Source organism: Acidovorax sp. SUPP1855, from assembly GCF_030158955.1.
Taxonomy (GTDB): Bacteria; Pseudomonadota; Gammaproteobacteria; order Burkholderiales; family Burkholderiaceae_C; genus Paracidovorax.
In genome coordinates, this window is the sequence record NZ_BQXI01000020.1 from 1 (window position 1) to 55688 (window position 55688).

At 66.8% G+C, this 55688-nt stretch carries 54 protein-coding genes and 2 CRISPR repeat arrays (1 of these 56 running past the window's edge); of the genes, 32 read left to right on the top strand and 22 right to left on the bottom strand.

The window, feature by feature from the left end; translation table 11 throughout:
- The 18 genes from AVMA1855_RS16905 to AVMA1855_RS16990 form a co-directional block, all read left to right on the top strand.
- Window positions 1-598, top strand: a 598-nt coding sequence (locus tag AVMA1855_RS16905) for an LbetaH domain-containing protein (RefSeq protein WP_284426593.1), incomplete at its 5' end; no start/stop codon positions are given.
- Between the two features lie 41 nt (window positions 599-639).
- A complete protein-coding gene (locus tag AVMA1855_RS16910; protein WP_284426594.1) occupies window positions 640-1065 on the top strand; it encodes a hypothetical protein in 426 nt (141 codons plus the stop codon).
- A complete protein-coding gene (locus AVMA1855_RS16915) occupies window positions 1062-1247 on the top strand; it encodes a hypothetical protein (protein WP_284426595.1) in 186 nt (61 codons plus the stop codon). The genes AVMA1855_RS16910 and AVMA1855_RS16915 overlap by 4 nt, the downstream gene beginning before the upstream one ends.
- A complete protein-coding gene (locus tag AVMA1855_RS16920; protein WP_284426596.1) occupies window positions 1244-1444 on the top strand; it encodes a hypothetical protein in 201 nt (66 codons plus the stop codon). The genes AVMA1855_RS16915 and AVMA1855_RS16920 overlap by 4 nt, the downstream gene beginning before the upstream one ends.
- Entirely contained in the window at window positions 1441-2271 is an 831-nt protein-coding gene (locus AVMA1855_RS16925; protein ID WP_284426597.1) for a DUF551 domain-containing protein, read from the top strand. The genes AVMA1855_RS16920 and AVMA1855_RS16925 overlap by 4 nt, the downstream gene beginning before the upstream one ends.
- On the top strand, window positions 2268-2552 hold the full coding sequence (locus AVMA1855_RS16930; protein WP_284426598.1) for an ASCH domain-containing protein: 285 nt from the start codon (window positions 2268-2270) through the stop codon (window positions 2550-2552). The genes AVMA1855_RS16925 and AVMA1855_RS16930 overlap by 4 nt, the downstream gene beginning before the upstream one ends.
- Window positions 2549-2815, top strand: coding sequence for a hypothetical protein (locus AVMA1855_RS16935; protein ID WP_284426599.1), 267 nt, complete (start codon window positions 2549-2551; stop codon window positions 2813-2815). The genes AVMA1855_RS16930 and AVMA1855_RS16935 overlap by 4 nt, the downstream gene beginning before the upstream one ends.
- Window positions 2812-3051 (top strand): hypothetical protein, encoded by a 240-nt coding sequence (locus tag AVMA1855_RS16940; RefSeq protein ID WP_284426600.1) that lies wholly within the window; start codon window positions 2812-2814, stop codon window positions 3049-3051. Before AVMA1855_RS16935 ends, AVMA1855_RS16940 begins: the two co-directional genes overlap by 4 nt.
- Complete coding sequence (locus tag AVMA1855_RS16945; protein WP_284426601.1) at window positions 3048-3332, top strand: XkdD/Y8K6 family phage-associated protein; 285 nt, start codon at window positions 3048-3050, stop codon at window positions 3330-3332. The genes AVMA1855_RS16940 and AVMA1855_RS16945 overlap by 4 nt, the downstream gene beginning before the upstream one ends.
- 124 nt (window positions 3333-3456) lie before the next feature.
- A complete protein-coding gene (locus AVMA1855_RS16950) occupies window positions 3457-3591 on the top strand; it encodes a hypothetical protein (protein WP_284426602.1) in 135 nt (44 codons plus the stop codon).
- Between the two features lie 2 nt (window positions 3592-3593).
- Window positions 3594-4280: a hypothetical protein gene (locus AVMA1855_RS16955; protein ID WP_284426603.1), complete on the top strand. Its 687-nt coding sequence runs from the start codon at window positions 3594-3596 to the stop codon at window positions 4278-4280.
- A 45-nt stretch (window positions 4281-4325) separates the two neighbouring features.
- Window positions 4326-4820, top strand: a complete 495-nt coding sequence (gene ssb / locus AVMA1855_RS16960) for a single-stranded DNA-binding protein (protein ID WP_284426604.1) — start codon at window positions 4326-4328, stop codon at window positions 4818-4820.
- A gap of 58 nt (window positions 4821-4878) precedes the next feature.
- A complete protein-coding gene (locus AVMA1855_RS16965) occupies window positions 4879-6450 on the top strand; it encodes a hypothetical protein (RefSeq protein WP_284426605.1) in 1572 nt (523 codons plus the stop codon).
- Window positions 6447-6734: a hypothetical protein gene (locus AVMA1855_RS16970; protein WP_284426606.1), complete on the top strand. Its 288-nt coding sequence runs from the start codon at window positions 6447-6449 to the stop codon at window positions 6732-6734. The genes AVMA1855_RS16965 and AVMA1855_RS16970 overlap by 4 nt, the downstream gene beginning before the upstream one ends.
- Window positions 6731-7090, top strand: a complete 360-nt coding sequence (locus tag AVMA1855_RS16975; protein WP_284426607.1) for a phiTE_015 family protein — start codon at window positions 6731-6733, stop codon at window positions 7088-7090. The genes AVMA1855_RS16970 and AVMA1855_RS16975 overlap by 4 nt, the downstream gene beginning before the upstream one ends.
- An 87-nt stretch (window positions 7091-7177) precedes the next feature.
- A complete protein-coding gene (locus AVMA1855_RS16980; RefSeq protein WP_284426608.1) occupies window positions 7178-7654 on the top strand; it encodes an HNH endonuclease in 477 nt (158 codons plus the stop codon).
- A 9-nt stretch (window positions 7655-7663) separates the two neighbouring features.
- Window positions 7664-7882: a hypothetical protein gene (locus AVMA1855_RS16985; protein WP_284426609.1), complete on the top strand. Its 219-nt coding sequence runs from the start codon at window positions 7664-7666 to the stop codon at window positions 7880-7882.
- Between the two features lie 278 nt (window positions 7883-8160).
- Window positions 8161-8667, top strand: a complete 507-nt coding sequence (locus AVMA1855_RS16990; RefSeq protein ID WP_284426610.1) for a hypothetical protein — start codon at window positions 8161-8163, stop codon at window positions 8665-8667.
- A 342-nt stretch (window positions 8668-9009) separates the two neighbouring features.
- Here the strand turns inward: AVMA1855_RS16990 and AVMA1855_RS16995 are convergent, their stop codons facing one another.
- Window positions 9010-9480, bottom strand: coding sequence for a hypothetical protein (locus AVMA1855_RS16995; RefSeq protein WP_284426611.1), 471 nt, complete (start codon window positions 9478-9480; stop codon window positions 9010-9012).
- 285 nt (window positions 9481-9765) lie between these two features.
- Between AVMA1855_RS16995 and AVMA1855_RS17005 the strand changes: the two genes are divergently transcribed.
- Complete coding sequence (locus tag AVMA1855_RS17005; RefSeq protein ID WP_284426613.1) at window positions 9766-10173, top strand: Arc family DNA-binding protein; 408 nt, start codon at window positions 9766-9768, stop codon at window positions 10171-10173.
- 96 nt (window positions 10174-10269) lie between these two features.
- Here the strand turns inward: AVMA1855_RS17005 and AVMA1855_RS17010 are convergent, their stop codons facing one another.
- The 6 genes from AVMA1855_RS17010 to AVMA1855_RS17035 all read right to left on the bottom strand — a co-directional run bounded on the left by AVMA1855_RS17010 (window position 10270) and on the right by AVMA1855_RS17035 (window position 15488).
- Window positions 10270-11058: an HK97 gp10 family phage protein gene (locus AVMA1855_RS17010; RefSeq protein WP_284426614.1), complete on the bottom strand. Its 789-nt coding sequence runs from the start codon at window positions 11056-11058 to the stop codon at window positions 10270-10272.
- A 228-nt stretch (window positions 11059-11286) separates the two neighbouring features.
- Window positions 11287-12015 carry an IPTL-CTERM sorting domain-containing protein gene (locus AVMA1855_RS17015; protein WP_284426615.1) on the bottom strand — a complete coding sequence of 243 codons (729 nt, stop codon included), beginning with the start codon at window positions 12013-12015 and terminating at the stop codon, window positions 11287-11289.
- A 361-nt stretch (window positions 12016-12376) separates the two neighbouring features.
- On the bottom strand, window positions 12377-12637 hold the full coding sequence (locus tag AVMA1855_RS17020) for a hypothetical protein (protein WP_284405358.1): 261 nt from the start codon (window positions 12635-12637) through the stop codon (window positions 12377-12379).
- A gap of 123 nt (window positions 12638-12760) precedes the next feature.
- Window positions 12761-13213, bottom strand: coding sequence for an META domain-containing protein (locus tag AVMA1855_RS17025; RefSeq protein ID WP_284426616.1), 453 nt, complete (start codon window positions 13211-13213; stop codon window positions 12761-12763).
- Window positions 13214-13265: 52 nt separating this feature from the next.
- Entirely contained in the window at window positions 13266-14780 is a 1515-nt protein-coding gene (locus tag AVMA1855_RS17030) for a lyase family protein (RefSeq protein WP_284426617.1), read from the bottom strand.
- 225 nt (window positions 14781-15005) lie between these two features.
- Window positions 15006-15488 carry a DUF2127 domain-containing protein gene (locus tag AVMA1855_RS17035; RefSeq protein ID WP_284426618.1) on the bottom strand — a complete coding sequence of 161 codons (483 nt, stop codon included), beginning with the start codon at window positions 15486-15488 and terminating at the stop codon, window positions 15006-15008.
- A 245-nt stretch (window positions 15489-15733) separates the two neighbouring features.
- Between AVMA1855_RS17035 and AVMA1855_RS17040 the strand changes: the two genes are divergently transcribed.
- From AVMA1855_RS17040 to AVMA1855_RS17050, 3 genes are all read left to right on the top strand, one after another.
- Window positions 15734-16117, top strand: a complete 384-nt coding sequence (locus tag AVMA1855_RS17040) for a DUF2946 family protein (protein ID WP_284393284.1) — start codon at window positions 15734-15736, stop codon at window positions 16115-16117.
- Window positions 16118-16304: 187 nt separating this feature from the next.
- Window positions 16305-18572, top strand: a complete 2268-nt coding sequence (locus tag AVMA1855_RS17045) for a TonB-dependent receptor (protein ID WP_502870344.1) — start codon at window positions 16305-16307, stop codon at window positions 18570-18572.
- 20 nt (window positions 18573-18592) lie between these two features.
- Window positions 18593-20128 carry a PepSY domain-containing protein gene (locus AVMA1855_RS17050; protein ID WP_284426619.1) on the top strand — a complete coding sequence of 512 codons (1536 nt, stop codon included), beginning with the start codon at window positions 18593-18595 and terminating at the stop codon, window positions 20126-20128.
- Between the two features lie 145 nt (window positions 20129-20273).
- Here AVMA1855_RS17050 and AVMA1855_RS17055 read toward each other — a convergent pair whose 3' ends face one another.
- From AVMA1855_RS17055 to AVMA1855_RS17070, 4 genes are all read right to left on the bottom strand, one after another.
- On the bottom strand, window positions 20274-21674 hold the full coding sequence (locus AVMA1855_RS17055) for a phospholipase D-like domain-containing protein (RefSeq protein ID WP_284426620.1): 1401 nt from the start codon (window positions 21672-21674) through the stop codon (window positions 20274-20276).
- On the bottom strand, window positions 21671-23161 hold the full coding sequence (locus tag AVMA1855_RS17060; protein WP_502870346.1) for an ATP-binding protein: 1491 nt from the start codon (window positions 23159-23161) through the stop codon (window positions 21671-21673). The genes AVMA1855_RS17055 and AVMA1855_RS17060 overlap by 4 nt, the downstream gene beginning before the upstream one ends.
- On the bottom strand, window positions 23161-23820 hold the full coding sequence (locus AVMA1855_RS17065; protein WP_272565085.1) for a response regulator transcription factor: 660 nt from the start codon (window positions 23818-23820) through the stop codon (window positions 23161-23163). Before AVMA1855_RS17065 ends, AVMA1855_RS17060 begins: the two co-directional genes overlap by 1 nt.
- A 166-nt stretch (window positions 23821-23986) precedes the next feature.
- The gene (locus AVMA1855_RS17070) at window positions 23987-25516 is read right to left on the bottom strand and encodes a DegQ family serine endoprotease (protein WP_284426622.1); all 1530 of its coding nucleotides are present in this window, start codon (window positions 25514-25516) and stop codon (window positions 23987-23989) included.
- Between the two features lie 248 nt (window positions 25517-25764).
- On the opposite strand from AVMA1855_RS17070, the gene AVMA1855_RS17075 reads away from it, so the two are divergent.
- The 7 genes from AVMA1855_RS17075 to cas2 are packed head-to-tail and all read left to right on the top strand — an operon-like array spanning window position 25765 to window position 33504.
- Window positions 25765-28053 carry a CRISPR-associated endonuclease Cas3'' gene (locus AVMA1855_RS17075; protein WP_284426623.1) on the top strand — a complete coding sequence of 763 codons (2289 nt, stop codon included), beginning with the start codon at window positions 25765-25767 and terminating at the stop codon, window positions 28051-28053.
- A 52-nt stretch (window positions 28054-28105) separates the two neighbouring features.
- Complete coding sequence (cas5c, locus tag AVMA1855_RS17080) at window positions 28106-28780, top strand: type I-C CRISPR-associated protein Cas5c (RefSeq protein ID WP_272565088.1); 675 nt, start codon at window positions 28106-28108, stop codon at window positions 28778-28780.
- Complete coding sequence (cas8c, locus tag AVMA1855_RS17085; protein ID WP_284426624.1) at window positions 28777-30609, top strand: type I-C CRISPR-associated protein Cas8c/Csd1; 1833 nt, start codon at window positions 28777-28779, stop codon at window positions 30607-30609. Before cas5c ends, cas8c begins: the two co-directional genes overlap by 4 nt.
- Window positions 30606-31487 (top strand): type I-C CRISPR-associated protein Cas7/Csd2, encoded by an 882-nt coding sequence (gene cas7c / locus AVMA1855_RS17090; RefSeq protein WP_284426625.1) that lies wholly within the window; start codon window positions 30606-30608, stop codon window positions 31485-31487. Before cas8c ends, cas7c begins: the two co-directional genes overlap by 4 nt.
- A gap of 28 nt (window positions 31488-31515) precedes the next feature.
- Complete coding sequence (gene cas4 / locus AVMA1855_RS17095; protein ID WP_284426626.1) at window positions 31516-32175, top strand: CRISPR-associated protein Cas4; 660 nt, start codon at window positions 31516-31518, stop codon at window positions 32173-32175.
- Window positions 32160-33200: a type I-C CRISPR-associated endonuclease Cas1c gene (cas1c, locus tag AVMA1855_RS17100; RefSeq protein WP_284426627.1), complete on the top strand. Its 1041-nt coding sequence runs from the start codon at window positions 32160-32162 to the stop codon at window positions 33198-33200. Before cas4 ends, cas1c begins: the two co-directional genes overlap by 16 nt.
- Window positions 33201-33213: 13 nt before the next feature.
- A complete protein-coding gene (gene cas2 / locus AVMA1855_RS17105; RefSeq protein WP_272565093.1) occupies window positions 33214-33504 on the top strand; it encodes a CRISPR-associated endonuclease Cas2 in 291 nt (96 codons plus the stop codon).
- Window positions 33505-33707: 203 nt separating this feature from the next.
- A CRISPR array of direct repeats spans window positions 33708-36734; the repeat unit is 32 nt; unit sequence GTCGCGCCCCGTGCGGGCGCGTGGGTTGAAAC.
- A 131-nt stretch (window positions 36735-36865) separates the two neighbouring features.
- Window positions 36866-37233: a CRISPR direct-repeat array (repeat unit 32 nt; unit sequence GTCGCGCCCCGTGCGGGCGCGTGGGTTGAAAC).
- Between the two features lie 34 nt (window positions 37234-37267).
- Here the strand turns inward: cas2 and AVMA1855_RS17110 are convergent.
- Window positions 37268-38896, bottom strand: a complete 1629-nt coding sequence (locus AVMA1855_RS17110; RefSeq protein ID WP_284426628.1) for an ABC transporter permease — start codon at window positions 38894-38896, stop codon at window positions 37268-37270.
- A 147-nt stretch (window positions 38897-39043) separates the two neighbouring features.
- On the opposite strand from AVMA1855_RS17110, the gene AVMA1855_RS17115 reads away from it, so the two are divergent.
- Window positions 39044-40111, top strand: a complete 1068-nt coding sequence (locus AVMA1855_RS17115; protein ID WP_284426629.1) for an ABC transporter ATP-binding protein — start codon at window positions 39044-39046, stop codon at window positions 40109-40111.
- Between the two features lie 68 nt (window positions 40112-40179).
- On the opposite strand, the gene AVMA1855_RS17120 is transcribed toward AVMA1855_RS17115, so the two are convergent.
- Both AVMA1855_RS17120 and AVMA1855_RS17125 read right to left on the bottom strand, forming a co-directional pair.
- Window positions 40180-40977 carry a LysO family transporter gene (locus AVMA1855_RS17120; RefSeq protein ID WP_284426630.1) on the bottom strand — a complete coding sequence of 266 codons (798 nt, stop codon included), beginning with the start codon at window positions 40975-40977 and terminating at the stop codon, window positions 40180-40182.
- A gap of 224 nt (window positions 40978-41201) precedes the next feature.
- Window positions 41202-41966 (bottom strand): 2OG-Fe dioxygenase family protein, encoded by a 765-nt coding sequence (locus AVMA1855_RS17125; protein WP_284426631.1) that lies wholly within the window; start codon window positions 41964-41966, stop codon window positions 41202-41204.
- A gap of 318 nt (window positions 41967-42284) precedes the next feature.
- On the opposite strand from AVMA1855_RS17125, the gene AVMA1855_RS17130 reads away from it, so the two are divergent.
- Entirely contained in the window at window positions 42285-42737 is a 453-nt protein-coding gene (locus AVMA1855_RS17130; RefSeq protein ID WP_284393243.1) for an Lrp/AsnC family transcriptional regulator, read from the top strand.
- Window positions 42738-42798: 61 nt separating this feature from the next.
- Here the strand turns inward: AVMA1855_RS17130 and AVMA1855_RS17135 are convergent, their stop codons facing one another.
- The 6 genes from AVMA1855_RS17135 to AVMA1855_RS17160 all read right to left on the bottom strand — a co-directional run bounded on the left by AVMA1855_RS17135 (window position 42799) and on the right by AVMA1855_RS17160 (window position 47469).
- On the bottom strand, window positions 42799-43539 hold the full coding sequence (locus tag AVMA1855_RS17135) for a lysophospholipid acyltransferase family protein (RefSeq protein ID WP_284426632.1): 741 nt from the start codon (window positions 43537-43539) through the stop codon (window positions 42799-42801).
- 31 nt (window positions 43540-43570) lie between these two features.
- Window positions 43571-44872: a dihydroorotase gene (locus tag AVMA1855_RS17140; protein ID WP_272567375.1), complete on the bottom strand. Its 1302-nt coding sequence runs from the start codon at window positions 44870-44872 to the stop codon at window positions 43571-43573.
- Between the two features lie 71 nt (window positions 44873-44943).
- Window positions 44944-45906 (bottom strand): aspartate carbamoyltransferase catalytic subunit, encoded by a 963-nt coding sequence (locus AVMA1855_RS17145; protein ID WP_284426633.1) that lies wholly within the window; start codon window positions 45904-45906, stop codon window positions 44944-44946.
- A 2-nt stretch (window positions 45907-45908) separates the two neighbouring features.
- Entirely contained in the window at window positions 45909-46442 is a 534-nt protein-coding gene (gene pyrR, locus AVMA1855_RS17150; protein WP_284426634.1) for a bifunctional pyr operon transcriptional regulator/uracil phosphoribosyltransferase PyrR, read from the bottom strand.
- Complete coding sequence (ruvX, locus tag AVMA1855_RS17155; RefSeq protein ID WP_284426635.1) at window positions 46439-46873, bottom strand: Holliday junction resolvase RuvX; 435 nt, start codon at window positions 46871-46873, stop codon at window positions 46439-46441. The genes pyrR and ruvX overlap by 4 nt, the downstream gene beginning before the upstream one ends.
- Complete coding sequence (locus AVMA1855_RS17160) at window positions 46870-47469, bottom strand: YqgE/AlgH family protein (RefSeq protein WP_284426636.1); 600 nt, start codon at window positions 47467-47469, stop codon at window positions 46870-46872. The genes ruvX and AVMA1855_RS17160 overlap by 4 nt, the downstream gene beginning before the upstream one ends.
- 21 nt (window positions 47470-47490) lie before the next feature.
- On the opposite strand from AVMA1855_RS17160, the gene AVMA1855_RS17165 reads away from it, so the two are divergent.
- Entirely contained in the window at window positions 47491-48963 is a 1473-nt protein-coding gene (locus AVMA1855_RS17165) for a cryptochrome/photolyase family protein (protein WP_284426637.1), read from the top strand.
- 150 nt (window positions 48964-49113) lie between these two features.
- Here AVMA1855_RS17165 and AVMA1855_RS17170 read toward each other — a convergent pair whose 3' ends face one another.
- The gene (locus AVMA1855_RS17170) at window positions 49114-55527 is read right to left on the bottom strand and encodes a hybrid sensor histidine kinase/response regulator (RefSeq protein WP_284426638.1); all 6414 of its coding nucleotides are present in this window, start codon (window positions 55525-55527) and stop codon (window positions 49114-49116) included.
- Window positions 55528-55574: 47 nt separating this feature from the next.
- Window positions 55575-55688, bottom strand: the end of a protein-coding gene (locus AVMA1855_RS17175) for a methyl-accepting chemotaxis protein (RefSeq protein ID WP_284426639.1). Its footprint extends 2166 nt past the window's final position; the window shows 114 of its 2280 coding nt (coding positions 2167-2280); its start codon lies off the right edge, out of view — the gene reads right to left on this strand; the stop codon is at window positions 55575-55577.

Consider the following 55688-nt stretch of genomic DNA (forward strand, 5'->3'; position numbering starts at 1 on the left):
GTGGGTCTCCGGCAATGCGTGGGTCTACGGCGATGCGAAGGTCTCCGGCAATGCGCAGGTCTCCGGCAATGCGCAGGTCTCCGGCAATGCGCAGGTCTACGGCGATGCGCAGGTCTCCGGCAATGCGCAGGTCTACGGCGATGCGTGGGTCTACGGCGATGCGTGGGTCTACGGCGATGCGTGGGTCTACGGCGATGCGCAGGTCTCCGGCAATGCGCAGGTCTACGGCTATGCGTGGGTCTCCGGCTATGCGTGGGTCTCCGGCAATGCGTGGGTCTACGGCGATGCGAAGGTCTACGGCAATGCGCAGGTCTCCGGCAATACGCAGGTCTACGGCAATGCGCAGGTCTCCGGCGATGCGTGGGTCGAAAATCGAACCGATTGGTTGCTTGTGGGTCCAGCGAAAAGCAGCGGCAGGTTCACGACCGCATATCGCGACAAAGAGATCGGCGTCCGCGTTTCCTGCGGCTGCTTCTCAGGGACTGTAAAAGAATTCTCAACTTCGATTGAGGAAACACATGCGGACAACGCCGAATACCTCAGCCAATACCGAATTTTCTGCCAACTGATCGCCGCTAATTTTGGCGTGACTGAATAACCAACCTGCCGCGAGCAGGTTTTTTTACGCCTGGAGCAAGCATGCAATCCAAGAAATATCTCTGCCTTAACGATTGGTTCGCTGCTCTTCCAGAAGGCAGGCAAGCCGTGCTGAGAGCCGATAAGTGGATGTTGGCTGAGGCTGCATTTGAAGCGGGGCGCGCTATTGCTCCAGAGAACGCCGCCGCACCACAACCACCGGCAGCGCAGCCAGGGGCGGTGCTGTCCATCGAACTGACCGACGACGTCCGCTTCATCCTGGGCTTCATCTGCTTTCAGTGCATGCATATCGTGCAGGCACTTCGGCTGGGCGGGCGGGATATCAACACCAAAGCTGAAGACGAACAGGCCGCCGCCATCCACTTCATGCTGAACCACTACCTCGCGGACCGCGAAAACTGGCGTGAGAACGTGAACGCCGAGTTGCGCGCCATGGCCGCCAAGGGCCACGAAGGCAGCGCCCGATGACTGCCGTGCCCATCACCACGAACACGCACCGCTGCTGGCCCATCGACCCAGCCCTGCTGATCGACAGCGAAAAGATGGACAACGAAGAGTTGCTCGACGCACTGCGGGAAGCGAGCTACCAGCGCAGGCTGATGGCTCATCCTGATCCGAGAGATCCAGACCACCCGGAGGAGCCGGAATGACCCGCAGCCCCGACAAGGGCCGACCCGCACGCATGACGCTTGCCGATCTACGTGCAGATGCAATCGACTGCATTGCATGCGATCTGAAAAAGCCTGCTGCGGGCTCGCTCAAATTCCACGCCTGCCATGTGTGCGCTGAGTGCGCGACAAAGCTGCAGGCTCAAACCAAACAAAATCGGCAGGGAGCTACGACATGACGGACGAGCAGTACCTCATTTCTCTCGCAGATCACTACTCAGACTCGCCAGTCCCGGAGATTCGCGGGCATCGTGATCGTCTTATGGCGATTGCTTCAAGGCTCAGCGCAGTGGCGCCGCCCCAGGTAGGAGCAGAGAGCTATCCACTGAATGGCCGCTGGGTGTCCTTCAGAGATCAAAAGCCCCCATTTGCGGCCGCCCTGGATGACCCGAAGGTGAAGACGGTGAGCCGCGTCCTTGTCACCAACAACATCAAAGCCCGTGACCGCATGGGCCGCATGTCTCACGTCTGGTTTTCCACTCCCATCCAGTATGGGAAAGAATGGGTTGCTCTTGACGAGGCGGGACGGCAGATCGAGTTCCTGACCCACTGGTTTGATCCGTTCGCAGACGCCACCGCAGCCCCGGACGCCTGTGCGATCGTGCCTCCAACCTGTAAGTACTGCTTACCAGTTGCCCCACCCTACGCACGGCCGTCCGCCAACGAATATGCGCCGCTGCCAGAGCCCGGGTGGCATCACTCTGGGCGACCTGTGGTCCTCGCACAGGGGGCGTACACCGCTGACCAGATGCGCGCCTACGCTGATCTCCACCGGGGCGGCGGCGGGGATGGGTGGATCAGCGTGGAGGAAAAATTCCCACCTGCCTGCGATCACCTGATCGTGTTCGGCAGGAAATACGGAAGCAAGTTCCCCGGGAAACAGGTTTACGCCACCTACATGGGCACCAGACCGCGTGAAACAGTGGAGGACGAGGAGATTACCCACTACATGCACCGTCCTGAACCTCCCGCCCCTCCCACTGCAGCAGGAAAGGTCAAGCCATGACAGACCTGGTCCTTCCTCTCAAAAAGGTGTATTTCCACCAGATTAAAAATGGGGAGAAGACAGAGGAGTACAGGTTGTGCACGCCTTACTGGAACAAGCGGTTGGCCGACAATTTCAATCAGTTTGACCGCATCGTGCTGACACTTGGATATCCAGCACGCGACGACCATGACCGGCGCCTTATCCGGCCGTGGCGTGGCTACACCATCAAAACCATTACGCATCCGCACTTCGGCCCCGACCCAGTGCGGGTGTATGCAATCAACGTGGAGCGACCATGACCGAAGCCCAACAACTGGAGGCGGCTCAAAAGCGCAATGCTGAGATCCGCGAGCAGAAGTTCGAAGCTCTGCGCGCTCAGGCCCCATGGTGGGCCGAAGAGCTTGAACTGTACCGCTGGATCAAGTCTCGCAAGCCGGACTATGTGATCTTCGAGAACGGCGATCTGCTGGACGTCAAGAACGAAGGCGGGGATATGGACCGCGCTGCATCAAGCGCACGAGCAAACATCACCATGCCACCACGGCAGAGGGGAGCATCATGAACAACAGTAAGCCCAACACGGGCACATTCGTCCTTCTGGCGGCCATCATGGCCGCTTTCTTTTTGGGCTGGCACCTGGACGAGAAAGAGGCCGACCGCCAGGACTCTGCCGCGCTGCAATCACGGGAAGCCGCTGGGCGCTGGGTGTGCGGTGCGGATACGCCGGTGTGGATCAACGACAAAACCATCGAATGCGTGCGGGAGTCTGTTGATGTGGTTGCGGGGGTGAAGCCATGACCAAACACACACCCGGGCCGTGGATGACAGCCGACAGCGATCCTACATTCGTCTATGCCTTGGGGGATGACGGCTTCAATCGATTTTGTGCACACGTACAGGATGCCCACACGTCACGCGCGGAGCTGGAAGCCAACGCCCGGCTGATCGCCGCTGCGCCAAAGCTTTTGAAGGCTTGTGAGATGTTGGTCGAATGCATGCGACTGGCAAATTGGGAAAGTGATCCTGCCGCAAAGAAAGGGCGAGCTGCGATCAAGAAGGCCACCGGCAATAAGCCATGACCCCTCCCCACCATCCCACCAAGGGCGCACATCGCGCCCTTTTTCTTTGCCTGCTGGCCTGGCTATTCGCAACGTCTGCTGCGACAGCCATGTTATTTGCGTGGCTGCAACAACCATTCATCCCATGACACACCCAATGCTGCAAGAGTCGCAGGACGAAGCCATGGCCTGCGCACAGATCGAATACGACAAGGAGCAGCAGGAAAGCAAGCCTGCACCGCAACCTATCAACAAAGAAGAGGACGCCCAGGCGTTTTGATAATGAACAAAACCGACCTTCCGAACCTTGCTGGAGTCGCCACCTCGGATCTGGTGGAAAACATTGGCACAGGCAAGTTCAGTGCGAGCTATATCAACTGGAGCCGCACCATGCACATGCTCCGGGAGCATGCCCCAGGCTGGCTACCTGAGCTGATGGTGGCCCCGGATGGATACGTGCTGCACCAGGCTCCGGTTGGTGCGTACCTGATGATCCGCTTCCGCAACGGGGATGTTGTAACACCCCCGGTTCCGCAGGCCATCATGGACACACGCAACGCCGCAATCCCGATTGAGCGCATCACTGCACGGGACATCACCGACACGCATCGTCGCGGAGTCTGCATGGCTGCAGCGCTAACTTTCGGTCTGGCCTACGAGCTGTGGGCCAAGTTGCCTATGGAGTCGGGCTACGCAGAACAAGAACGTCAGACGCCGGCGCCCAAACACCGACCGATGCCTGCAGATGCACTTTCCGCCTTGCCCGAAGACGTGCAGCAATCCATCCGCGACTTGGCAGACGAAGTGACCGCGCATGTGCTCGACAAGCAGCCGGCATCCGCCGTTAAGGCGATCCATGACAAAGCGCTCGACAGCGAACAAAAGGTGGCGCTCTGGTCTCTGCTCAATCCGGCCACTCGATCCGCGATCAAAACGGCGGAGAAGGCGCCGCACCTGCAAACCGCATAACTCAACACCTGCCGGGCTGGCTGGCAGGAATTTAGAAAGGCAAATATGGCATCCGTCAACAAAGTCATCATCGTGGGCAATCTCGGGCGCGATCCCGAAATGCGCACCTTCCCCAGCGGCGACCAGGTCGCCAACGTCGCCATCGCCACCACCGACCGCTGGCGCGACAAGAACACCGGCGAGAACAAGGAAGCCACCGAGTGGCACCGCGTGGTGTTCAACGGCCGCCTGGCCGAAATCGTCGCCCAGTACCTGCGCAAGGGCTCGCAGGTCTATGTGGAAGGCAGCCTGCGCACCCGCAAGTGGACCGACCAGGCCGGCGTCGAGAAGTACAGCACCGAAATTCGTGCGGACAGCCTGCAGATGTTGGGCGGCAAGCAGGGAGACGGCGGCGGGCATGCGCCGGCGCCAGCTCCACGACAGCAGCAGCGGCCGGCGCCAGCACCCGCGCCGCGCGCATCGTCTGGCTTCGAAGATATGTACGACGACATACCTTTCAGCGACCCGCTCAGCTATCGCGGCGCTCATCTGGTTCTGTAACCCCGCCCACCCAACCCCAAGCCCGCCATGTGCGGGCTTCTTCATTTCTGGAGCCTACATGGCTGACACAAAAGACCTGATGGAGCTGATCGACGCGTACGCCGAATCTCGGCATGTCAATGGAGCGGCGGAATTCAACGTGACGACTGCAGGCGCACGCCAGGCAGTCGTTGATGCGCTCGCGGCGCGGGGTGAGCCAGTGGTTTACCGGGTCAGCGACCCAGATGAGCCTGAGCTGGGGCAATGGTTCGAGGAAGAGCCTCCCCCGTCATATCTGAAGTCAGAGCCCCTTTACACAGCCCCCCAGCCCAATGCAGCGCTGGCTGATGGGTGGCTCAATCCGGATGACCTGGCCGCGCTGGAGCGTTTCAGCGAGTGTTCGGAGGACAGCGAAGCCGATGGCCACGATGTGCCCAAGGAACGAATGAAGCGCTTGGCAGAGTTGGGCGCAGTGCAGGCGCGGGGATTTGGCCGGCATGAGACCACGGCCTTCGGCCGCCTCGTCCTCGGCTGCCAATTCGCCCGCAGGCCGTTGGAGACGACAGACGAGTGCAACGCCCGCCTCGGCCGCGAACACCGCGCCAAGCTGGAGATGCCCGACCCGCCCACCCTCAATGCAAAGGTGCTCGGATACGACGATGACGACATGCGAGCCTACGCAGACGCCGCCATCGCACTGCGCGCCCGTGGGGCCGTGTCGTCAGTACAACAGCCAGGAGCGGTGCCGAACAAAGGCTTCAATGTTGAACTGCCGGAAAAAGCAGAAGCCCGGTTCGCAAACTGGATCGGTGTGGCCGAGATGACGCCGTGGCGGCTCAGTGTGGCCCGACTCGCTCTGCTGCTCAATAGCACGAAGCGAGGCCTGATCGACTACGAAGCAGCTCAGCACTTTGCGGACGAGCTTATGGTCAGAGTCGCCGCCCCTGATGCACCAGAAGCCGCAGGGGCGCGCGAATACCACGCGGCATTGCAACGCGTCGGAACTGCGCTAGGCCTGGCGCCCGGGGCCAACATCCTCACGGATTGCGTGCCGGCGATCGAGGCATTGCGGGCTGCTGCACCAATGGGCGCGCAGCCAGATTATCCGCATGAGCAGATGGATGCCATGACGCTGGCGCGGTACAAGGTTGTCCCGTCGCACGAGAGCATGTTCCACCGGCACGCCGTAGTTGCTGGGGATGGCAACCAACAGCTCTATGTCGGGCGGGAGCTGGATTGCCAAAACATGGCGCGAAAGTTCGCTGGTGCGTTTCTTGACGGCGCCTTCGCGTTTCACCGCCTTGCCGCCACACAACCACCGACAGCACGGCGGGAGCAGGATGCGCATCAAGCGAACGGTTTGGCCTGGGCAGTTCATCGCTGGGAGTCGGAAGTGAAGGAGCGGCCTATGGGCAATGTGCACCGGCGTTCGCTGGATGACGCATGGCGGCAGGTGGTGCGCTACTTCGGCGGCAACCCAGACGCGCTGCTCGGGCCATCGCACGACGCAGCCATGGCCGCCAAGGGCCAGGAAGGGGCGCCAGCCAAGCCCACGGAGCACGCAAAAAACTGCGCGCGCAACGATCTCAGCGCACCAAGAACTCCGGCATGCAGTTGCGCCAAGGGGCTGGCAGAGGGAGGTGCAGCGTGACCCCCGAATACCTCTATGAACTCGCGGACATAGCTGACCCTGATCAATTGTGGCGCTTGAACGGCTTGGATCAACAACGGTTTTCACCGGAGCAAAAGCGACAAGTCGATATGGGCGTAGCGCTACGTCGTCATGCCAGCGACATCGAGGCTGTCCGCAATCTTCCCCCAGGCAAAAGTCTGTTGATCACGCCGCTTGTCGTCGGGCGAGGCCTGAGCCGGCGTCAATCAGCGATTGATACACCAGAGGATATCCACAAGCGAGCGAAGGAGCCCCAGCAATGACCGCTGAAACCACACTGGCGCCCTGCCCGACCGAGCGCGAGCAGTTCGAGGCTGTCTTCTCGGCGGGCCCCTACGAGTTCAGCATGTCGCGATGGCCCGACCACCATCGCTATTTGTGGCCGGGGCAGTACCGCGAGTACCACGTCCAAGCCGCTTGGGAGGCATGGCAAGCCCGCGCCCAGGCTGCACCACAGGTGCCGGCACTGGTGCCGCTTACTCGCCAGCAGTTGCGCGAGGCCTATCACCGATCAACTGGCTGCACGCTTGGCAACGACATCGGACTGGCAGAGCGGGTCTGCTCGGTCGTTGAGCAGCACTACGGAATCACCGGAGCAACCCATGGCGAGCAGACGTAGCCGCGAGCGCGGCAACAAGCGCGACCGCTGGCGCGATGAGCAGCCAGACGAACCACCACCACAGCCCGCCTAGTGCGGGCTTTTTTTATGGCAACCCTAGAACAACTGCACGCCCGCTGCATTGAGGACGGCGACTGCCTGCTGTGGCAGGGCGGACTCAGCAAATCAGCGGGGCATCCGAAATTCAACAACCGCAGCGCCCGAAGGCTGGTCTATGAGCTGGCGCACGGTCCTATTCCCGCTGGCCGAAACATCACCGTCACTTGCGATTGCATAAGTTGCCTGAACCCCGAGCACTTGGCACTGACGACAAAAGCAGAGGCATCGAGAAAAGCAAATGCCTGCCCTTCCGTCCGCGCCAAGAAGTCGGTAGCAAGCGCGAAAGCAAGCCGACCCAAAGGGAAGCTGACGATTGAAATCGCCCGAGAGATTCGGGCATCCACCGGGACATGCGACGAACTTGCCGCCGTCTACAGCGTGGATCGAACGCTCATCAGCAAGGTCCGCAGGGGCTCCGCGTGGAGAGAGCTTGTCGCCAGCCCGTTCCAGGGGCTTTTTCTTTAAGGAGGCAGCATGGACGATTTAATGACCTTGGAAGACATTGCCAAGATGCATCGGTGTTCTCAGCGCCATGCGCGCGATGTAATCGTCAAGCTACCCGGCTTTCCCGCCGAAGCGCCCACCAGCACCCCGCGAAACCGGCTGTGGATCACGACCGAGGTGCGCGCATACGTGGGCAGGAAACGGCAAAACATCGCACAAACCCCGCACAACCGCTTGAAAGCCGCATGAATGCTCGATTTCGATTCCTGTCGAGGGGACCACTGATTTACTTACAAATCAACGGCTTACGTTCAGCGCCCTCCCTTCGGGGACATAGGACAGTGCATCCGCGTCGCCGAATGGTCAGTCAGCATATCTCCTGACGTCGGCGCCCTAACAGGGGAGTCACCTTGCCGAGAAAGCCTCGATTAGGCCAGTGCGCCATTTGCGGCATGCACGGCGATGTCACACGAGAACATCTTCCTCCTGCAAAGTTGTACTCGGCTAATGAGCGCGCCGCGCTTCAGATGAACATCATCAAAGCCTGCCTTCGTTGTAACAACGGCGGTTCAAGTGATGACGAAAATCTAAAAATCTTGCTTGGGCTCGTTACCGGTGATGGTGGACGGAATGCGAACCAGATCACTGACCATCTTGCATCAACGCTTGAAAAAAATAAGAGATTGCAAACGACGATTTTTGAAGGCCGGTTAACTAATACTCCAACCGGCCGCCAGATTGCGATTGAATTTGACCAGGCTTCGTACTGCCGCTCAGTTACTCGCATTACGAAGGGGCTTTACTTTTCGGAATCCGGCAAAGCACTCGGACTGGCTGCTTGGGTGTCAGTCTTTGAGCCCTCAAATAGTTATATCGCTGTGGATAACGCCTTAAGGTCCATGCCTCGGAAGTCGCTCAACGGAGGCACTTTCACTTATGCGCATCAAATTTTTGAGGACGGTGGCAGTGTGTGGCAGTTCAACTTTTTTAATCGCCACGAGGTATTAGCTTGGACGGGTCCTCCTGTCCCCTGAGCCGTTATCTCCTGATCTGTCGGTGCAGGGTCATGAGGGGCCTCGCTGTCGTGCCGCATCGCCGCGGTCAGCGTGTTCCCGATGCTAACGTGCCCGTACCAGATATGGAAGGCGGACACCTCGGGAAGCTTGCCGGTGTCGCATTCGCGGATGGGTTCAGGCGGTAGGTGATCCGCACCTTGCCGAAGGCAGGAGTATCTATGACGGCGGTCAGGGTGGGGGGCCGGCCGCTGCCGGCGGGTGGGAGCAACTTGCTGCCCGGCGGAAATTTCCTCGCCCGGGATCTTGGATAGTATCCCGTTGTCTGCACCAAAACCATTCATTTGGGGAATCCCCCCTCCGTCAAATAGGCATAGTGGGTGATCGGAAATAAAAAAGTATCGCCGCCAGTATCACACCCACTAAAAAGCATGCCAAGGCGGAAAATCCAATAAACCAAGACAAAAAGCTATTTTCAGTACGAAGACCGTCCCGCTTCAACATGTCCAGCCAAAGGATTTTTCCTTCCGCTACGCTCAGCCAATCGGACCTCCAGCCGATTAATGCACGATTGATGCGTATATTCTGATTTACATGTGACCCGCCAACAAAAACCAGCCCCAACACAAATACGGCGAGAATTAAATAAGACATCCAAATTTGTCGATAGCCTGGAACGGCGCCGATAAACGCAAGCATCCCTGCAGCCCCTCCGCCGTTAATAGCCAGGAGGTAATTCCAAGCCGCTTTCTCAGCTTCGCTTGACATCAATCTGAGATGATCAAAGCGTTTTTCGAAATAATCGGACTGCATACGCTGAGCGTCTCCAATCATGATGGACCTCCGTTGTCGAATACCTCCATTCTGGGGGAGCCAGGAGGCCGCCGCCAGCCCCCGACGAGGCGGAGGCTACTCACTCCGCAGATCGGTCTTTATGGGCGCGCGGCAGTTGGTCAGCGCTGTCGGCAGCTGCCCCTCATAACCCTCCCGCCTCTCGTTTGCCGCCATCGCGGCTCGCGCGAAGTCGTCCACGGTCGCGCCCGGGCGCAGGGCCTCGGTGGGCATAGCAAGCCGGTCGGGCACAGGCTCTTCGCAAGCACCGTGATGCGAAAATAGCCCATGGCCCGCACTGACCCCCAACTGAACTTCAGAATTCCTTTCGAGCTTCGAGACCGGCTCGATGAGGCGGCGACGGAGAACAACCGGTCTCTTACGCGAGAACTCATCGCGCGCTTGGAGCAATCGTTTCAGGGGCCAGAGCTCGGCCCCGGGGCTTTGCGTGAAAAGCTGATGTTGGCCATCGCTCTGCAGGAGTACAGATCCAGCCTTCTGTCCAACTACCCCGATCCGCAACGTCTAACACCGAACGAGCAAAAGGAATTCGACACGGTGAAGGACAGGATCACCAGAATGGTCTGGCGTATCGAAGAAGACTTTGCTGCCGCAGGCCAGCCGTACCCTCTCAGGCCGCTCGGTCGTTACGTGACTGTTCAGGATATGAAAGACCGGGAGCGGAGCAAAAGTTAGGAACCGCCCTTTCGCGCAACCAAAGCAGCAATACCTGCTTTGCTCACTTCTCCCGTCGGCTCACCTCAGCCATGGTTTCCAGCGCCGCGAGTTCCATCACCCAAACGTCCTCATCCAGCTGGTCACGGTCAGCGGGTTCAAGCGCCATGCGATCACCTGCTTCGGAGTCGGCAGCGTGACGTAGTACGCATCCTTCTCGGCCTGCGACGCCCGGCGGCTGGGCTTCTTTCGGCCATCCATGCCCGGCCGGACCATCGGGCCCATTCCGTCCGGCCCGTAGCGGTAGCGCTGCAGATAGCCGTACTCCACCAGATGGCCGTGCGGCGCCTTCTTGTGGTTCCAGCTGATGTTGTAGACCGCCTTGCCGTCCACAGACTTCTCCGGGCTGAATTTCTGGTAGATCGATGCATCCAGATTGCCGGTTTTTCGGCCAACTGCGGGCAAAGTCGGTGGGTAAGCAAGGCAAGTTTGGAACAAACTCCCGCAGTCGTTGTTTCGGAGGTCTGCAGAGGACAGTAACTGCCGATTTCGCTCAATGCTCCTGGCAGCCGGATGCCATAGCCGGGCCGCCATGGCTCGCCTTACCTCTGACTGATAACGAACCGGGTCGGGCGCGCAGAAGTGCCGATGGGCATGGCGCTTCCAATTGCACCAATGGCAGCAAGCCGCAATGTTTGCTGGATGATCCAGGCCACCTCGTTGACGCTCCACCAAATGCTCGGCTGTCGACCGAAGCACATCGAGCAGAGCTTCAGGAAGACCGTATGCCTGCGCAAATCTCTTGCGGCATTCCGGCTCCCAGATCGGCAACTCACAATAAATGCAGAGGCCCCGTTGGGCAAAGTAAGCACGCTTGCGGAGGGTGGTAGTGGTAATTTTCAGCATGGTCGATCAAAAACAGTGGTGCTGTTTCCGTCGCCAATGACTGGTCGGGTCGGACGCCGAGGCTGGTGCCGAATCGGCTATGCAGGGAATTGCTCCCATGCGGTCGGTTTTGCGATACCGAACGCATGCAATTTACGCGCTCATACCACCGCGCGTCAAGCCAGGATTTATCGGCTGCATTGGTCTGTGGGAATCGAAATCTCTCGCTGAACTAGGTTCGCGCTGCACTCAGGCAGATCGCCGCCGATGCCATGCCAGCAGCCCCAGCAAGGCCGTCAGCATCGCCAGGCCGAAGTGCGACAGCGTGGGAATGGCGGCGGCACTCGCCGGCGCCGCGGCGATCACCGCCGGCCCGCCCGGATCGGAGATCGTGCCCACGGCCGGATCGGCGTCGCCGGGGCCGTTGTCCTCGATGTCGAAGGTCACCGTGTCCCCATTGATCTGGGCGCCCGGCCATTCGAACCACTCCGACTGCGCCGCGCCCGCCGTGCGTGGGCCGTACTTCATGAAGCGGCTGCCCGCTGCCAGCGCCTGCGGGTACTTTAACGTCACCGTGACCTTGCCCGCGCAGGTGGTGGCCACGAAGCGGAAGACGCCTTGGGGAAACTGCGCGCCCGCGGGGCGGCTGGATGGCACCTCGAACGCGGTCTGCGCGGTGTCGAACGTGCAACCGCTCACGCCGGTCAGCGACGCGGTGATCTGCCCACTGCCGGCGGGCGAAGCGCCGGTGAACGAGTCCTCGACGCTCGGTAGGCGCACCACCAGATGCAGGGTCGATTCCTTCTGGATGTTGTAGTCCGAGAGGGTTCGGCCGTCTTCCAGTTGCTTGCCCGCGAAGATCAGCCGCTGCTGCTCGGGCGCAATGCCTTCCTGGTCCTGGATCTTGGCCTTCACGTTCTCAATGGAGTCGCTGGGCTCCACGTCCAGAGCGATGGTCCTTCCGGAGACGGTTTTCACGAAGATCTGCATGGCCCACGCGCCCTGCGAGAGGGCGGCGAGCGCAATGAAGAGGGCCCATCGGGCAGCCCATCTCCGAATATCCAGAAAGGGGGGAACAGGCGGGGAGAACGCAAAAACCATGGATCAACTGGCAGCAGGTCGAAAAAGACCCGGGATCATGCGTTTCTGACGGGTTTCTTACAAGCGTTCCGGCCCTGGATCTGCGGAAAGTCGCGTTTTTAGGGGGCTTGCGCCAGCCAGCCCTCGATCACCCGGGGCAGACCGCCGACGGTGAGGGGACGCAGCGCATGGCAGCGAGTCGGAGTTTCCAGGGACGGTCGGTTCAAGGCATGCGGGGTCAGCGCCCGCATACCGCGTCTCAGCGGCTGAGCATCGCCACGACCGCGACGATGCCGAGCACCACCACCGCCACCGCCCGCGCGGCCCAGCCGCCCAGGCTGGCGGCGGTCATCCCGGCAATGCCGGCTTTCACGGTACCGGCGTGGCGGCCCTCGTGGGTGCCGGATTCAAAGGCAGAGCGCCTGCTGATGGCGGGTGCCTGCGGATGGCCGCAGCCGGGGCAAGCGGTCGCCTGATCGGAAATCTGCCGGTTGCATTCGGGGCATGGAACGAGTGCCATGGGTTTTCTTCTCCTGGTGCATGGATGGAATGGTAGCCACAACCACCTGCGGCCGTCGCACCATAGCCCGGCCCTTGCCCCCGACTGTTTCGAAATGCGTCGAAGCCGCAGGCACCGGCCTCGTCACGGCAAGCCTTGCAGTTCCCAACGGCTGCCATCGGCAAAAGACAGCCTGAGTCTCAAGGTGCCACCGGCTGCGGTGTACAGGCTGTATCGGCGAATTTGCGACAACTGCCGATGGGCCCAGGCCTCCATCTGCATCAGGGGCTGATCGTCGCACGCAGCCATCGTCTGGAAAACGGGCTCGGCACGAATGCCGCCATCCTCGGCCCACCACCGGTATCGGAATGTCGACCCGTTGCACACGCGCAGGCCGAAAAGCCCGGCACCTGGAAAGCTCAACCGCACCGATGGGCCGGAATTGCCCATGCCGGTCCTTGGCCAATCGTGCCGCTCTGTGCCATCAGGGCCGAAGATCGAGACCAGTCCCCATTCAGCGGTATCCAGCGTGCCGAGGTAGAAGCTTTCGCGCGCTGGCTCTGGCTCCCGCTGAGGGGGCTGCTGTGGCGAGGCCATCGCGCCACTCGCTATCAGAGCGAGCGCGGCACCAGCGATGAGCGCGAGCACCCTAGCGGGCCCCGCCCAACTTCTCGAAATCCGCATCCAGCCGCGCCAGCGACGCCGCGATCTGCGCGCGCCGGGCCTTGATCCAGCCGTCCTGCTCGGCCACGCGCTGGGAGGCCTCGCGCAGCATGCGGTCCATTTCGGCGGGCTGCGGGCCGCCGGCGGTCTGGCGGTTCCTGACGATCGCCACGGGGTCGAGCGTGGAACGGAACTCGGCCTCGGACAGGGGCAGCACCTGTGCAAACTCCGTTCCCTTCACCGTCTCGGCGTAGATGCGTTGCGCCTGCGCATACGGAAACGCGAGGGGCCGGATGTCCTTGGCCTTGGCGTATTCCACGACCTCCGAGGCGAAATGGTGGCCGACGCGGAAAGGCAGCTTGTATTGGCGCATCAGCACGTCGGCCAGTTCCTGCGAGGCGGTCCAGTCGCTGTTGAGCTCCTCCAGCGCACGCTGGGGATCGATCACCAGGTTGTTGAGGATGCGCGTCCAGTTGTTCAGTACGCCGGCCGCCGCCTGCACCATCGCGGCGTTGGTGCGGACCTCCTTGGGGTCGCTCATGCCGGGGGGGATGTTGTGCGCCTGCAATGCGGGGCCCATGCCCAGGTTGAGCGCGGTGGAAGCGTCGCGGCGGGTGCTGTTGAGCAGGCCGGGATTGCGCTTTTGCGGCATGGCGCTGGAGACATACGTGTTGCCGCCGCCTTCCTGCAGCAGGATCCAGGGGCGCGGCTGGGCGTATTGGGTCATCACGTCTTCGATGAAGCTGCCGGCATGCAGGGCGATGGCCATGACGATGGCGCCGGCCTCCACGGGCTGGTCCACGGCGGAGATCTGCGCGGCGTCGTACGCGTTGTCCACCGTGGCGGAAAAGCCCAGGTAGTCCGCCATGCGCTGGCGGTTCAATGGCCAGCTGGTGCCGTTGAGCACCGTGGTGCCCATGGGTGAGCGGTCCATGCGGGCATAGGCTTCGCGGATGCGCTGGGCGTCGCGCTCCAGCCCGGCGGCGATGCCCAGCAGATAGTGGCCGTAGCTGTTGGGCTGGGCGGCCACGCCGTTGGTGTAGTTGGGCACCACGGTGGCCCGGTGCTTGCCGGCGAGTTCGATCAGGGTGGCGGTGGTTTGGCTGAGCGCCTCGGCCAGGTGGAGCATTTCATCGCGCAGGATGGCGGACCGCGCGGTGGCCAGCATGTCCTGGCTCGATCGGCCGGCGTGCAGCAGCGTGATCTGGGGTCCGGCGGCCTCGATCAGCAACGGCTCGAAGGTGATGACCAATGAGGGCCGCTTGCCACCCGGCTTGTCGCCGTTGGCCAGCACCTGGGTGATGCCTTTGTAGACGAGGGGTGACAGCGATGGGTCGAGCAGGCCTTCGTCGGTGTTGATGACGGCGGTGGCCTTGTTGATCTCGCCGAGCCAGAAGAAATCGTCGTGCTTTTTGGCAGGGGTCTGGGCGCCCGCGTGGGGCACGAGGGCCGCCAGGGAAAGGGCGGCGGCAATGGCGAGTCGGGTGGGTTTCATGGGCATGGCCTGTTGTCTCTGTAATGGGTTTGTTCCACCGGCGCAGGCGGCCGTGGCGATGATGGGCGCGCTGGGTCCGTGCTCAATACACGCCGTAGCGGTACGCAAAGTACAGGGCGGCGAGGGTGCCGACGACGGCGAGGACGGTCATTGCTTTGCGCATGGGAACTCCGCGGGGGAAAAGGCCATGGTAGCCGCCCCGGCGCCGCCACCCGCCACCCGCCATCGGCGTCAGCGGCCGTGCAGGCCCTGCGGCGCACTGCCAGGCCGCGCAGCGCGCCGCTGCAGCAGCGCCCGCACCATCACCCCCACCACCAGCGCGTTGACCACGAAAATGCCTGCGTGCAGCGCATTGCTGTGGTGCAGGAAGCCGATGAACTCGAACGGCAGGTAGATCGCCCCGCTGCCCGCCGCCAGCACCTCGGCCCAGGGGCGTTCCTTGAACAGGCCGTATGCCTCCACCAGCCGCAGCGCGGCATACGCGGCAGCGCCCAGGGCCAGCAGCATGAGCCGGGAGTCCTGCACGTTGCGGGCCGCGTCCAGAAAAATCTGCGGGTATCTGGCCGCGGGATTGAGGTGCGCATGCTCGATGAGCCGCACCGCGATGGCGTAGATGTCCCGGTGCGCCAGCGACAGCAGCCCGGTGGCGGCGGCCAGGACGAGCAGGCCCTTGAAAGCTTCGAGGAACGCGACGAGACGGACGGCCTGGTTCATGGAAAACGCCTCCCACGCGAACGGCGCGGATGGATGCATGGTGAATGGGTGACGAAAGGCGGACGGGCGCCAGGCCGATTGTCGGTCCTGCCAACACCCGCGCCGCCGACCCCACCTCGCAGCCGGGGCCCCGGCCTACAATCCGGCGGCCCGCCACGACGATCCGATGGCGCTGCTCCACGAACGCGGATCTGAGTCAAAAAGGCCTCCAGCGCAATCAACCTCCCGGCATAGTGCTATCAAAAATGAAGCAACCGACTTCCATCGCCCTGCTGCACGCCCTGCGTGCGCTGCGCCGTTGGGTGTTGATGGGCTTCATGGCGGCGATGGCGGTGGCCACGGCCTCGCCGCTGGTGCATGCGCGGGCGATGGAGTGGGTCTGCTCCACGTCCGGCATGGTCAAGGTCTATGTGCAGACCGACGACGGGCCGGTGGAGATGGGGCAGACGGCCATGGACTGCCCCCTGTGCATTCCCCACGGCGCGCCGCCCCCGGTGGTGGCAGTGCAAACCCTGCCGCAGCCGCTGCCGCTCGGGCATGCGATGCAGGCCATTGCGGCGGCGCGCATCGCAGCCGCCACCGCCGCGCCATTGCCTGCGCGCGGGCCCCCGGTCTTTCAGCACGCCTGAGCCTCGCCGGCTCCCTGCGTTCGCCGCAGCGCGGCCATCCGCCCGTGGGCGGGTGACTGCCGCCCCGCGCGAACGTATTTCCCATCCCCTTTGCTGATCCGGCCTGCCGGGCGCACTGCCGTACCGCCGCCACTGCGCGGCGGGCGGCGCGTGCCGGGTGCGGGCGATCCGCGTGCTGATCGATGCCATGACCACGACTTCCTTTTTTTCCTCCGCCCTGCCCGCGCCACCACTGCAGCCGCAGCCGATTTCGGCCCGAACACCGCGCAAGGCACGCTCACCGCTGGCCCACGCGATGCTGGCGGCGCTGGCCGGCTTCGGGCCCGCCGCCGCCCCGGCGCAGGACGCGCCCCTGTCGTCCGTGCCCACGCTGGCGCCGGTGACCGTCTCGGGCACGCCGGCCGAGCCCCTGGGCCGGCTGAACCTGGACACCCCGGCCGAGACCGGCAGCCGCCTGGGCCTGACGCCGCGCGAGACGCCCGCCTCAGTCACCGTGGTGGACCGCGCCGCCATCGAAGCCCGCGGCGCGCAGGACACGCAGGAGATCCTGCGGGCGATCCCCGGCGTGACCGCGCACAACGCGCCGGGCTCGATGGCGGCCAGCTACCGCGGCTTCAGCAACAACTCGGTCACGCAGCTGTACAACGGCATCACGGTGCAGTACGGCAGCGCCACGCGCGCGGTGGACAGCTGGATCTACGACCGGGTGGAAGCCGTCGGCGGCGCCTCGAGCTTCCTGTACGGCGCGGGGGCGGTGGGCGGCTCGCTCAACTACATCACCAAGACGCCCGACCGCAGCGGCGACTTCGCGGAAGGCCGGCTGCGCGCGGGCTCGTACGGGCTCAAGGAAGCCTCGGCGGGCCTCAATCGCCGCATCGCGGGGCCGCAGGACGGCGGCGCAGGGCCGAGCCACTTCGCGCGCATCGACGTGAACCACCGCGATGCCGGCAGCTGGACCACGGGCACGCAGACCCGGTCCACGCAGCTGGCCGCATCGCTGCTGTCCGACCTGGGCGGCGGCTTCACGCACCTGCTGGCGTACGAGTACCAGAAGGACGCGGTGGACCGCCCCTACTGGGGCACGCCGGTGCTCAACCCCGCCGTGGGCGCGCTGCGCATCGATCCCGGGACGCGCTTTGCCAACTACAACAGCAGCGACGGCATGTACGCCCACCGCGTGCATTGGCTGCGCTCGGTGGCGCAGTGGCGCGTGTCCGACGCCCTGCAATGGCGCAACACGCTCTATGCCTACGACGCGCTGCGCGACTACCGCAACGTGGAGACCTACCAGTACAACGCGGCCAACACCCTGGTCTCGCGCGGCAGCGCTTATTTGCAGCGGCACGACCAGCAACTGGTGGGCAACCGCACCGAGGCCACCTGGCACGGCACGCTGGCCGGCCGGCCGAGCGACTGGGCCTTCGGCCTGGACGTGAGCGTGAACCGGCAGACGCGCTTTCCCAACAGCCTGGCCGGCACGGTGAGCACGGTGGACCCGTACCGCTTCACGACCGAGCGGTTTTTCGACATTCCCGGAATGGCCCCCGGCTTTCGCGCCGACCGCGACAACCGCGTGCAGACCACCGCGGTGTTCGTGGAGAACCGCACGGCCCTGGTGCCCGGCGTGAACCTGGTGACGGCGCTGCGGCAGGAGCGCATCGCGCTGGACCTGACCAACCGCCGCGCCGTCACCGCCACCAGCCCCGCCACGTTCGAGCGCAGCTACACGCCCACCACCGGCCGCCTGGGCGTGGTGTGGGACGTGGCCCCCGGCGCCAACGTGTACGCTCAGTACGCCACGGCGAGCGACCCGCCGTCGGGCTCGCTGTCCACGGCTTCGTTCGCCGACGTGGCCAACAACAGCGCGCTCACCACGGGCCGGCAGCTGGAAGCAGGCGCCAAGTTCGACTTCTGGGGCGGACGGGGCACGGCCACGGTGGCGGCGTTCCAGATCACGCGGCGCAACATCGCCTCGCAGGACCCCAACAACCCCGCCTTCACCGTGCTGGTGGGCGAGCAGTCGTCGCGCGGCGCAGAGGTCGCCGTGGGCCTGCGCCTGACCGACCGCTGGCAGCTGCAGGCCAACGCGATGCGCACCCGCGCCCGCTATGAGCAGTTCGTGCAGGGCGGCGTGTCGCTGGCCAGCCGCACGCCCATCAACACGCCCGAGAGCGTGGCCAACCTGTGGCTGGGCTACGCGGTCACGCCCGCGCTGCAGGCCACGGCGGGCGTGCGGCGTGTGGGGCGCATCTATGCGGACGCGGCCAACACGCAGTATTGGCCCTCGTACACGCTGCTGGACCTGGGGCTGTCGTGGAAGCTCTCGCCCACCGCCACGCTCTCGGGCCACCTGCGCAACGCCACCGACCGCATCGATGCGGCCGAAGCGCGCAGCGCGCAGGTGTACCTGGGCGCACCGCGCACGGTGGACGTGTCGCTGCAGGTGGCGTTCTGACCGCCGACGGGAAACGCACCATGGACTGGACCCGCCCTGTGCGCGCCAAGCGCTGGCTGTTTCTCACCCACCGCTGGCTGGGGGTGCTGCTGTGCGGCTTCTTCGCGATGTGGTTCGTCTCCGGCATCGTGATGATGTACGTGGGCTACCCCCAGCTCACCGAGGCCGAGCGCACCGCCCACCTGCCGCCGCTGGGCAGCGGCACGGGCCTGCGGGAGCCCGACGCCGCGCTGGCGCCCGCCGGCCTGGCGCTGGTGCCGCTGGCCGAGCTGCGCCTGGCGGTGGCCAGCGGCGGGCGCGCGGTGTACCTGGTCCGGCCCGAAGGGGCGCCGCCCCGCTCGCCCGCCACGGTGATCGACGCGGCGACGGGCGAGGTGCTGCGCGCGGTGGATGCGCCACGCGCGCTGGCCAGCGCCGCGGCCTGGGCCGGCCCCGGCGTGGCCGCAGATTACGAAGGCACGCTGCAGGAAGATGCGTTCACCCATTCGCGCGGGCTGGACATGCACCGGCCGCTGCACCGCGTGCGGCTGCACGATGCGGACGGCACCGTGCTCTACGTGTCCGGCACCACGGGCGAGGTGGTGCGCGATGCGCCGCGCACCGAGCGCCTGTGGGGCTACGTGGGCACGTGGATCCACTGGCTCTACCCGCTGCGGGGCAACGCGCTGCAGCCCTACTGGAGCGCCACGGTGAACACGCTCGCCGTGGCCGGCACGCTGGCGGCGCTGGCCGGCACCGTCGTGGGCCTGCAGCGCTGGCGCTTTCGCGGGCGCTACCGCAGCGGCGCGCGCACGCCCTACCCCACGCCCGCGATGCGCTGGCACCATGCGCTGGGACTGGTGTTTTCAGCGGCGACCATCGCGTGGATCTTCAGCGGCTTCATGTCGATGAACCCGTGGAAGCTGTTCGACAGCGGCGCGCCGCCGCTGAATCTGGCGGCGCTGCAGGGCGGGCCGCTGGCCGTGGGCCCGCCGCAGGGCCCGCACCCGCCCGCGGCCTCGCTGGCCGCGCTGCTCACCCCGACCGGCGGCACCACGCGCGAACTGCGCTGGGTGCGCGCCACGGGCCGCACGCTGGTGCTGGCGCAGCCCGCCCAGGGCGCGCCCGAGGTGCTCGATGCCGCCACGGCCGCGACCACTGCCATCGACGCCGCCGCGCTGCGCGAGGCCATCGCCCGCCTGGTGGCGGCGCCCCTGGTGCGCGTGGACACGCTGGCGCACTACGACCTGTACTACTACGCCCGCGCGCCCCACACCATGACGGGTGCGCCCGCCAAACCCCTGCCGGTGCTGCGCGCGGTGTTCGCCGACGAACACGCCACCTGGGTGCACGTGGACCCGCTCACCGGCGCCGTGCTGGGCCGCCTGGATGGCCACCGCCGCGCCAGCCGCTGGCTCTTCGCCATGCTGCACAGCTGGGACTGGGTGCCGCTGCTGGAGCGGCGCCCGCTGTGGGACGCGGTGATGCTGGTGCTGGGCCTGGGGGGCGCGGCCTTGAGCGCCACGGGCATGGTGATCGGCTGGCGGCGGCTGCGGCGCAAGGCGGGCCGGGCGTGAGCGCAAGACCGGCCGGCCCGGGCGCCGGCCGGGCGGTTTCGATACAAAAACCGCCTCATGCCCTAGTACTCATTGCCGATGAAGCTATAAAAACAATAGCAAAACACCGCTGCGCGGGAGCCCCCGCGCCGGGCGACCGGCCGTCCTACAGCTGAAAGCCCACCGCCCGCACCACGCCCTCGCCGATGTCGCGCGGCCAGGACGGGCGCCGGGGCACATAGGGCCGCGCCAGGGCGATCTGGCGCGCGCACCAGTCCGAGAGCCACTGCACCTCGGCCGGGCCGTAGAAGGCCGTCATCGCCTCGTAGTTGAGGAACAGGCTGCGCGCGTCGAGGTTGAGCGAGCCGGACAGGGCCAGGTCGTCGTCGATCAGCACGGCCTTGGCGTGGACCATGCCCGGTGCGAGCCACACCTCGGCGCCGGCCTGGGCCAGTTCGCGCAGGGCGCGCTCGCGGGCCCAGTCGGCCAGGCGGTGGTTGGAGCGCCAGGGCACCAGCAGGCTCACGCGCACGCCGCGGCGGCAGGCCATGCACCAGGCGTCCAGCAGCGCATCGTCGGGCACGAAATACGGTGTCACCGCCACGATGCGCTCCTGCGCGTGGTAGGCGCCGGCCAGCAGCAGGGCATGCACGGTGTCGTCGGCGTGGTCCGGTCCGCTGGGCACCCACTGGGCCAACGGGCCATCGGGCGGGCCCGGCGGCAGCGGCTGGGGCAGCGCGGCGCGCACCAGGCGGCCGCTCGCGGTGCTCCAGTCGGCCTCGAACTGCGCGGCGGCCTGCAGGGCCAGGGGGCCGTGCACCTCGTAGCTCAGGTCGATCCAGGCCGGGTGGCCGGGCTGGTCGAGGAAGTACTCGCAGGCCAGGTTGCGTCCGCCGCTCCACAGCCGCTCGCCGTCGGCCACCACCAGCTTGCGGTGGTTGCGCAGGTTGGTGCGCCCGCGCATCGGGTTGTGCAGCATGGGCATGAAGCGGCGCACCTGCACGCCCTGCGCCTGCAGCGTTTTCACCAGCGCGCCGGGCGTGGCCAGGCTGCCCACCGCGTCCAGCAGCAGCCGCACGGCGACGCCGCGCTGCGCGCATTCGCCCAGGGCCCGCGCAACCTGCCGGCCCACCGGGTCTTCGCCGAAGACGAAGGTGCACACGTCCAGCCGGTGCCCCGCCGAGGCGATGGTCGCGAGCAGCGTGCGCAGGGCCTGCGTGCCGTCGGCGTGCAGCACGACGCGCGCGTTGCGCACGGCCGGCTCCAGCTCCATGCTGGCCAGCAGCCGCGCGGCCCAGGGCGGGCCGGCGGGCTGCGCGGCGGCCGCGGCGGTCTCCTGCTGCGCCTTGCGGGGGCGGCGCAGGGGCCGCGCGAACTTGCGGGCGCCGAACAGCACGAACAGCGGCACCGCCACGTACGGAAAGGCCACGATGGCCAGCACCCAGGCCACCGCGGCGGAGGGGTGGCGCCGCTGGCGCCCGATGCGCGTGCCCATCACGTAGATCAGCAGGCCCACCGCCACGAACACCGCGTGGCCCAGGCCCGACAGGATGGCGAAGCCGGTCAAGCGCCGTCCCCGGCCGATGGCGCCTGCGGGGCCGGCGCGGAGGGTGCGGCCCCCGCCAGCGCATCGAACCGCACCGACACCCGCAAGCCCCCCAGGCGCGGCGAGCCCTCCAGGGCAACCTGCGCCTGGTGCATGCGCGCGATGGACTGCACGATCGCCAGCCCCAGCCCGCTGCCCGGCACCTGCGCACCGCCCTCGGCCGCCTGCGGCGCGCGGTAGAACCGGCCCAGCACGCGTTCGCGGTCGCCTTCGCCGATGCCCGGGCCGCTGTCGTCCACCACCAGGGTGACGTCGCCGCCCGGTTCCGCGCCGTTCGCGGGCGCATCCGCGATCACATGCACGTCCACCACGCCGCCGTCGGGCGTGTACTTGACCGCGTTGTCCACCAGGTTGCGCAGCAGGATGCGCAGGGCCTCGGCATGGCCCGCGATGGGGGTGGCATCCGCCCGGGCCAGGCCCAGGTCGATGCCGCGCTGCTGGGCGGCGGGCGCCGCATCGGCCACGGCCTGCAGCGCCAGGTCGGCCAGCACCACGGGCTGCGCGGGCGCCCCGGCGGCCACGCTGGATTCCTGCCGCGCCAGGGCCAGCAACTGCTCCACCAGCCGCGTGGCCCGGTCGATGCCGGCCGACAGGCGGGCCACGGCCACGCCGCGCGCCTCGGCATCGGGCGCGCGCAGCAGCCCCTGTGCCTGCAGCTTGAGCGCGGCCAGGGGCGAGCGCAGCTCGTGCGCCGCATCGGCGACGAAGTGCTGCTGCGCCTCGAAAGCCCGCTGCACCCGCGCGAACAGCAGGTTCAGTTCGTCCACCAGCGGCTGCACCTCGGCGGGCAGCGCATCGCCGTCGACGGGCGAGAGGTCGTCCGCCTGGCGCTGCGCCACCTCGCGGCGCACGCGCTCCACCGGCGCGAGCGAGCCGCTCACCACCCACCACACGGCCAGCGCCAGCAGCGGTGCCATGAGCGCGATGGGCCCGGCCGTGCGCAAGGCCAGGTCGCGCGCCATCGCCTTGCGCACGGCCATGTCCTGCGCCACCTGAATGACCTGGGAGCGCGTCTGCACCGAAAACACGCGGTAGGTGGTGCCGTGCGCCTTCACCTTGGAAAAGCCCAGCACCGCGCGCTGCGGCAGGGCAGCGCCCACGGCGGACTCGAACACGCGCAAGCCTTCGGCCGACCAGACCTGCACGACGAACTCGTAGTTCTCGTCGTCGTGCACCAGCGGTCCGGGCGCGTTGGCCGGCACCTCCGGCAGGCCGGGCCGCAGGGCCATCGCCATCTGCTCCATGTGGTAGTCGAAGATCTCGTCGGCCTCGGACAGCGCCGAGCGGTACGACAGGAGAATCTGCAGCAGCGCCGTGCACACGATCGCCGCCAGCAGGAACCACAGCAGCCGCGCGCGCAGCGAATGCGCCGGTGCGCCCGCGCGCGGCGCCGGCCCGCCGGGGCCCGGGGGCTGGCTGTGGGGCGGGTCCTGGGCGGCGGGCGGCATCATGCCTTGGGCACCATGTAGCCCACGCCGCGCACGTTCAGCACCAGCTCGGCGCCCAGCTTCTTGCGCAGGCCGTGCACATACACCTCCACGGCGTTGCTGCTGATCTCGTCCTTCCAGCCGTAGAGCTTTTCCTCGAGCTGGGTGCGCGACAGCACCATGCCCGGGCGCGCCAGCAGCGGCTCCAGCACGGCCCATTCGCGCGCCGACAGCACCACGGGCGCGCCGTTCACCGTCACTTCGCGCGTGGCCGGCAAAATCCGCACGCCCTTGTGCTCGTAGGCCGGCTCGGCCCGCCCGGCCGCGCGCCGCGTGAGGGCGCGGATGCGGGCCAGCAGTTCGTCGAGTTCGTAGGGCTTGAGCACGTAGTCGTCGGCGCCGGCGTCCAGCCCCTCCACGCGCTGGGCCAGCGCATCGCGCGCGGTGGCCACCAGCACCGGGGTGCGGTCCTTGCGCGCGCGCAGGTCGCGCAGCACCGCCAGGCCGTCGCGCCGGGGCAGGCCCAGGTCCAGCAGCACGAGGTCGTAGGTCTGCGTGCGCAGGGCGGTATCGGCCATCTCGCCGTCGCGCACCCAGTCCACCGCGTAATGCTCGGCGCGCAGCAGATCGTGCACGGCCTCTCCGATCATGGTGTCGTCTTCCACGAGCAGCAGGCGCATGGGGCGGCCCTCCTCTTCTTTTCAGGTCTCAAACGCCACCGCGCCGGCGGCGGCTGCGGCAATCGCAGCGCCAGCGGCGCGGGTGCGTGGGGGTTGCGAACAGGCGGCGGCGTCCATGGCCGCCAAGCATAGCGGCTGGCCCAATGCCGCCGCGCAGGACGGGGCTTCAGCCCAGCGGCACCGGCACGAAGATCTTGTCGCCGTCGCGCTGGATCAGCAGGGCCACCGACTTGCCCGCCTTGGCCATCGCCTCGCGCACCTGCTCCACGCCCCGCGCCGGCGTGCCGTTGATGGCCAGCAGCACGTCGCCGGGCTGCACGCCGGCCAGGGCGGCGGGGCCGCGGGCATCCTCCACCAGCAGGCCGCCGTCCACGCCGGCATCGCGACGCTCCTGCGGCTGCAGGGGCCGCAGCGCCAGGCCCAGCCGGCCCTTGCCGCTCGACTTTTCCGAACTGGCGATCTTGGTGGCCTTCTCGCTCGCATCGCCCAGCGTGGCGGTGAACTCCTCGCGCTTGCCATGGCGCCACACCTCCAGCCGCGCCTGCGTGCCGGGCGCCGCCTGGCCCACGATGGCCGGCAGGTCGCCCGAGGCCACGATGGGCTGCCCGTTCACGCTGCGGATCACGTCGCCCGACTTCAGGCCCGCCTTGTCGGCCGGGCCGCCCTCTTCCACGCCGGCCACCAGCGCCCCTTCGGGCTTGTCGAGCTGGAACGAATCGGCAAAGGCCTGGTTCACCTCCTGCACCGAGACGCCCAGGCGCGCGTGGCTGGCCTTGCCCGTGGCCAGGATCTGGTCCTTGACCTTGGCGGCCACCTCGATCGGGATGGAGAACGACACGCCCTGGTAGCCGCCCGAGCGGCTGTAGATCTGCGAATTGATGCCCACCACCTCGCCGCGCGCATTGAACAGCGGGCCGCCCGAGTTGCCGGGGTTCACCGCCACGTCGGTCTGGATGAAGGGCACGTAGCTGTCGTCGGGCAGCGAGCGCCCCTTGGCGCTCACCACGCCGGCCGTCACGCTGTTTTCGAAGCCGAAGGGCGAACCGATGGCCAGCACCCACTCGCCCACCGCCAGGTTGCGCGTGCTGCCCAGCTGCACCACAGGCAGGTCCTTCGCGTCGATCTTGAGCACCGCGATGTCGGTCTTGGGGTCGGAGCCCAGCACCTTGGCCCGGAACTCGCGCCGGTCGGTCAGCTTCACGGTGACCATGTTGGCGCCCTTGACCACGTGGGCGTTGGTGAGGATCACGCCATCGGCGCTCACGATGAAGCCCGATCCCTCGCCCCGCGTGGGCACCTCGCGCTGGCGGCCGGGGGCCTGCAGGCCGGGCGGCACCATGCCGAAACGGCGGAAGAACTCGAACATCGGATCGTTGGGGTCGATGCCCTGCGCGCCGCTGCGCGGGTGGGCCGCGGTCTCGTCATCGTCGTCGTCCGAATCGGTCATGGACGTCTTGGTGGTACCGCTCACGCTGATGTTGACCACCGCCGGACCGTTGCGCACGGTGATCTGCGCGAAGTCCGGCGCCGTCACGCCGCCCGTGTACGGCATGGCCGCCGGCTGCACAGCGGCGGGCGGCACGGCGGCGCGGCTGGAATGCATGTTGGTCACCAGCCCCGCGCCGGTGGCCCCGATGGCGCCGGCAGTGAGCAGGGCCAGGGTCAGGCGGCGGGGGGTCGATAGAACGGAGTTCATGGCAGTCCTTTCGTTGGGTCGTTGCATGGGGGGCAGTTTGGGCAACGAGACTTAGGTGTGGCTTAGGGGCATCCGGGGGCTGGCGACGCAGGCCCGGTTGCGGCGCAGTTCAGTCGTTGGACGTGACCGAGAAGGCGCACCAAAGGGAAATCCCGCAGGCAGCCCGCCACACACAACCGCCACAATGCCTCCGCCGACAGCTCATCCATAAAGGACTGCGGCCACCGATCCAAAGGGAGGACAAACCATTGAACGACCCAGAGCAAGGCACTGGCACGCCGCGCTTTTATGCGCATTCCACCGGCAGCGCGGACCGGGAAGGCTGGCAGCCCCTGCCGGACCATCTGCACGCCGTGGGCCGAGGGGCCGGAGAATTCGCGGCTGTTTTCGGCGGTGAGGCGCTGGCCCGGGTGATCGGTCATCTGCACGACCTGGGCAAGTACACCGAGCCCTTTCAGGAAAGGCTGCGCGGCAGTCCGCTGCGTGTGGACCACTCCACCTGGGGGGCACGCATCGCGCAGGAGCGCCTGGGGGACATGGGGCAACTGCTGGCCTACGGCATTGCCGGCCACCATGCAGGGCTGGCCAATGGGCAGGGCGAGGGCGAGCGCACGGCCCTGGCCGACCGGCTGTCGTCCGACCTGCCGGCGCTGCACCCCGCCTGGGAACAGGATATCCCCTTGCCCGCTCGCCTCGGGGTGCCTGCGGGCTTCAAGCCCTACAGCGGCCAGGGCCGCCAGCAGGCCAAGGACCGGTATCCGTTCCAGCTGGCGTTTCTCGCCCGCATGCTGTTCTCGTGCCTGGTGGATGCCGACTTCCTCGATACCGAGGCGTTCTACCACCTCGCTGAAAAACGCCCCGACCTGCGCCGTGGCGGCGGCGCGCCGCCCACGCTCGTGGCGCTGCGCGAGCAGCTCGACCACTTCCTGGGCCAGTTCCAGCCCGATAGCGGCGTGAACCGCCTGCGTGCCGACATCCTGCGCCATGTGCGGGGCCAGGCGGAGCAGGAGCCAGGATTGTTTTCGCTCACGGTGCCCACGGGGGGCGGCAAGACGCTGGCATCGCTGGCGTTCGCGCTTGACCACGCCATTCGCCACGGGCTGCAGCGCGTGATCTTCGTGATCCCGTTCACCAGCATCGTCGAGCAGAACGCCGCCGTGTTCCGCAAGGCACTGGGCCCGCTGGGCGAGGCGGCCGTGCTGGAGCACCACAGCGCCTTCGTGGAACAGCCGCCCCCGCGCAATGACCCCGAGAAGTACCAGTCGGTCCAGAAGCTGCGGCTGGCCATGGAGAACTGGGATGCTCCCATCGTCGTCACCACCGCTGTGCAGTTCTTCGAAAGCCTGTTCGCGGCCAAGCCCTCGCAGTGCCGCAAGCTGCACCACATCGCGGGCAGCGTGGTGATCCTGGACGAGGCGCAGACCATGCCGCTGCAGTTGCTGCGGCCCTGCGTGGCCGCCATCGATGAGCTGGCCCGCAACTACCGCACGAGCGTGGTGCTGTGCACGGCCACGCAGCCCGCCCTGGAGGCGCCGGCGTTCGAAGGCGGGCTCACGGGCGTGCGCGAGCTGGCGCCGGAGCCGGACAGGCTGTTCCGCCAGCTCGAACGCGTGCGGGTGCGGCATGTGGGCACGCTGAGCGACGAGGCGCTGGCCGCCGAGATGCGCTCGCGCAAACAGGTGCTGTGCATCGTCAACAACCGCCGCCATGCGAGGGCCGTGTACCAGGCCATGGCCGATCTGCCCGGCGCACGCCACCTGACCACGCTGATGTGCGCCAAACACCGCAGCGCCGTGCTGGCCGAGGTGCGGCAGATGCTCAAGGCTGGAGAGACATGCCGGGTGGTGAGCACGAGCTTGATCGAAGCCGGCGTGGATGTGGACTTCCCTACCGTGCTGCGCGCCGAAGCGGGCCTGGACTCCATCGCCCAGGCGGCAGGCCGCTGCAACCGCGAAGGCGGCAGGCCCCTGGACGCCAGCGACGTGCGGGTGTTTGCCAACGCCAACGAAGACTGGGCCCCGCCGCCTGAACTGAAGCAATACGCCCAGGCCGCCCGCGAAGTGCTGCGTCAGAACGCAGGCGACCCTTTGTCGCCCGAGGCCATCGGCCGCTACTTCGCCCTGTTGTATTGGCAAAAGGGAGGCGATGCGCTCGACAAACCCGACCTCATGGGCCTGCTGCGCGAAAGCCGCATCGACAGCCTTCCCATGGAAACGCTGGCCACGAAATTCCGCATGATCGACAGCGTGCAGATGCCGGTGATCGTGCCGTATGACGACGATGCCAAAGGCTTTCTGCGCGACCTGGAGCACGCCGAAGGCAGCGTCGGCCTCGCGCGCAAGCTGCAGCCCTATCTGGTGCAACTGCCACGCCAGGGCTTCGAGGCGCTCTACAACGCGGGCGCGGTCATTCCTGTCGCGCCTCAAAAATGGGGCGACCAGTTCATGGTGCTCGCCCATGACGGCCTCTACGACCCGCAATTTGGATTGAGCTGGGATCACCCGGCATTCATCCGCACCGAACACCTGAACTGGTAAGCCCGCTGTAGGGGCGGCCAGCGATGATCCAATGAAACAACCGGGAGGGCCCATGGGATATGGAGTGAAGCTCAAGGTCTGGGGCGAACGCGCTTGCTTTACGCGCCCCGAAATGAAGGTGGAACGCGTCTCCTACGACGTCATCACCCCCTCCGCCGCGCGCGGCATTCTCGATGCGATCCATTGGAAGCCGGCGATCCGATGGCACGTCGACCGCATCCATGTGCTGAAACCCATCCGCTTCGAATCCATCCGGCGCAACGAAGTGGGCGGCAAGCTCTCCCCCGCCAGCGTGACCAAGGCCATGAAGGCCGGCGACACCGCGGGGCTGGTGAACTACGTCGATGAAGACCGGCAGCAGCGCGCCGCCACCATCCTGCGCGACGTGGCCTATGTGATCGAAGCGCACTTCGATCTCACCCCCAAGGCCGGTGCCGAGGACTCGGTCGGCAAGCACCTGGACATCTTCAACCGCCGCGCACGCAAGGGGCAGTGCTTTCAGCAGCCCTGCATGGGCGTGCGGGAGTTTCCGGCGAACTTCCAGCTGATCGAAGACGGCGACCCCATCCCCGAGAAGCACGAAAGCCTGCAGGAGGCGCGCGACCTGGGCTGGACGCTGCACGACATCGATTTCGACCGGGGCATGTCGCCCCGCTTCTTCCGCGCACAGATGGCGGACGGCGTGATCGAGGTGCCGCCCTGGCACAGCGAAGAGGTCAAGGCATGATCCTGCAGGCCCTCAACACCTACTACCAGCGCCTGCTGGCGCGCGGCGAAGAGGGGCTCTCGCCCTTCGGCTACAGCCCCGAGAAGATCAGCTACGAGATTCTGCTGGCACCTGATGGGCGCGTGGTGGATGTGAACGACATCCGCGACACCTCCGGGAAAAAACTGGTTGCAAGAACACTGATTGCGCCACAGCCTGCCAAGCGAACTGCAGATATCAAATCCAACTTTCTTTGGGACAAAACCAGTTATGTGCTCGGCGTCAGCGCCACAAGCAAGCGCGCCGGTGAAGAACACCAAGCATTCAAGCTGCTACATCAAGAATCTCTGAGCAACACCAGAGACGCAGGATTAAGGGCACTTTTGCAATTTCTTGCGGCTTGGACCCCTGATTACTTCACAACTCCGATGTTCAGCGACGAGATGCTGGATGCCAACTTCGTGTTTCGGTTGGACGGTGAGACCACTTATTTGCATGAGCGCCCAGCATCAAAGATTGTGCGAGCCGAGCTGTTGGCTAAAGAAGAGGGCGCCACTCCAATGGTCGCAACCTGCTTGGTTTCAGGCGAACGCCTTGGCATCGCCCGTTTGCACCCAGCAATCAAAGGAGTGAATGGTGCCCAAACTTCGGGGGCGAACATCGTGTCGTTCAATCCGGAGAATGCTGCTTTCAGTTCGTATGGCAAGGTACAAGGAGAGAACGCACCGGTATCCAATCAGGCCGCCTTTGCCTACACCACCGTGCTCAACCACCTGCTGCGGCGCGGCGAGCACAACCGCCAGCGCATCCAGATCGGCGATGCGAGCGTGGTGTTTTGGGCGGAGGCGGACGATGCCGATCAGGCGCAGGAAGCCGAACTGACGTTCGAGTCGCTGCTCAACGCGCCGCCGGACGACTCCCAGGAAGCGGCCCGGGTGCGTGAGGTGCTGGAGCAGATCGCCAAGGGACGCCCCTTGAGCGAACTGAATCCAAAGCTGCAGGACGGTACGCGCATGTTCGTGCTGGGGCTGGCTCCGAACGCCTCGCGCATCTCCATCCGCTTCTGGGAGACGGGCACGCTGGGCATGTTGGCCCAACGCCTGGCCCAGCACGCGCAGGACTTTCGGATCGAACCCGTTCCCTGGAAGACCGCGCCGGCCACGCGCCGCGTCATTCTTGCGACGGTACCGAACCGCGAAGGCGCCATGCCCAAGATGGACGATGCCTTCAACAACCTGGCCGGCGAATTCATGCGCTCGGTGCTGAGCGGCCGGCCCTACCCGCGCAGCCTGCTGGCCAACACCCTCATGCGCATCCGCTCGGACGGCAACCTGTCAGGCCTGCGCGCGGCGATCTGCAAAGGCATCCTGGCCCGGGAGAAGCGGCTGGGCATCCACACACACATCCACAAGGAGGAGGTTCCCGTGAGTCTCGACAAGCAATCCGAAAACCCAGGCTACCGGCTGGGCCGCCTGTTCGCTGTGCTGGAAGCGGTGCAGCGCAGCGCGCTCGGCGGCCAGGTCAATGCCACCATCCGCGACCGGTATTACGGCGCGGCATCGGCCACGCCGGCATCCGTCTTTCCAGTGCTGCTGCGCAATACGCAGAACCACCTGGGCAAGCTGCGCAAGGACAAGCCGGGCCTGGCCGTGAACCTGGAAAAAGACATCCGCGAAATCGTCGATGGCCTGGGGGAGCAGTTCCCGCGCAGCCTGCGCATCGAGGACCAGGGCCGCTTCGCCATCGGGTACTACCACCAGTCCCAAAGCCGTTTCACCAAAGGCGGCACGGAGGCCGAACAAGACACCGCAGATTCCAACACCGACAACACCGAGGGAGCCGCCGCATGACCGCCATTGCCCACCGCTACGAGTTCGTCTACCTTTTCGACATCACCAACGGCAACCCCAATGGCGATCCAGACGCCGGCAACCTGCCGCGCCTGGACCCCGAGACCAACCGGGGCCTGGTGACCGACGTATGCCTGAAGCGCAAGATCCGCAACTTCGTCAGCCTGGACAAACCAGCCGACGAGGGCTATGCCATCTACATGCAGGAAAAGGCCGTGCTCAACAACCAGCACCGCAAAGCCTACGATGCCCAGTCGCTGAAACCTGAAGACAAGAAGCTGCCCAAGGAAGAAGAGAAAGCACGCGCCATCACGCAATGGATGTGCAATAACTTCTTCGACGTACGCACCTTCGGCGCGGTGATGACCACGGGTGTCAACGCGGGCCAGGTGCGCGGGCCGGTGCAGATGGCGTTCGCCACCTCCATCGACCCCGTGGTGCCGCTAGAGATTTCGATCACCCGCATGGCCGTGACCACCGAGAAGGAGGCCGAGGCGCAGAGCGGCGACAACCGCACCATGGGTCGAAAGCACATCATTCCCTACGGGCTGTACCGCGCGCACGGTTTTGTTTCGGCCAAGCTGGCCGAGCGCACGGGCTTTTCCGACGCAGACCTGGAGCTGTTCTGGCGCGCGCTCATCAACATGTTCGAACACGACCGCTCGGCCGCACGCGGCGAAATGGCGGCACGCAAGCTGATCGTGTTCGAGCATGAAAGCGCCATGGGCAATGCACCAGCGCATGTGCTGTTCGATGCCGTCCGGATCACACCGGCACAGGCCGATGCAGACAGCGCTCCACGCCGGTTCGCGGATTACCGCGTGGAGATCGACCGAGCGGCCATTCCTTCGGGCGTGGCCGTTCGTGAGCTGATCTAGCGCGGCTTCGCACGCCTGGAGGCAGGCCGTGGACGAATCGGACTTCATTCCCCTTTCGGCGCTGCAACACTACCTGTATTGCCCTCGCCAGTGCGCCCTCATCCACGTGGAGCAGTTGTGGGCGGAAAGCCGCCACACCGCAGAGGGGCGGGTGCTGCACGAGCGCGCCGACAAGCCCCGGGGCGAGCGCCGACGCGGTGTGCGCACGGTCACGGCCATGCCGCTGACGCACCCGGGGCTGGGCATCACCGGCATTGCGGATGTGGTGGAGTTCCACGAGATCGAAGACGGCGAACAGGCGTTTCCCGTGGAATACAAACGCGGGCGGCCCAAGGCCCATCGCGCGGACGAAGTGCAACTGTGCGCACAGGCCCTGTGCCTGGAAGCGATGCTGGAGCAGCCGATTGCGCAGGGCGCCCTGTTCTATGGCGAGACACGCCGGCGCACCGATGTGCCGTTCGATCAGGCCCTGCGCCAACTCACGCGGGAAACCATCGGTGCCACACGCACCATGCTGGACGCGAACATCACACCCACCGCGCAGTACAGCCCCAAGCGGTGCGATGCCTGCTCGCTGCTCGACCTGTGCCAGCCCAAGCTGCTGGGACACCAGAGCAGCGTGAACGACTGGCTCGCCCGACAACTGAAAGAAGACAGCGAGGCGGAGCCACCATGCGCAGACAGTTGAACACCCTGTATGTGACCACCGAAGGGGCTTGGCTTCACAAGGACGGTGCGAACATCGTGATGGAAGTCGAGCAAACGGTGCGTGCCCGGCTGCCCGTGCACATGCTGGAAAGCCTGGTGTGCTTTGGCCGCGTGCTGGTGTCGCCCCCTTTGCTGGGCTATTGCGCGGAGCAGGGCATCAGCACCTGCTTTCTCACGACCAACGGCAAGTTTCTGGCACGAGTGGAAGGACCGGTGTCCGGCAACGTCCTGCTGCGGCGCGTGCAATACCGCAACGCGGACAACCCCGAGGGGTGTGCCGGCATCGTGCGCAATCTTTTGCAGGGCAAGCTGCACAACCAGCGCGCCGTGCTGGGCCGGGCCCTGCGCGATCACAGCAGCAAGCTGGCGGCCGGAGACGAAGCCGCCCTGGCGCATGCCCACCAGCGTCTGGAACGCATCGCGGGCAAGCTGGCCCAGACACCGTCAGTGGACCTGCTGCGCGGATACGAGGGCGAAGCGGCGCAGGCTTACTTCGGGGTGTTCGATCACCTCATCCGCGTGCCCGGCACCGCCATGCGGTTCACCGGGCGCAGCCGCAGGCCGCCGCTGGATGCGGTCAACGCCCTGCTCTCTTTTTTATACACGCTGGTGACCCACGATTGCCGCTCGGCCCTGGAAAGCGTGGGGCTGGACCCGGCGGTGGGCTTTCTGCACCGCGACCGGCCAGGCCGGCCCAGCTTGGCGCTGGACCTTCTGGAGGAGTTTCGGCCGCTGCTGGCCGACCGGCTGGCGCTGTCGCTGATCAACTTGCGCCAGATCGGCGAGCGCGATTTTCAGACGATGGACAACGGCGCCGTGCTGCTGCGCGAAGAATCGCGCAAGACGGTGCTGACGGCCTACCAGGAGCGCAAGCGCGAAACGCTGCGGCACGTTTTCCTGGAAGAGAAGGCGCCCATCGGGCTGTTTCCATTCATCCAGGCCCAATTGCTGGCCCGCCACTTGCGCGGCGACCTCGACGCCTACCCACCCTTCCTTTGGAAATGAGGCATCGCCGATCATGATGGTGCTTGTGAGCTATGACGTCCGTTCGCAGGACAAGGTGGGTGCCCGGCGCCTGCGGCACATCGCCAAAGCATGTCTGGATTTTGGCCAGCGCGTGCAGTACTCGGTGTTCGAGATCGAAGTGGACTCGGCACAATGGGTGGCCCTGAAAAACCGCTTGGTCCAGATCATCGACCCGGCCACGGACAGCCTGCGGTTTTACTACCTGGGCCAACAATGGAAAGACCGGGTGGAACACGTGGGGGCCAAGCCCGTTCTCGACCTGAACGCTCCACTCATTCTCTGATACGCCTTGGGCACCAGCGGCGCCATTTTGCGAACCCCAAGCGACTGGGCACGGCCATCGCGCTTCGCGGAGTTCTAACTCTTTGATTGATCGATGATTTTTCTCCTGGCACGTGGGAGAGGCGCTGGTACGCCTGCCAAAGGGAAGGGGTTCGCGGAAAGAGGGGATTTTTGCTAGTGGGGACAGGCGGTTATAAATGGGCTGTCGCGCCCCGTGCGGGCGCGTGGGTTGAAACTTTCTCCGGCTCTTCGCCGGCGTATTACCGGGCGCGTCGCGCCCCGTGCGGGCGCGTGGGTTGAAACCTCACCGGTGAACTGGCCGATGGGCACGGCCTGCTCGTCGCGCCCCGTGCGGGCGCGTGGGTTGAAACCTGACTGATCTTGATCCGGTAGGTGTGCGGCGAGAGTCGCGCCCCGTGCGGGCGCGTGGGTTGAAACGTTTTCTAGGACCTATCGATGGCCACTCGTTCCAGGTCGCGCCCCGTGCGGGCGCGTGGGTTGAAACAATTGAACGAGGTATTCAAACACGTGAGAAAGACTGTCGCGCCCCGTGCGGGCGCGTGGGTTGAAACTTCACCGCCCTCGACATCGTGCGCTGGGCCCGCACGTCGCGCCCCGTGCGGGCGCGTGGGTTGAAACAATGTTGCAGTTAAAAGACAACCCCATCGGCGGCCGTCGCGCCCCGTGCGGGCGCGTGGGTTGAAACTGCCACCAGCAGCGCCGGCATCAGGATGTCGCGCGGTCGCGCCCCGTGCGGGCGCGTGGGTTGAAACTGGGACAGCATCGACTCTGCCGCCCGGGCGCTCTGGTCGCGCCCCGTGCGGGCGCGTGGGTTGAAACGTCTTCCCGGCGCACTACCGCCACGGGTACGGCGTCGCGCCCCGTGCGGGCGCGTGGGTTGAAACTGGCCGTGCGCGCCGACGCCAGCACCAGCCCTGGGTCGCGCCCCGTGCGGGCGCGTGGGTTGAAACCACGCCGCCGATCCCGAGACCGTGCAGCGATCGGAAGTCGCGCCCCGTGCGGGCGCGTGGGTTGAAACCGCAGCACCACGCAGCGCTCGCCAGGTGGTGCTGGTCGCGCCCCGTGCGGGCGCGTGGGTTGAAACTGCTTCGGATCCTGCGGCACCATGTTGGCCAGCGGTCGCGCCCCGTGCGGGCGCGTGGGTTGAAACGACAGCGTTGCCGTGGCCGCGCAGGACGCAGCGAGTCGCGCCCCGTGCGGGCGCGTGGGTTGAAACTGGAGCCCTATGAACGCGATTGAGTTTGGAGACTGGTCGCGCCCCGTGCGGGCGCGTGGGTTGAAACAGCAAAAGCACGCTGCCGGCCACCGGGCAATACACGTCGCGCCCCGTGCGGGCGCGTGGGTTGAAACAGCGATAGCACCGCAACCACCATCCGCATCGTGTCGTCGCGCCCCGTGCGGGCGCGTGGGTTGAAACTCGCGTCTCTCCAAAGCCAGACGGAGAGCATCGGTCGCGCCCCGTGCGGGCGCGTGGGTTGAAACGCGTTCAAGCAGGCGGCCACCTCCGGCCTGGGCTGTCGCGCCCCGTGCGGGCGCGTGGGTTGAAACACGACCGGACGATGCACCATGACCACCAAACCAGAGTCGCGCCCCGTGCGGGCGCGTGGGTTGAAACGTACCATGCCTGATCCTTGCGGGGGTCGTCGCGCGTCGCGCCCCGTGCGGGCGCGTGGGTTGAAACTACGAAGGGTGCGACTACCCGCACCCCATGCGCTGGTCGCGCCCCGTGCGGGCGCGTGGGTTGAAACTACAAGGCACGCGTTTTCTTGGAGCATGTGCCCTGTCGCGCCCCGTGCGGGCGCGTGGGTTGAAACACCGAAAACATCCGCAAGGGCATTCCCGGCCATGTGGTCGCGCCCCGTGCGGGCGCGTGGGTTGAAACCGGTGGCACCTGTCGCGCCTGTACTGCCCGTAGCGTCGCGCCCCGTGCGGGCGCGTGGGTTGAAACACCATCCACGTCTTTCGTCGCGTACAGAGTGCGCGTCGCGCCCCGTGCGGGCGCGTGGGTTGAAACATTTGACGATACTCCTGTAGTTGATGGAAACGGGGACGTCGCGCCCCGTGCGGGCGCGTGGGTTGAAACAGAACACCTATCGTGCAGTGGTCGAAAACAAAGAGTCGCGCCCCGTGCGGGCGCGTGGGTTGAAACGCTGGTTTCTTGACAATTTCACTATTGGCACTTTGTCGCGCCCCGTGCGGGCGCGTGGGTTGAAACTTTGGCCGCTTTGTTGGCTTCAACCATGCGCGCCAGTCGCGCCCCGTGCGGGCGCGTGGGTTGAAACTGCAAGTGCCGGCCACCATCGGCACTTTCGTTTCGTCGCGCCCCGTGCGGGCGCGTGGGTTGAAACAGCCAGCCCAACAGAAATTTCTGCTGAGTGCGGTCGTCGCGCCCCGTGCGGGCGCGTGGGTTGAAACCCGGACAAGGTGGAAGAGATCCTGGCGGATGCCTAGTCGCGCCCCGTGCGGGCGCGTGGGTTGAAACGTGTTGATCCGTATCGCCCGCTGGGTGATATCGAGTCGCGCCCCGTGCGGGCGCGTGGGTTGAAACACGTGGGCCAGTTCGCACCCGGCGTTGTGGTCACGTCGCGCCCCGTGCGGGCGCGTGGGTTGAAACTTGGTCTAACCACGGCATGCGCGTTATCGACAAGGTCGCGCCCCGTGCGGGCGCGTGGGTTGAAACTCTACAAACTACGGATGTTTTTGGAGCATCTGCCCGTCGCGCCCCGTGCGGGCGCGTGGGTTGAAACCTTTCCCTGGCCAGCCAGGAGAAATGGGGCGGATCGTCGCGCCCCGTGCGGGCGCGTGGGTTGAAACCTCCGCCGCTCCCGAGATGACGAGGGATTCAGCCGTCGCGCCCCGTGCGGGCGCGTGGGTTGAAACGACCTGATGGGCAAAATCGCCCCGATCGCCCCCGTCGCGCCCCGTGCGGGCGCGTGGGTTGAAACCTGTCCAGGCAGCGCGATCTGCTGGTGTCTCTATGTCGCGCCCCGTGCGGGCGCGTGGGTTGAAACAAGATCACAGACGTCAGCTTGGTTCCCAAAGCGGGTCGCGCCCCGTGCGGGCGCGTGGGTTGAAACGGCAACACCACCAGCAGCGCGGCCGGTCGGTACCGTCGCGCCCCGTGCGAGCGCGTGGGTTGAAACTCGCGCTCGAAGATGCTCCGGCCTTGGATGTTCCGTCGCGCCCCGTGCGGGCGCGTGGGTTGAAACTCGGGCAACCGGGCGCCCGTGGTGCGCGCGCTGCCCGTCGCGCCCCGTGCGGCGCGTGGGTTGAAACAGCACCTCGTCAGCGGTCACGGTGCGGGTGGCGGTCAAGCAGTGGGGTGAGTGGGTGCCGCGCGGGTCGCGCCCCGTGCGGGCGCGTGGGTTGAAACCGCCAATGCCTGCAGATCATCAACACCCTGCTGATGTCGCGCCCCGCGCGGGCGCGTGGGTTGAAACCACGATACCCGGCACACAGCTGCAACCCGCCTGGCGGTCGCGCCCCGTGCGGGCGCGTGGGTTGAAACCTCACGTGGTGGAGCGATGGCGACCTGGACGATGAGTCGCGCCCCGTGCGGGCGCGTGGGTTGAAACTGTGTCCTCGCTGTGTGAGGGCCCTGGCTATACGGTCGCGCCCCGTGCGGGCGCGTGGGTTGAAACACGGACATCCGCGTCAAGCTGACCTCGGTCGAGGCAGTCGCGCCCCGTGCGGGTGCGTGGTTTTAAACAGGCTCTGAAAAGCCGCCCCCCTCTATCTCACCCTCACCCCCGGCTCCGCAACGTCCGACTCAACAGCACAACCGGCACCAGCCCCACCGCCACCAGCGCCAGCGACGGCAAGGCCGCTTCGCCCAGCCGCTCGTCGCGCGCCAGCTGGTAGGCGACCACGGCCAGGGTGTCGCTGTTGAAGGGCCGCAGCACCATGGTGGCGGGCAGTTCCTTCATCACGTCGACGAACACCAGCAGCGCCGCGGCGGCCGTGGAGCGCTGGAGCAGGGGCCAGTGCACCCGGGCCAGCAGGCCGACACCGCCGGCGCCCAGCATGCGGGCGGAGTCGTCCAGGCTGGCGGGAATGCGCGCGTAGCCGCTTTGCATGGACTGCAGGGCCACGGCGCAGAACCGCACGAGGTAGGCCCACACGATGCCGACCGCAGTGGCGGTGATGATCGATGGCAGGCCCCACTGGGGCGCGGCGGCCTGCAGCCAGCCCACGGGCAGCAGCAGGCCCACGACGATCACGGCGCCGGGCACGGCATACCCCAGGCTGGCCAGTTGCGCCACGCCGCGGGTGAGCGCGCCGGCCCGCCGCCGCACGGCGAAGGCCAGCACCAGGGCGATGGCCACGGCCAGCACGGCGGTGATGCTGCCCAGGCGCACGCTGTTGCCGGCCCACTCCAGAAAGCGCGACCAGGGCAGCACAGACCAGTCGGCCGCCAGGGGCCGGAGCATGAAGGCCACCGGTGCCACGAAGCCGAAAACCACCGGTAGCACGCAAACTGCCCACGCGGCGGCGCAGCGCAGCCCCTGCAGCCGCTGCGGCTGGGCCTCGGCGGAGCCCGCGCGGCCCGCCCCACCCGCGGCAAAGCGCATGCGCCGCTGCGCACGCTGCTCCAGTTGCAGCAGCAGCATGACGAGCACCAGCAGGATGGTGGCCAGTTGCGCCGCGGCCAGGCGGTTGTCCATCGACAGCCAAGCCTTGTAGATGCCGGTGGTGAAGGTCTGGATGCCGAAGTAGCTCACCACGCCGAAGTCAGCCAGCGTTTCCATGAGGACCAGCGCCACGCCGGCCGCGACCGCGGGGCGCGCCAGCGGCAGCGCGACGGTGCGCACGCGCCGCGCCAGCGGCGCCCCCAGCAGGCGGGCGGCTTCCATGAGGTGGGCGGCGCGCTCGCCCAGTGCCGTGCGGGCCAGCAGGTACACATAGGGATAGAGCGAGAAGATGAACACCCACACCGCCCCGCCCAGGCTACGCACCTCGGGCAGCAGCCGGCCTTGCAGGCCATAGGTTTCGCGCAGCCACACCTGCAGCGGGCCGCTGAACTGCAGGAAGTCGGTGTACGCGTAGGCGGTCACATAGGCCGGCATGGCCAGCGGCAGCAGCAGCAGCCATTCCAGCGTGCGGCGGCCGCGAAAGTCGAACAGGGTGACGGCAGCGGCCGTCGCCGTGCCCACCACCGCCGCGCCGATGGCCACGGCCAGGCCCAGCCACACGGTGGTGGCGAAGTAGCCGGGCAGCACGGTGGCGGCCATTTCGCGAAGGATGGCCCCGGCCTCGGCGCCACCGGCGCTGCCCGGCAGCCACGAAGCGAGCACGGCCAACACCGGCAAGGTCAGCGCGGCGGCCAGCAGCAGCAGGGGAATGGATCGCAGGGCAGAAAGAAGGCGTGACAAGGACGGGCCCTGAAGGGAAGGGTCGGGAGAATCGGACGGGGCATTCCGGTCGAAGATGGCCTCGGTCGAGCGCTGAGGGGCAGACCGGCAGGGTAGTCTGGATGCAAATGCGAATTCTACGCATTGGCGCCTTCTAGAATCGCTGCCATGTTCCTTGAAGTCTCCCAACTGGAAGTGCGCTACGCCGGCCGCGCGCAAGCCGCCGTGCGCGGCGTCACCCTGGGCCTCGCAGCGGGCGAGATCGGCGTGCTCATCGGCCCTTCCGGCTGCGGCAAGACCACGCTGCTGCGCGCCGTGGCCGGGCTGGAGCCCGTGACGGCCGGCGAGATCCGGCTCAGCGGCGCCGTGGTGAGCGGCGGCGCGGGCCGCAGCGTGCCACCGGAGCAGCGGCGCATCGGCATGGTGTTCCAGGACTACGCGCTCTTCCCCCACCTGTCCGTGGGGCGCAACGTGGCCTTCGGCATTCACCGCCTGCCGCGCGCCGAACAGGCGGCGCGCGTGGACGAGGTGCTGCAGCTCGTGGGCCTGGAGGGCAGCGCCGCCCGCTTTCCGCACGAGCTGTCCGGCGGGCAGCAGCAGCGTGTGGCGCTGGCCCGCGCGCTGGCGCCCCGGCCGCAGCTGATGCTGCTGGACGAGCCGTTTTCCAACCTGGACGTGGACCTGCGCGAGCGCCTGGCGCACGAGGTGCGCGGCATCCTGAAAGCGGCCGGCGCCACGGCGCTGTTCGTCACGCACGATCAGCTGGAGGCCTTCGCCATCGGCGACCGCATCGGCGTGATGGAAAGCGGCCAGTTGCACCAGTGGGACGATGCCTATGCGCTCTACCACCGCCCGGCCACGCGTTTCGTGGCCGACTTCATCGGCCACGGGGTGTTCGCGCCGGCCACGCTGGAGCAGCGCGGGGACAACGTGGTGGCCCGCACGCCGCTGGGCGACCTGACCGATGCGGCCGAGTGCCCCCTGCCCACGAGCTACCCCGGCGGGGAATGCGACGTGCTGCTGCGGGCCGACGATGTGGTGCACGACGACGCCTCGCCCGTGCAGGCGCGCATCGTCCGCAAGTCATTCCGGGGCTCGGAGTTCCTGTACACGCTGCAGCTGCGGGACGGCCTCACGGTGATGGCCCACGTGCCGAGCCACCACGACCACGCCGTGGGAGAGTGGATCGGCATTCGCCCGCAGGTGGACCACGTGGTGGCGTTTCCGCGGGCCTGATCCCGCGATGGGTGCGTCGATGGTGGCGACGGCCTGCCTCGCCCCCATCCAGGGCGAACAGCGGCCGTCTACGACAGGAAGAAGGCGATGAAGACGGGGGCCAGGATGGTGAGAATGAAGCCGCTCACCAGGGCCAACGGGACCGCATCCGGATGGCAGGCCTGCTTGACGATCGGAAGCGTGGAGTCCAGTGCCGTGGCGCCTGCACTGCCGATGCCGATCGCGGGCTGGTAGCGACCGATGGCGTAGAGCGCGACGATCGCTATCAGCTCCCTGAACAAGTCGGTCATCAGCGCCATGGTCCCATAGGTCTGCCCGAGGTGGTGCCCCACCATGACGCTCGACAGGGTGAACCAGCCGAAGCCGCTCGACAGCGCCAGCGAGGTTCTCATGGCCTCGCCCGTGGCCCAGGAGGCCGCGGCCGCACCCACGAACGAGCCGATCACCACCAGCACCGGCACCGACAGCACGGCCCATGAAAACCAGTGGGAGCTGAGCTTGACGTGGGCCAGGTCGATGCCCACCAACACGATCAAGGCCAACAGGATGGCGGAGCTCGATGGCAGCCAGAGGGCACCGGCCAGATACGCCTGGTTGACGAAAAACAGGGCACTGCCCAGCGCCACCATGGACAGGGCAATGCAGCACTCCTTCAGCGGCGGCCAGATGGTGTGAAAGCCCAGTTTGCCGGCCTTGGCGCCCGCCGTGCCGCTGCTGCGAATGCCGGCCGCAAAAATCAGGCCGCAGGGCACCAGGGTGGTCAGCAGGGCGAAGATCACGGCCGTCTTGACCACCTGCCCGACCGATTGCGCAGAAAGAATGACCTCGCCAAACTCCACGCCGATCAGGAAAAGCAGCAGCCACACCAGGGGGAACCTCTCAAAACCCCGGCTCTGGCCAGTCGGCACCCTTATAAAGCAACGAGTTACGAAGATCAAACTTACAAATTCGAAGGTTTTGAGAGGTTTCTCAGGGGCAATATCCAACCGATCAGCCGCTTGCAAAATCGGGGCGGAATGATTTTCCCGGCAAGGAAACCGCCCACCAGCGCCAGCACGATCGGGAGCAAGGAATAAAAAACACCCATGGTTTAAATGCTCTGCCTCATTCTGGAAAAGTCGATGGGTATAACGCAGCGTTCTCCGTCACCCATTTCATTTTCTTTTCGACGAATGGGCGTCACATAATGGGATACGCGCGGATCATGCACCACGAAGCTTTCCAGAAACTGCGAGAGTTCGAATTCCGCGATGACCTGCTCCTTGGGCACCTCGTGCAGCCCGAGGCCACGCGCTTGCACCGTGCCGATGTAATTGGTGCCGCCCACGGTGCTTTTCGTGCGGCGCATCAGATGGGCGAAAGTGAAGGGTTCGCCGTCCTGGTGGAAGCAGTCCGGCGAGCTGATGCCCAGGTCGGACGATGAGCCGGACCGGAGTTTCACGAAATGCACGCCGAAATAGATGGGGGAACGGCGGTCGGCCTCCGACCAGAAGGTGTGCGAGAAATCCTTCTTCACCAGATCGCAGAGGAAATCGGTGGCTTTGGCGGCCTCGCTCAGGGCATGAAAGTACCGGATGTCGGGGTGCTCCGGGTTGTTGCCGCCCTGATCGTAGCCAGACAGGCGGGCACCCTGGTCGTCCTGCACCGTCGGAATCCAATGGATGTCCGCCTGGTCGTCCCACGGAAGGATGATCCCGTTGCCATACCGCCGGAACCGCTGGACCTGCGCAGGCGCGTAGGGGTCGTGCTCCAAGCCATCGAACTCCTGGTGCAGGATTTTCAGTTCACCGGGATCGCATTCGATCTCGGGGATGAATTGGCAGTAACCGTGTGTCTTGAGCTGGTTTTGAATCATTTGATCTCTGCATTAAAAAAGCGGCACCGCGGTCGATTCGCGGCGGCAAATGTCGCTTTGCCGCGATCCGGCCGCCGGGAGCGCGCCACATTGAAAGTCCAGCAGCATTCCTGGCACGCAATAAGCCATGCCCGATCCGCATAAGCCCGGAGAAAATCGTGCTTCCGATTTCTCTCAAGTCGCTTATATTGCCCCTCTGCTGAAACGGCACCCATTCTAATAAGGAGGAATAAATGAGAGGAATGCAAAAAATGAGATTCAAATGCCAATCATCCTAATTAAATTAGATATTTTTCGCCGCTACCTCATTTGAATAATATGGACAACATTGATCGGAATCTGTTGAGCGCCTTGCACGAAGACGCCAAGACCACCGTGAAAGCGCTCAGCGAGCGGGTCGGCCTGTCTCAGCCCAGTTGCGCCGAACGGATCAAGCGACTGATCGACCAGGGAGTGATCGAGAAATTTTCGATCCAGGTATCGCCCAAGGCCATTGGGTTTCCGATTGCAGCGATCGTGCGGGTTCGCCCGCTGCCCGGAGAGCTATCCCGGGTCGAGCAGGTGATTCGTGAAATCGACGAAGTCGTGCAATGCGACAAGGTCACCGGCGACGACGCATTCTTCTGCCGGCTTTATTTGCGCGACATCGAAGCGCTGGACCCTTGCCTGGGCAAGCTCGCGCCGTATGCCACGACGAGCACGTCCATCGTGAAGTCCACGCAGATCGCCAACCGGCTCCTGCCGCTGGAAGACCCGGCCCGCACCCACTGACACCGACACTGGCGCAGCCGCCGATGGCTGCGATGCCGGCAGGCGTGCCTGGGGACGTGGCTCAGGGGCGGCGCAGGGCGTCCACGGCGTGGCGCAGATCGTCGGCCCAGGCGCGGCGGTCGCGGCCCTGCGCCTGCTCCAGCGGGCCGTAGTGCACCACCGCCACCAAGGCGTCTGCGGTCAAGGTGCGCCACAGGGAACCGACCAGGGTGTCGTCGCCCACGTAGTTGGGCGCGGTGGTCGGCGCGCCGGTGGCGCGCTCCACGAAACACAGGCCCACCGGCTGCACGGGGGCATCGGCGGCCACGGCGGCCTGCAGCAGGTTGGCGTGGAAAGGCAGCAGCGCGGTGCCATCGGCCGTGGTGCCTTCGGGAAACACGGCCAGCACCTCGCGGCGCGCCAACGCTTCCTGCATCAGCCGGACCATGCGCACGGCATCGCGGCGCGAACTGCGCTCCAGGTAGAGCGTGCCGGCCGCCGTGGCGAGCGTGCCCACCAGCGGCCAGCCCTTGACGTCGGACTTGGAGATGAACCGGCAATGCCGCGCGGCATGCATGACGGTGATGTCGAGCCAGGACAGGTGGTTGGCCACCAGCAGCACCGGGCCATGGGGCGCGGGCGTGCCGCGCACGTCGAGGGTGATGCCGGCGTGCACCAGCATCTGCCGCGACCAGGCCTGCACGCGCGCATGCTGCTCGCTTTCCGGCATGCGGGGAAACCGCAGCGCCACGGTGCCCAGCCCGGTCACCAGATGCACCAGCACGCGCACCAGGCGCCATGCGGCGCGGACCTGGCGCTTCATGCCGCGGGCCCGGTGGCGGCGGTGCGCACGCTCACTCGCTGCCGCGCTCGAAGGCGATCTGCCCACCCACCAGGGTGCAGCGCACGCGGCCGGGCAGTTCGTAGCCGGAGAACGGCGTGTGCTTGCCCTGGCTGCGCAGCGCACCGGCTTCCACGGTCCAGGCCGCGGCGGGATCGACCACGCACAGGTCGGCCACGCCGCCTTCCACGATCTGGCCCACGCTGGCCTGCAGCGTGCCCAGGGCGCTGCCCAGCACGCGGGCGGGTTCCGACGTGACGGTGGCCAGCGCACGCGCCAGCGGCACGCCGTGGTCGGCGGACCACTTGAGGGCGATGCCCAGCAGCAGTTCGAGCCCGGTCGCGCCCGGCTCGGCCTCGGCGAACGGCAGGGTCTTGGCGTCTTCATCCACCGGGGTGTGGTCGGACACCAGCGCATCGATGGTGCCGTCGGCCAGCGCGGCCAGGAGGGCGTCGCGGTCGCGCTGCTGGCGCAGCGGGGGCGACAGGCGGGCGCGGCTGTCGAAGAAGCCGATGTCGGTGTCGGTGAGCAGCAGGGAGTTGATGCTCACGTCGCAGGTCACCTTCAGGCCCTCGGCCTTGGCGCGGCGCACCAGTTCCACGCCCGCGGCGCTGCTGATGCGGCACAGGTGCACGCGTGCGCCCGTGGTCTTGAGCAGTTCGAAGATGGTGTGCAGCGCGATGGTTTCGGCCGCCACGGGCACGCCGGACAGGCCCAGGCGCGTGGCCAGCGGCCCGCTGGCCGCCACGCCGCGCCCCAGGTGCAGTTCCTGCGGGCGCAGCCACACCGTATAGCCGAAGGTGGCGGCGTACTGCAGCGCGCGCTGCGTGACCTGCGTGCTGGCCAGCGGCACGTCGGCCTGGCCGAAGCCCACGCAGCCGGATTCGGTCAGCTCGGCCATTTCGGTCAGCACCTCGCCGGCCAGGCCGCGGGTGAGCGCGCCCAGGGGGAACAGGCGCGCCTGGTGCAGCTTCTCGGCGCGGAACTTGAGCATCTCCACCAGGCCGGGCTCGTCCAGCACGGGGTCGGTGTCGGGCGGGCACACCAGGCTGGTCACGCCGCCGGCCACGGCCGCCGCCATTTCGGATTCGAGCATGCCCTCGTGCTCGTGGCCCGGCTCGCGCAGCCGCGCCGCTAGGTCCACCAGCCCGGGCAGCACGATGCAGCCGGTGGCGTCGATCACGCGGTTGGGCGTGAAGTCGCGGGGCACCCGCTGCACGGCGATGACCCGCCCCGCGGCCAGCGCGATGTCGCCGGTCTGGTCGAGGCCGCTGGCAGGGTCGATCACGCGGCCGTTCTGGATCAGTATCTTCATGGTTTTAAGCAAAAAAGGCCGCCAGCGCAGATATCACTAGGGCATATAGCTATAAATTTCATAGCAGACGATCACGCCTCGTTGCCAGCGACGATCGACATCACCGCCATGCGCACCGCGATGCCGAAGGTGACCTGCGGCAGGATCACGCTCTGCTTGCCGTCCACCACGGCGGAGTCGATCTCCACGCCGCGGTTGATGGGGCCTGGGTGCATGACGATGGCATCGGGCTTGGCCAGCTGCAGCTTCTCGGGCGTGAGACCGAAGCTCTTGAAGTATTCCTGGCTGGACGGCAGCAGCGCGCCACTCATGCGCTCGTTCTGCAGGCGCAGCATGATGACCACATCGGCGTCCTTGATGCCCTCCTCCAGCGTGTGGCACACGCGCACGCCCATCTGGGCCATGTCGGTCGGCACCAGTGTGCGCGGGCCCACCACGCGCACCTCGGCGCAGCCGAGCGTGGTCAGGCCGTGGATGTCCGAACGGGCCACGCGCGAATGCAGCACGTCGCCCACGATGGCCACCGTGAGGTTGCTGAAATCCTTCTTGTAGTGGCGGATGGTGTACATGTCCAGCAGCCCCTGGGTGGGGTGGGCATGCCGGCCATCGCCCGCATTGATGACATGCACGTGCGGCGCCACGTGCTGCGCGATGAGGTAGGGCGCGCCCGATTCGCTGTGCCGCACCACGAACAGGTCGGCAGCCATCGCCGAGAGGTTGGCGATGGTGTCCAGCAGCGACTCGCCCTTGCTGGCCGAACTGCGCGCGATGTCCAGGTTGATCACATCGGCCGACAGGCGCTTGGCGGCGATCTCGAAGGTGGTGCGGGTGCGCGTGCTGTTTTCGAAGAACAGGTTGAACACGCTCTTGCCGCGCAGCAGGGGCACCTTCTTGACCTCGCGGTCGTTCACCGACACGAAGTTGGCCGCGGTGTCGAGGATGTGCGCGACGATGCTCTTGGGCAGGCCCTCGATGGACAGCAGGTGGATCAGCTCGCCGTTGGCGTTCAGTTGGGGATTGCGCTTGTACAGCACCGTCAGGCCTCTTGGACTTGGAAGTGGAAGGTGCCGGCCTCGGTTCGGGCCAGCGCCAGCGATTGCGTGTCCGACAGCGCCACGCGGGCGGCGGCGAACTCGGCCTGCACCGGCAGTTCGCGCCCGCCCCGGTCCACCAGCACGGCCAGCCGCACGCTGGCGGGGCGGCCGTAGTCGAACAGTTCGTTGAGCACCGCGCGGATGGTGCGGCCGGTGTAGAGCACGTCGTCCAGCAGCAGGATGTCGGCGCCGTTCACGTCGAAGGGCAGCGCCGTCTGCGCGCTCACCGCCATGCCGCGCTGCGAGAAATCGTCGCGGTGCATGGCCGACGACAGCACGCCCGCCTCGCCCGGCAGGCCCAGGTCCTTTTGCAGCCGCTCGGCCAGCCAGGCACCGCCCGAGGCGATGCCCGCCAGTTGGGTGTTGGCGGTGCGCAGGCTGCGCACGCCGCGCAGCAGCTCGCGGTACAGCGCTTCGGCGTCGAGCGCGAGGGTGCCCGGGGTGGGCGGTGGGGACGTGTGGGGCGTGGCACTCATGGAAGATTCCTCAAAAACTGCTCCAGGATGATGCAGGCGGAGGCGGCGTCGGCATCGCGGGCGCCGGTCGAATGCGCCTCGGTGGTGCTGTAGCGCTCGTCCACCTCGAACACCTGCAGGCCGAAGCGCCCGCGCAGCTGGCGCGCGAACTTGAGGGCGCGCGCAGTGTTCTCGTGGCTCGCGCCGTCGGGGTGGTAGGGCACGCCGATGACCAGCGCATCGGGCTGCCATTCGCGGATGCGCTCGGCCACCTGCGCGAAGCGGGCATCGCCTTCGGCGCGGATGGTGGCCTGGGGGGTGGCGGTGCGCAGCAGACGCGAACCCACCGCGAACCCGGTGCGCTTGAGACCGAAGTCAAGCGCCAGAAAGCTCTGGAAATGCGCGGGGACGGCCAGCGGGGCGGTGGGAGCGGCGGCGGGCGTGCCGCTCATGCATGCCCCGAGTCGGGCGAGAGCATCCAGGACTGCAGCCCCAGCAGGCCCAGGGCGCGGTCGTAGCGCTCGCCCACCGGCGTGTCGAAGATCACCGACAGGTCGGCGCCCACGGTCAGCCAGCTGTTCTCGGCCAGTTCGGATTCGAGCTGCCCCTCGCCCCAGGACGAGTAGCCCAGGGTGACCAGCACCCGGCGCGGGCCGGCGCCGGTGGACAGGGCCTCGAGCACATCCTTGGAGGTGGTCATCTCCAGCCCGCCCGGAATGGTCATGGTGGAGGCATAGGCCGATTCGTCGGTGTCCACGCTGTCGGTCAGCATGGGTTCGTGCAGCACGAAGCCGCGCTCGGTCTGCACCGGGCCGCCCTGGAAGACGGGCTCCTGGGACAGGTCGGCGCGGCGCAGCGACAGATCGACCTTGTCGAACAGCCCCTTGAGGCTGATGTCGGAGGGTTTGTTGATGATGAGGCCGAGCGCACCACGCTCGCTGTGTTCGCACAGGTACACGACGCTGCGGGCAAACGACGCGTCTTCCAGTCCCGGCATGGCGATCAAGAAATGGTGCGTCAGGTTCATGGGCGCAGAATCGGCAGGCATTTGGCAATTTTAACGACGATCATGGAGCACACCTTTTCATCGGGCCTTGTCTGGTTCCGCCGCGACCTGCGCAGCAACGACCACGCCGCCCTGTACCACGCCCTGCGCCAGTGCGCGCAGGTGCATTGCGCCTTCGTTTTCGACCGCGAGATCCTCGACGCCCTGCCCCGCGCGGACCGGCGCGTGGAGTTCATCCGCGAATCCCTGGTGGAACTGGACGAGGCCCTGCGGGCGCTCTCCAAGGACCCGCATGGCGGCCTCATCGTGCGCCAAGCCATCGCCCACCAGGACATTCCCGCGCTCGCCCAGGCACTGGACGTGCAGGCGGTGTTCGCCAACCACGACGACGAGCCGCTGGCGCTCGAACGCGATGCACGCGTGCGCGGCGCCCTGGATGGCATGGGCAAGCGCCTGCTCACCTTCAAGGACCACAGCATCTTCGAACGCGCCGAGGTGCTGACCCAGTCGGGCACGCCGTACACCGTGTTCACCCCATACAAGAATGCCTGGCTGCGCAAGGCCGACGATTTCTACCTGAGTTCCTACCCCGTCGAGCGCCATGCCGCCCGGCTGGCCCCGCGGCCTGCGGGCCTGCGCCGCGGGGTGCCGTCGCTGCAGTCGCTGGGGTTCGAGCCCACGGGCCTGAAGTCGCTGCACCTGCCCACGGGCATGCAGGGCGCGCAGGCCCTGTTCGAGGACTTCCTCGGCCGCATCGACCACTACGGCGAGGCCCGCGACTTCCCGGCGGTGAAGGGCCCGAGCTACCTGAGCGTGCACCTGCGCTTCGGCACGCTGTCGCCCCGGGTGGCCGCACGCGCGGCGCACGAACGCAGCCGCAAAGGCAGTGCCGGGGCCGCCACCTGGCTGAGCGAGCTGATCTGGCGCGACTTCTACTTCCAGATCCTCGCCCACCACCCCCACGTGGCGGGCGCGAGCTTCAAGCCGGCCTACGATGCGATCGAATGGGAAAGCGGCACTCACGCCAAAGCCCTGTTCGCTGCGTGGTGCGAGGGCCGCACGGGCTACCCGCTGGTCGATGCCGCCATGGCGCAGATCAACCAGACGGGCTACATGCACAACCGCCTGCGCATGGTGGTGGCCAGCTTCCTCACCAAGGACCTGGGACTCGACTGGCGCTGGGGCGAGCGCTACTTTGCCGAGAAGCTGAACGACTTCGACCTGTCGGCCAACAACGGCGGCTGGCAATGGGCCAGCTCCAGCGGCTGCGATGCGCAGCCCTACTTTCGCATCTTCAATCCCGTGAGCCAGAGCGAGAAGTTCGATCGGGACGGCAAGTTCATCCGCCGCTATCTGCCGCAACTGGCGGGCCTGCAGGGCAAGGCGCTGCATGCGCCCTGGACAGCGGCCCCCCTGGAGCTGCAGGCGGCGGGCGTGGTGCTGGGCAAGGACTACCCCCGCCCGGTGGTGGACCACGACGAGGCGCGGCAACGCACGCTCGCGCGGTACGGGGTGGTCAAGGCCGCAAAGGACTGACCCGGCGGCGGCGAATGGCGGCGCGATGGCCTTGGCGGGACAGCGCGCAACCATGCCGACAGCCGTCAGGACATGGTGCGGTCAGCCCCCTGGATGAAAAGAAAAAGGGCCGCTCGAAAGCGGCCCTCATGGCGGTGGCAGCAGGGTGGCTCAGGCCACGGCCGCTTCGGCGGCTGCCCGCGCGTAGTGCTGCACCAGGCTCAGCAGCTCCTCGTCCGAATACGGCTTGCCCAGGTAGTGGTTCACCCCCAGTTCGGCCGCATGCTCGCGGTGCTTTTGCGCGATGCGCGAGGTGATCATGATGATCGGCAGATCGCGCAGCACCGCATCGGCACGGATGTTTCGCGCCAAATCGAAGCCATCCATGCGCGGCATTTCGATGTCGGACAGCACGACGGTCGGGCGCTCTTCCTGCAGCCGCTCCAGGGCCTGCAGGCCATCGGCCGCCAGCACGACGCGGTAGCCTTCGCGCTGCAGCAGGCGCTGCGTGACGCGGCGCACCGTGATCGAATCGTCCACCACCAGCACCAGGGGCACCTGGCTGGCCGCCGACAGGGCCGGCACCACCGCCTTGCGCTCGCCATCGCCGCCGCCTTGCGCTTCGGCACCGCCGGCCGGCGCCGACAGCGCTGCCAGCTGGGCCCGCACCTGGTCGCCGTACACCGTGGACAACGCCACCGGGTTGTAGATCAGCACGACGGCACCGGAGGCCAGCACCGACATGCCCGCCAGACCCGGCAGCCGCGACAGCTGAGGCCCGAGGTTCTTCACCACGACTTCCTGGTTGCCCAGCACTTCGTCCACGTGCACCGCGATGCGCTGCGACGCGCTGCGCAGCACCACCACCGGACGGGTCTTGCCCGAGGTCTCGCTGCTGCGCTGCGAAGACTGCAGCAAGGCACCCGCCCAGAAGAAGGGCAAGGCCTCCACGCCGTCTTCGAACGCGCCATGCTGGTAGGCGGCGTCCAGCTCGCTGGCGGTCGTGCGGCGCACGATCTCCACCAGGTTGGCCGGCACGCCGATGGTCAGGTCGCCCGCGCGCAGCATCACCACCTGCGTCACGGCCGTGGTGAGCGGCAGCACCATGCGGAAGGAAGTGCCCTGCCCCGCCGTGGTGTGGGTCTCGATGCGGCCGCCCAGGGCGTTGACTTCGGCCCGAACGACGTCCATGCCGATGCCCCGCCCGGACAGGCCGGTGATCTCGTTCGCCGTCGAAAAGCCCGGCGTGAAAATCAGGTTGGCGGCATCGGCCGTGCTCAGCTCGGCGTCCGCGGGGATCAGGCCCTGGTCCACGGCCTTGGCCCGGATGCGGTCGATGTTCAGGCCCGCGCCGTCGTCGCGGAACTCGACCGAGACGTCGTTGCCTTCCTGGTGCAGGTCCAACGTGATGGTGCCCGACGCCGGCTTGCCCGCGGCCGTCCGGACCTCGGGGGCCTCGATGCCGTGAGCCACGCAATTGCGCAGCAGGTGTTCGAAGGCGGGCGTCATGCGGTCCAGCACGCCCCGGTCCATCTCGATGGAGCCGCCGGAGATGTCCAGCTTGATCTGCTTGCCGGTCTCCTTGGACGCCTGGCGCACCACGGCGTACAGGCGCTCGGAAATGCCTTCGAACTCCACCATGCGGGTGCGCAGCAGGTCGCGCTGCAGTTCGCGGGCCTGGCGGCCCTGCGCGATCAGATCGTCTTCCGCGCCTTCCATGGAGCGCTGCAGGTTGCGCTGCACCGTGGCCACGTCGTTCACCGACTCGGCCATCATGCGCGTCAGTTCCTGCACCCGTGTGAAGCGGTCGAACTCCAGCGGATCGAAGCCTGCGGCCGAATCCTTGGACAGCGCCAGGCGCGACTGCATCTGCGATTCCGCCTGCACCTCGATGTCGCGAAGCTGCTGGCGCAGGCGATCCAGGTTGCCCGACAGATCGGCCAGCGAACCCTTCATCTGCCCCAGGCGCACATCCAGGCGCGAACGGGCGATCATCACCTCGCCCGCTTGGTTGACCAGCCGGTCGAGCAACTGGGCACGCACGCGCACCGACTGGCTCGACACGGGCCGCACGGCCGTGAGCTGCGAGGCCGCCGGCAGGCGCACCGCGGGCAGCTTCTGCAGCACCGGTGCCTCGGGGGCCTCTGCCGACGACGACGACAAGTCCTGCCGCTCGGAGGCGGGCACGGGCGCCACGGCCACGGGCTCGACCAAGCCTTGCGAGCCGATCTTGCGCAGCGCATCGAAGCTGGCCTGCAGGCCGTCGAAGCTGGCCAGCAGGGGCTCGATCAGCTCCGCCTTGGGATCTTCGACGTCGATCTGCTCGACGGCCGACTCCAGGCGGTGGGCCATCTCGCCCAAACGCATGGCACCGGCCAGCCGCGAGCTGCCCTTGAGGGTGTGCAGGGCGCGCAGCAGTTCGCTGCGGGCGCCCAGGTTCTCGGGCCGGGCGGCCCACTGCCGCAGCGCGGCGCCCAGCACCGGCAGCAATTCGATCGCCTCTTCCTCGAAGATGGGGAACAGGTCCGGGTCGATGACGTCCAGCGCGTCGATGTCGTCGTCGATATCGGACGACTGCGCCACCGCATGGGCGATGGCCGCGTCCACCTCGTCGTCGTACGGGTTGGACACCACGACCGACAACGCAGGCGCCACGTAGCCGCGGGCCACCGGCGCAGGCACGTCTTCGGGCTCGAACGGGGCCTCTGCGGAATCCGTCTGGGCCTCTTGCACCGGTTCCGGCAAAGCCTCTTCGCTCGGCGCGTCGGCCTCGGCGGTCTCCTCGACCGCCGGCACCTGCACGGGTTCGGCAGGCAGTGCTTCGGCCGGGGGCAGTTCCTGCAAGGCCTGCGCAGGCTCGTCGGCCAGGGCCTCGCTCTCGCTTTCCAGCGCGGCCAGGCCGCTGCCGACCTCGGTCTGCAAGATCTCGCGCAGCTCGGCCAGCACCTGCTGGTTCGGCTCTTTCAGGAAACCTGCGGCGAACTGGTGCAGCAGGCGGCGGATGTCGTCGGCCGCCGCCAGGAACACGCGGGCCTGGTCGGCCGTGCCTTCCCCGCGCAACTGCACGTGCTGGAGCGCATGCTCCAGGGCGCGCGCCATTTCCGACAGGGCATGGAAGCCGACGGTGGCCGAGCTACCGGCCAGCGAGTGCGCCAGGGCCACGGCCGTGTCGGGCAGCGGTTCGTGCAGTTCCAAAGCCCATTCCTGCAGGCAGGTGGCCAAGCGGCGCGACCATTCGTCGGCCTCGTTGAGGTACACGTTGTACAGCGGGATGCCGATGCGCAAAGTCTCGATGACCTTCACCGCCTCGTCCTGCGCGGCCGCTTCGGCGTCGGCATCGGTATCGGCATCGGCGACCGGTTCGGCCGGTTCGGCCGGTTCGGCCGGGACCTCATCGACCCCATCCTCCATGGCTTCCACGACCTCGACCATGTCCCGCACGGAGGCCATTTCGGGCTCGGGCTGTGGTTCTGGCTCGGTTGCGAGATCGTCCTGGTGGGCGGCGGTATCCGGCAACGCACCTGCCGCGTCGGACTCCAGTTCGGGCACGTCCAGCAGAGAGTCATCCGCGGCCAGCTCGGGCAAGGCCTCGGCCGCCAGGTCTTCGGGCAGGTCCAGCGCCAGATCGGCCAACTCGGCCTGCGACAGCTCGGACAGCGCCGCAGGTTCTGCCGCGTCCACCAGCACGTCGTCGAGCGAAGGCAGCGGCACGTCCTGCACCGGCTCCTGCGCAGGGGTCTCGGCGACCGGGGGCAATTCTTCCGCCAGGGCCTCGGCGAACACCGAAAAGTCGATGTCTTCGGCCATTTCGGGCGCTGCGGCTTGCGCAGGCTCTTGCGGCGCTGGTTCGGCACCGGCCAGCTCCGGCATTTCGGTGTCTGCGAAGTCGAGCATCGGCGGCTCGTCTTCGAGGATCAGGTCGAACTCATGGGCCGGCACGGATGCCGTCGCGGGTTCGACGGCCTCGGCGGCTTCGATGGTCTCGGCAGCAGCGGGGGTGGCTTGCACCTCCGGCGTTTCGGCAGGCAGATCGATCTCGGGCAAGGGCTCCGGCAGGTCCTCGGCCACGGTCGGCACCGGCTCGGCCGGCGTTTCGGCCACGACGCCACCGGCCGAGGGCACGGCCAGCGGCAGGAAGGTGCCGGTGTCGCGCATGGCTTCGGCCGATGCGTTGAACGCCCGGGGTTGCCAGGCCGAGGCATCGCCCGCGGCAATGTCGTCCGCCCAGGCACCGAAGGCCCGCAAGGCCTCGCCCGACAATTGCAGCAACGCCGGGGGCATGGGCTTTTGCTCTGCCAGCCAGGCGTTGAGCACCTGCTCCATCGACCAGGCCGCTTCACCGAAGGCATCCAGGCCGACCATGCGCGAGCTGCCCTTGAGCGTGTGGAACGCGCGTCGCAGCGTGGTCTGTTCGCTCAGGTCGGCCGGCTTGGCCTTCAGGGCGTCGACCGCGGCCAGTCCGTTGGCCACCACTTCGCGCGCTTCTTCCAGGAAGATGTCGAGCAGCTCGTCTTCCTCATCGTCCTGCGTGGCATCGGCAGCCGCCACGGGGGCCGGTGCGGGCGCCGCAGGCGCGGGAGGAAGGCTCTCCACGGGTTCGATCGCGGCCGGCGGGGCCTCGGCCAGCGCCGCTGCGGAGGAAGGCAATTCCAGCACTTCTTCCAGCGTCGGGGCCAGTTCGCCCAGCGACTCCTGCACCACCTTGGGTGCAGGCTCCACGCGGGGAACGATTTCGGGCGCGACCACGGGGCCGCGCTCTTCGACCTTGGCGATCAGTTCCTCGGGCGCATCGGTGGCACGGCCACGGGTGCGGCCCATGAGAATGCGCAACTCGCCCAGCTCTTCGTCATAGACGAACAGCTTGCGGGCCATGGTGCGCTGGTAGCTCAGCATGTCGATCAGGAAGCCCAGGGCCCCCAGGCTGCTGCCCAGCTTCTCGAACACCTGCTGGCGCTCGGATTCGGGAACCTGGCCAATCAGCAGACGCTCGACGGTGTCGCGCATGCGCAGCACCGCCAGCGATGCCTGGTCGAGGCCCAGCACCGACAGCACACCGCGCATCTGCGCCAAGCGGCCCGGCACGGGCGCCAGCGTGGACAGGTCGTCCGGGCTGCGGAAATACTGGTCCAGGGCCTTTTCGGCTTCGCCGAGCGTGGACCGGAGCTCGTCCACCACGCTGCCCATCGTCTGGTGGTCGCTGACGCGGCGGTACAGCTCTTCCATCCAGGGCTCGAGTGGGGCCGATTCGCCGCCCGCGGTCACGTTGTCCAGCCGCTCCGCCAGCCGCGCGGCGCGGTCCGCCATGTATTCGTGTGCCGAGTCCAGCTCTTCGAACGTGGCCTGCAGGTACAGCACGGCCGTCGCCACTTCCATGGCGAGGGCTGGCGACGGAGGCTCTCCGGAGCGGGTGGTCACCTCCACGGCGCGGGTCAGTGCCTTGGCGAGGCTGTCGCTGCCCGGGTGCAGCTTGGACAGCGAATCGCACACCAGGCTGAACTGGTCGGTGGCCGGCTTGAGCTTGTTGCGGTCACCGCCTGCGAGGGCCGACCAGGTTTCGGTGGCGGCCGACATGCGCTTGCGCGCCTGGGCCAGCAGCGCCGGATCGAACAGCCCGAACCGGGGGGTTTCGTAATCGACGGCCTTGAACCGGTCCAGGCCGAACGCCTGGCGCACGGCCTGCAGGGCCGATCCATCGCCCGCGGGTTCGTTGGCCGCCAGCGGCCGCGCCTGGGAGCAGAAAAAGAGCAGGTCCTGCACCAGCCGGTCCGCAATGGTCGGATCGCCCTTGGCCAGGGTGGCATATTGCATGAGCACGCGGGAAGCCACTCGCTTCACGTACAGATCGGGGTTGAGGCGGCCCTTGGAGAGCGCCTCGAAGAAGCCCGCGCAGATCTTCCAGAACGCGCGCGACTGGCGGTCCGACTGCGATGCCACGAAGGCCAGGCAGATGTCGCGCAGATCGCTTGCCGCGGTCAGGTCGCCCGTCTTGACGATGCGCAGCACGGCCGAGTCGAGCCGCGCACGCGCCTCGGGGCCGTAGTCGAGCGGCGGCACGGACACGGCGAAGTCGGGCTCGCGAAAGCGCCTCTCCACCGGCCACAGGTCGGCCGGGTGCACACGTTCCGCACCCGCCAGCGCCTGGGCATCGCGGTATTGGGGAAACAGCGCCACCGGCGAGACGGATTTGCCCGCCAGCACGCTTTCCAGGTATTCGACCAGCGCGAAGCTCGCGCGCTCGATCACGCCGGCGGCTTCGTCGCTGCACAACTCGGGCCGGTGCACGAACTTCTGCACCGCTGCCTCCATGGCACGCAGCACGAGCGCGGGCGGGCCCATGCCCACCATCTCCAGCGCCCCGCTGGCCTGGTGCAGTTGCTGCCGCGCGATGCGCAACGTGCCGGCGTCGAGCGACGCCAGATCGGATTCGCGTGCCAGCTCGGCGTCGCGCACGAAGCGGCGCATGGCCTTGACGGCGCCGTCGAGGGACTTGCGCAACTCATCGAGCACCCAAGCAAGAGGACCCAGGTCCTGCTCACCCTGGGTCCAGTCTGCGGCGGGTGCGTTTGCGGCGTCAGTAGATGACATGGATTCGTCCCCGGCTCCGCGAGCCAGTTCGTTGATGGGTCCGCGCGTCAGGCGATCTTGAAACGTGCAACCGACTGGCGCAGCTCTTCAGCCATGTGCGACAGTTCGCGCACCTGCTGGGCCGTCGTGCGGGTGCCCTCGCCGGTCTGTTCCGTCACCGC

What these genes read in the sequence shown, in the direction of transcription:
- AVMA1855_RS17065 (WP_272565085.1), bottom strand. Translation starts at nt 23,820, where the DNA reads ATGCGCCTGCTGCTCGTGGAAGACGACACCATGATCGGAGAGGCCGTG.
- AVMA1855_RS17060 (WP_502870346.1), bottom strand. Translation starts at nt 23,161, where the DNA reads ATGCCGCCCGCCGCCCAGGACCCGCCCCACAGCCAGCCCCCGGGCCCC.
- AVMA1855_RS17140 (WP_272567375.1), bottom strand. Translation starts at nt 44,872, where the DNA reads ATGAAGATACTGATCCAGAACGGCCGCGTGATCGACCCTGCCAGCGGC.
- AVMA1855_RS16975 (WP_284426607.1), top strand. Translation starts at nt 6,731, where the DNA reads ATGACCGCTGAAACCACACTGGCGCCCTGCCCGACCGAGCGCGAGCAG.
- AVMA1855_RS16990 (WP_284426610.1), top strand. Translation starts at nt 8,161, where the DNA reads ATGAACATCATCAAAGCCTGCCTTCGTTGTAACAACGGCGGTTCAAGT.
- AVMA1855_RS17070 (WP_284426622.1), bottom strand. Translation starts at nt 25,516, where the DNA reads ATGAACTCCGTTCTATCGACCCCCCGCCGCCTGACCCTGGCCCTGCTC.
- ssb (WP_284426604.1), top strand. Translation starts at nt 4,326, where the DNA reads ATGGCATCCGTCAACAAAGTCATCATCGTGGGCAATCTCGGGCGCGAT.
- cas7c (WP_284426625.1), top strand. Translation starts at nt 30,606, where the DNA reads ATGACCGCCATTGCCCACCGCTACGAGTTCGTCTACCTTTTCGACATC.
- AVMA1855_RS16945 (WP_284426601.1), top strand. Translation starts at nt 3,048, where the DNA reads ATGACCAAACACACACCCGGGCCGTGGATGACAGCCGACAGCGATCCT.
- AVMA1855_RS17005 (WP_284426613.1), top strand. Translation starts at nt 9,766, where the DNA reads ATGGCCCGCACTGACCCCCAACTGAACTTCAGAATTCCTTTCGAGCTT.
- AVMA1855_RS17130 (WP_284393243.1), top strand. Translation starts at nt 42,285, where the DNA reads ATGGACAACATTGATCGGAATCTGTTGAGCGCCTTGCACGAAGACGCC.
- AVMA1855_RS17025 (WP_284426616.1), bottom strand. Translation starts at nt 13,213, where the DNA reads ATGGCCTCGCCACAGCAGCCCCCTCAGCGGGAGCCAGAGCCAGCGCGC.
- AVMA1855_RS17160 (WP_284426636.1), bottom strand. Translation starts at nt 47,469, where the DNA reads ATGCCTGCCGATTCTGCGCCCATGAACCTGACGCACCATTTCTTGATC.
- AVMA1855_RS16935 (WP_284426599.1), top strand. Translation starts at nt 2,549, where the DNA reads ATGACCGAAGCCCAACAACTGGAGGCGGCTCAAAAGCGCAATGCTGAG.
- AVMA1855_RS16995 (WP_284426611.1), bottom strand. Translation starts at nt 9,480, where the DNA reads ATGATTGGAGACGCTCAGCGTATGCAGTCCGATTATTTCGAAAAACGC.
- AVMA1855_RS16910 (WP_284426594.1), top strand. Translation starts at nt 640, where the DNA reads ATGCAATCCAAGAAATATCTCTGCCTTAACGATTGGTTCGCTGCTCTT.
- AVMA1855_RS17010 (WP_284426614.1), bottom strand. Translation starts at nt 11,058, where the DNA reads ATGCTGAAAATTACCACTACCACCCTCCGCAAGCGTGCTTACTTTGCC.
- AVMA1855_RS17020 (WP_284405358.1), bottom strand. Translation starts at nt 12,637, where the DNA reads ATGGCACTCGTTCCATGCCCCGAATGCAACCGGCAGATTTCCGATCAG.
- AVMA1855_RS17045 (WP_502870344.1), top strand. Translation starts at nt 16,305, where the DNA reads ATGACCACGACTTCCTTTTTTTCCTCCGCCCTGCCCGCGCCACCACTG.
- AVMA1855_RS17030 (WP_284426617.1), bottom strand. Translation starts at nt 14,780, where the DNA reads ATGCCCATGAAACCCACCCGACTCGCCATTGCCGCCGCCCTTTCCCTG.
- cas8c (WP_284426624.1), top strand. Translation starts at nt 28,777, where the DNA reads ATGATCCTGCAGGCCCTCAACACCTACTACCAGCGCCTGCTGGCGCGC.
- AVMA1855_RS16915 (WP_284426595.1), top strand. Translation starts at nt 1,062, where the DNA reads ATGACTGCCGTGCCCATCACCACGAACACGCACCGCTGCTGGCCCATC.
- pyrR (WP_284426634.1), bottom strand. Translation starts at nt 46,442, where the DNA reads ATGAGTGCCACGCCCCACACGTCCCCACCGCCCACCCCGGGCACCCTC.
- cas1c (WP_284426627.1), top strand. Translation starts at nt 32,160, where the DNA reads ATGCGCAGACAGTTGAACACCCTGTATGTGACCACCGAAGGGGCTTGG.
- AVMA1855_RS16955 (WP_284426603.1), top strand. Translation starts at nt 3,594, where the DNA reads ATGAACAAAACCGACCTTCCGAACCTTGCTGGAGTCGCCACCTCGGAT.
- AVMA1855_RS17050 (WP_284426619.1), top strand. Translation starts at nt 18,593, where the DNA reads ATGGACTGGACCCGCCCTGTGCGCGCCAAGCGCTGGCTGTTTCTCACC.
- AVMA1855_RS16965 (WP_284426605.1), top strand. Translation starts at nt 4,879, where the DNA reads ATGGCTGACACAAAAGACCTGATGGAGCTGATCGACGCGTACGCCGAA.
- AVMA1855_RS17115 (WP_284426629.1), top strand. Translation starts at nt 39,044, where the DNA reads ATGTTCCTTGAAGTCTCCCAACTGGAAGTGCGCTACGCCGGCCGCGCG.
- cas2 (WP_272565093.1), top strand. Translation starts at nt 33,214, where the DNA reads ATGATGGTGCTTGTGAGCTATGACGTCCGTTCGCAGGACAAGGTGGGT.
- AVMA1855_RS16925 (WP_284426597.1), top strand. Translation starts at nt 1,441, where the DNA reads ATGACGGACGAGCAGTACCTCATTTCTCTCGCAGATCACTACTCAGAC.
- AVMA1855_RS17035 (WP_284426618.1), bottom strand. Translation starts at nt 15,488, where the DNA reads ATGAACCAGGCCGTCCGTCTCGTCGCGTTCCTCGAAGCTTTCAAGGGC.
- AVMA1855_RS17170 (WP_284426638.1), bottom strand. Translation starts at nt 55,527, where the DNA reads ATGTCATCTACTGACGCCGCAAACGCACCCGCCGCAGACTGGACCCAG.
- AVMA1855_RS16950 (WP_284426602.1), top strand. Translation starts at nt 3,457, where the DNA reads ATGACACACCCAATGCTGCAAGAGTCGCAGGACGAAGCCATGGCCTGC.
- cas5c (WP_272565088.1), top strand. Translation starts at nt 28,106, where the DNA reads ATGGGATATGGAGTGAAGCTCAAGGTCTGGGGCGAACGCGCTTGCTTT.
- AVMA1855_RS17040 (WP_284393284.1), top strand. Translation starts at nt 15,734, where the DNA reads ATGAAGCAACCGACTTCCATCGCCCTGCTGCACGCCCTGCGTGCGCTG.
- AVMA1855_RS16940 (WP_284426600.1), top strand. Translation starts at nt 2,812, where the DNA reads ATGAACAACAGTAAGCCCAACACGGGCACATTCGTCCTTCTGGCGGCC.
- ruvX (WP_284426635.1), bottom strand. Translation starts at nt 46,873, where the DNA reads ATGAGCGGCACGCCCGCCGCCGCTCCCACCGCCCCGCTGGCCGTCCCC.
- AVMA1855_RS16980 (WP_284426608.1), top strand. Translation starts at nt 7,178, where the DNA reads ATGGCAACCCTAGAACAACTGCACGCCCGCTGCATTGAGGACGGCGAC.
- AVMA1855_RS16920 (WP_284426596.1), top strand. Translation starts at nt 1,244, where the DNA reads ATGACCCGCAGCCCCGACAAGGGCCGACCCGCACGCATGACGCTTGCC.
- AVMA1855_RS16930 (WP_284426598.1), top strand. Translation starts at nt 2,268, where the DNA reads ATGACAGACCTGGTCCTTCCTCTCAAAAAGGTGTATTTCCACCAGATT.
- AVMA1855_RS16985 (WP_284426609.1), top strand. Translation starts at nt 7,664, where the DNA reads ATGGACGATTTAATGACCTTGGAAGACATTGCCAAGATGCATCGGTGT.
- AVMA1855_RS17165 (WP_284426637.1), top strand. Translation starts at nt 47,491, where the DNA reads ATGGAGCACACCTTTTCATCGGGCCTTGTCTGGTTCCGCCGCGACCTG.
- AVMA1855_RS17135 (WP_284426632.1), bottom strand. Translation starts at nt 43,539, where the DNA reads ATGAAGCGCCAGGTCCGCGCCGCATGGCGCCTGGTGCGCGTGCTGGTG.
- AVMA1855_RS17125 (WP_284426631.1), bottom strand. Translation starts at nt 41,966, where the DNA reads ATGATTCAAAACCAGCTCAAGACACACGGTTACTGCCAATTCATCCCC.